The 52,360-nt window shown below is 62.7% G+C and carries 40 protein-coding genes (1 of these 40 running past the window's edge); 18 read left to right on the top strand and 22 right to left on the bottom strand.

Annotated features, from left to right (window positions below):
- Nucleotides 1-7: 7 nt before the first annotated feature.
- From HU729_RS02275 to HU729_RS02265, 3 genes are all read right to left on the bottom strand, one after another.
- Nucleotides 8-253 carry a hypothetical protein gene (locus HU729_RS02275; protein WP_186708127.1) on the bottom strand — a complete coding sequence of 82 codons (246 nt, stop codon included), beginning with the start codon at nucleotides 251-253 and terminating at the stop codon, nucleotides 8-10.
- Between the two features lie 147 nt (nucleotides 254-400).
- The gene (locus tag HU729_RS02270) at nucleotides 401-742 is read right to left on the bottom strand and encodes a zinc ribbon domain-containing protein YjdM (RefSeq protein WP_186668349.1); all 342 of its coding nucleotides are present in this window, start codon (nucleotides 740-742) and stop codon (nucleotides 401-403) included.
- A 173-nt stretch (nucleotides 743-915) separates the two neighbouring features.
- Nucleotides 916-1,884 (bottom strand): polyprenyl synthetase family protein, encoded by a 969-nt coding sequence (locus HU729_RS02265; RefSeq protein WP_186708125.1) that lies wholly within the window; start codon nucleotides 1,882-1,884, stop codon nucleotides 916-918.
- Between the two features lie 244 nt (nucleotides 1,885-2,128).
- Here HU729_RS02265 and rplU point away from each other — a divergent pair, with 244 nt between their 5' ends.
- The 5 genes from rplU to HU729_RS02240 all read left to right on the top strand — a co-directional run bounded on the left by rplU (nucleotide 2,129) and on the right by HU729_RS02240 (nucleotide 5,957).
- A complete protein-coding gene (rplU, locus tag HU729_RS02260; RefSeq protein ID WP_003247466.1) occupies nucleotides 2,129-2,443 on the top strand; it encodes a 50S ribosomal protein L21 in 315 nt (104 codons plus the stop codon).
- Between the two features lie 38 nt (nucleotides 2,444-2,481).
- The gene (gene rpmA, locus HU729_RS02255; protein ID WP_029614211.1) at nucleotides 2,482-2,739 is read left to right on the top strand and encodes a 50S ribosomal protein L27; all 258 of its coding nucleotides are present in this window, start codon (nucleotides 2,482-2,484) and stop codon (nucleotides 2,737-2,739) included.
- A 187-nt stretch (nucleotides 2,740-2,926) separates the two neighbouring features.
- Nucleotides 2,927-4,150 (top strand): Obg family GTPase CgtA, encoded by a 1,224-nt coding sequence (gene cgtA / locus HU729_RS02250; RefSeq protein ID WP_186668347.1) that lies wholly within the window; start codon nucleotides 2,927-2,929, stop codon nucleotides 4,148-4,150.
- 215 nt (nucleotides 4,151-4,365) lie between these two features.
- Nucleotides 4,366-5,484: a glutamate 5-kinase gene (gene proB, locus HU729_RS02245; protein ID WP_054892485.1), complete on the top strand. Its 1,119-nt coding sequence runs from the start codon at nucleotides 4,366-4,368 to the stop codon at nucleotides 5,482-5,484.
- Between the two features lie 23 nt (nucleotides 5,485-5,507).
- Complete coding sequence (locus HU729_RS02240; RefSeq protein ID WP_186668416.1) at nucleotides 5,508-5,957, top strand: CreA family protein; 450 nt, start codon at nucleotides 5,508-5,510, stop codon at nucleotides 5,955-5,957.
- Between the two features lie 127 nt (nucleotides 5,958-6,084).
- Here HU729_RS02240 and mksF read toward each other — a convergent pair whose 3' ends face one another.
- Genes mksF through mksB form a run of 3 tightly spaced genes read right to left on the bottom strand, consistent with a single transcriptional unit; the run spans nucleotide 6,085 to nucleotide 10,896 of the window.
- A complete protein-coding gene (mksF, locus tag HU729_RS02235; RefSeq protein ID WP_112899166.1) occupies nucleotides 6,085-8,916 on the bottom strand; it encodes an Mks condensin complex protein MksF in 2,832 nt (943 codons plus the stop codon).
- A complete protein-coding gene (gene mksE, locus HU729_RS02230; RefSeq protein WP_186708123.1) occupies nucleotides 8,913-9,620 on the bottom strand; it encodes an Mks condensin complex protein MksE in 708 nt (235 codons plus the stop codon). Before mksE ends, mksF begins: the two co-directional genes overlap by 4 nt.
- Entirely contained in the window at nucleotides 9,610-10,896 is a 1,287-nt protein-coding gene (mksB, locus tag HU729_RS02225) for an Mks condensin complex protein MksB (RefSeq protein WP_054892490.1), read from the bottom strand. The genes mksE and mksB overlap by 11 nt, the downstream gene beginning before the upstream one ends.
- Before the next feature lie 271 nt (nucleotides 10,897-11,167).
- Between mksB and HU729_RS02220 the strand changes: the two genes are divergently transcribed.
- Nucleotides 11,168-11,962 (top strand): energy transducer TonB, encoded by a 795-nt coding sequence (locus HU729_RS02220; protein ID WP_186708121.1) that lies wholly within the window; start codon nucleotides 11,168-11,170, stop codon nucleotides 11,960-11,962.
- A complete protein-coding gene (gene rimI, locus HU729_RS02215; protein WP_186668343.1) occupies nucleotides 11,959-12,414 on the top strand; it encodes a ribosomal protein S18-alanine N-acetyltransferase in 456 nt (151 codons plus the stop codon). The genes HU729_RS02220 and rimI overlap by 4 nt, the downstream gene beginning before the upstream one ends.
- 12 nt (nucleotides 12,415-12,426) lie before the next feature.
- Here the strand turns inward: rimI and HU729_RS02210 are convergent, their stop codons facing one another.
- Both HU729_RS02210 and cra read right to left on the bottom strand, forming a co-directional pair.
- Nucleotides 12,427-13,203, bottom strand: coding sequence for a TatD family hydrolase (locus HU729_RS02210; protein ID WP_186708119.1), 777 nt, complete (start codon nucleotides 13,201-13,203; stop codon nucleotides 12,427-12,429).
- Nucleotides 13,204-13,205: 2 nt separating this feature from the next.
- Nucleotides 13,206-14,198 (bottom strand): catabolite repressor/activator, encoded by a 993-nt coding sequence (gene cra, locus HU729_RS02205; protein ID WP_186668339.1) that lies wholly within the window; start codon nucleotides 14,196-14,198, stop codon nucleotides 13,206-13,208.
- Between the two features lie 279 nt (nucleotides 14,199-14,477).
- Between cra and ptsP the strand changes: the two genes are divergently transcribed.
- The 3 genes from ptsP to HU729_RS02190 are packed head-to-tail and all read left to right on the top strand — an operon-like array spanning nucleotide 14,478 to nucleotide 20,006.
- On the top strand, nucleotides 14,478-17,330 hold the full coding sequence (gene ptsP, locus HU729_RS02200) for a phosphoenolpyruvate--protein phosphotransferase (protein ID WP_186708117.1): 2,853 nt from the start codon (nucleotides 14,478-14,480) through the stop codon (nucleotides 17,328-17,330).
- 1 nt (nucleotide 17,331) lies between these two features.
- Nucleotides 17,332-18,282: a 1-phosphofructokinase gene (gene pfkB, locus HU729_RS02195; RefSeq protein ID WP_186708115.1), complete on the top strand. Its 951-nt coding sequence runs from the start codon at nucleotides 17,332-17,334 to the stop codon at nucleotides 18,280-18,282.
- A complete protein-coding gene (locus HU729_RS02190) occupies nucleotides 18,279-20,006 on the top strand; it encodes a PTS fructose-like transporter subunit IIB (RefSeq protein ID WP_186708113.1) in 1,728 nt (575 codons plus the stop codon). The genes pfkB and HU729_RS02190 overlap by 4 nt, the downstream gene beginning before the upstream one ends.
- Nucleotides 20,007-20,066: 60 nt before the next feature.
- Here the strand turns inward: HU729_RS02190 and HU729_RS02185 are convergent, their stop codons facing one another.
- Entirely contained in the window at nucleotides 20,067-20,282 is a 216-nt protein-coding gene (locus HU729_RS02185) for a DUF3820 family protein (RefSeq protein WP_054892498.1), read from the bottom strand.
- Nucleotides 20,283-20,506: 224 nt separating this feature from the next.
- On the opposite strand from HU729_RS02185, the gene HU729_RS02180 reads away from it, so the two are divergent.
- Nucleotides 20,507-20,983, top strand: coding sequence for a PA2169 family four-helix-bundle protein (locus tag HU729_RS02180; RefSeq protein WP_186668330.1), 477 nt, complete (start codon nucleotides 20,507-20,509; stop codon nucleotides 20,981-20,983).
- On the opposite strand, the gene HU729_RS02175 is transcribed toward HU729_RS02180, so the two are convergent.
- From HU729_RS02175 to HU729_RS02145, 7 genes are all read right to left on the bottom strand, one after another.
- The gene (locus HU729_RS02175) at nucleotides 20,980-22,485 is read right to left on the bottom strand and encodes a sensor domain-containing diguanylate cyclase (protein ID WP_186708111.1); all 1,506 of its coding nucleotides are present in this window, start codon (nucleotides 22,483-22,485) and stop codon (nucleotides 20,980-20,982) included. The two genes, HU729_RS02180 and HU729_RS02175, sit on opposite strands and share 4 nt — an antisense overlap.
- 215 nt (nucleotides 22,486-22,700) lie before the next feature.
- The gene (locus tag HU729_RS02170; protein ID WP_186708109.1) at nucleotides 22,701-24,035 is read right to left on the bottom strand and encodes an OprD family porin; all 1,335 of its coding nucleotides are present in this window, start codon (nucleotides 24,033-24,035) and stop codon (nucleotides 22,701-22,703) included.
- A 204-nt stretch (nucleotides 24,036-24,239) separates the two neighbouring features.
- Nucleotides 24,240-24,464, bottom strand: coding sequence for a hypothetical protein (locus HU729_RS02165; protein WP_186668326.1), 225 nt, complete (start codon nucleotides 24,462-24,464; stop codon nucleotides 24,240-24,242).
- Between the two features lie 129 nt (nucleotides 24,465-24,593).
- Complete coding sequence (locus HU729_RS02160; RefSeq protein ID WP_186708107.1) at nucleotides 24,594-26,006, bottom strand: heavy metal sensor histidine kinase; 1,413 nt, start codon at nucleotides 26,004-26,006, stop codon at nucleotides 24,594-24,596.
- Nucleotides 25,981-26,655: a heavy metal response regulator transcription factor gene (locus tag HU729_RS02155; protein ID WP_063546106.1), complete on the bottom strand. Its 675-nt coding sequence runs from the start codon at nucleotides 26,653-26,655 to the stop codon at nucleotides 25,981-25,983. The genes HU729_RS02160 and HU729_RS02155 overlap by 26 nt, the downstream gene beginning before the upstream one ends.
- A 9-nt stretch (nucleotides 26,656-26,664) precedes the next feature.
- On the bottom strand, nucleotides 26,665-29,754 hold the full coding sequence (locus HU729_RS02150; RefSeq protein WP_186708105.1) for a multidrug efflux RND transporter permease subunit: 3,090 nt from the start codon (nucleotides 29,752-29,754) through the stop codon (nucleotides 26,665-26,667).
- Nucleotides 29,751-30,914 (bottom strand): efflux RND transporter periplasmic adaptor subunit, encoded by a 1,164-nt coding sequence (locus HU729_RS02145; RefSeq protein ID WP_186708103.1) that lies wholly within the window; start codon nucleotides 30,912-30,914, stop codon nucleotides 29,751-29,753. Before HU729_RS02145 ends, HU729_RS02150 begins: the two co-directional genes overlap by 4 nt.
- 328 nt (nucleotides 30,915-31,242) lie before the next feature.
- On the opposite strand from HU729_RS02145, the gene HU729_RS02140 reads away from it, so the two are divergent.
- Nucleotides 31,243-32,826, top strand: coding sequence for a PAS domain-containing methyl-accepting chemotaxis protein (locus HU729_RS02140; RefSeq protein ID WP_186708101.1), 1,584 nt, complete (start codon nucleotides 31,243-31,245; stop codon nucleotides 32,824-32,826).
- 105 nt (nucleotides 32,827-32,931) lie between these two features.
- On the opposite strand, the gene HU729_RS02135 is transcribed toward HU729_RS02140, so the two are convergent.
- The 5 genes from HU729_RS02135 to HU729_RS26020 form a co-directional block, all read right to left on the bottom strand.
- Nucleotides 32,932-33,666, bottom strand: a complete 735-nt coding sequence (locus tag HU729_RS02135; RefSeq protein WP_186708099.1) for a YkgJ family cysteine cluster protein — start codon at nucleotides 33,664-33,666, stop codon at nucleotides 32,932-32,934.
- On the bottom strand, nucleotides 33,663-33,974 hold the full coding sequence (locus HU729_RS02130; protein ID WP_186668314.1) for a hypothetical protein: 312 nt from the start codon (nucleotides 33,972-33,974) through the stop codon (nucleotides 33,663-33,665). The genes HU729_RS02135 and HU729_RS02130 overlap by 4 nt, the downstream gene beginning before the upstream one ends.
- A gap of 90 nt (nucleotides 33,975-34,064) precedes the next feature.
- Nucleotides 34,065-34,964: a chemotaxis protein gene (locus HU729_RS02125; protein ID WP_054892508.1), complete on the bottom strand. Its 900-nt coding sequence runs from the start codon at nucleotides 34,962-34,964 to the stop codon at nucleotides 34,065-34,067.
- 102 nt (nucleotides 34,965-35,066) lie between these two features.
- On the bottom strand, nucleotides 35,067-37,073 hold the full coding sequence (locus HU729_RS02120) for an autotransporter outer membrane beta-barrel domain-containing protein (protein WP_186708097.1): 2,007 nt from the start codon (nucleotides 37,071-37,073) through the stop codon (nucleotides 35,067-35,069).
- A gap of 342 nt (nucleotides 37,074-37,415) precedes the next feature.
- Nucleotides 37,416-39,887, bottom strand: a complete 2,472-nt coding sequence (locus HU729_RS26020; protein WP_186708095.1) for an autotransporter outer membrane beta-barrel domain-containing protein — start codon at nucleotides 39,885-39,887, stop codon at nucleotides 37,416-37,418.
- 451 nt (nucleotides 39,888-40,338) lie between these two features.
- Here HU729_RS26020 and HU729_RS02110 point away from each other — a divergent pair, with 451 nt between their 5' ends.
- Nucleotides 40,339-43,140 (top strand): hypothetical protein, encoded by a 2,802-nt coding sequence (locus tag HU729_RS02110; protein WP_186708093.1) that lies wholly within the window; start codon nucleotides 40,339-40,341, stop codon nucleotides 43,138-43,140.
- A gap of 96 nt (nucleotides 43,141-43,236) precedes the next feature.
- Here the strand turns inward: HU729_RS02110 and norR are convergent, their stop codons facing one another.
- A complete protein-coding gene (gene norR, locus HU729_RS02105; RefSeq protein ID WP_186708091.1) occupies nucleotides 43,237-44,787 on the bottom strand; it encodes a nitric oxide reductase transcriptional regulator NorR in 1,551 nt (516 codons plus the stop codon).
- Nucleotides 44,788-45,016: 229 nt separating this feature from the next.
- Here norR and HU729_RS02100 point away from each other — a divergent pair, with 229 nt between their 5' ends.
- From HU729_RS02100 to cyoB, 5 genes are all read left to right on the top strand, one after another.
- Nucleotides 45,017-46,843 (top strand): hypothetical protein, encoded by a 1,827-nt coding sequence (locus HU729_RS02100; protein WP_186668306.1) that lies wholly within the window; start codon nucleotides 45,017-45,019, stop codon nucleotides 46,841-46,843.
- Between the two features lie 218 nt (nucleotides 46,844-47,061).
- On the top strand, nucleotides 47,062-48,240 hold the full coding sequence (hmpA, locus tag HU729_RS02095) for an NO-inducible flavohemoprotein (RefSeq protein ID WP_186708089.1): 1,179 nt from the start codon (nucleotides 47,062-47,064) through the stop codon (nucleotides 48,238-48,240).
- Between the two features lie 347 nt (nucleotides 48,241-48,587).
- A complete protein-coding gene (locus tag HU729_RS02090) occupies nucleotides 48,588-49,094 on the top strand; it encodes a disulfide bond formation protein B (protein ID WP_054892511.1) in 507 nt (168 codons plus the stop codon).
- A gap of 556 nt (nucleotides 49,095-49,650) precedes the next feature.
- Nucleotides 49,651-50,595, top strand: coding sequence for a ubiquinol oxidase subunit II (cyoA, locus tag HU729_RS02085; protein ID WP_186668304.1), 945 nt, complete (start codon nucleotides 49,651-49,653; stop codon nucleotides 50,593-50,595).
- Nucleotides 50,596-50,598: 3 nt separating this feature from the next.
- Nucleotides 50,599-52,360, top strand: partial view of a cytochrome o ubiquinol oxidase subunit I gene (cyoB, locus tag HU729_RS02080; RefSeq protein WP_186668303.1) — the 5' portion only. The gene runs 257 nt beyond the window's last position; the window shows 1,762 of its 2,019 coding nt (coding positions 1-1,762); its start codon is at nucleotides 50,599-50,601; its stop codon lies beyond the right edge, outside the window.

The raw sequence follows: 52,360 nt of genomic DNA, 5'->3' as shown, positions 1-52,360 counted from the left end.
CCCGCCCTCAATTCCAATCCGTTCCCCCTGGGCGCAACGCCCGCGCATAGCAGAACAGAAACAGATTCCTCACCAGTTCCTTCAGTACTCCAGGCTCACTTGAGTTCAGGCCGGTGAGGTCCAGGTCGCCCTGGTCACGCAGTTCGTCGAGTGCTTCTTCCTCGAGCACGGCACAGACTTCGCCGGTCTCGCGATGGAGGATGCGCAGGTAGGGATGGGGGCGGTCGAGCCAGGCGTCGATCAGGTAGGTCATGGCTATTCTCCTTGGAAAGCGTTTCCAATGAGAATAATTCTTATTATCAAAATAGCAAGTGACTATTGGATTAATTCTGCCAAAGGGTGCAGATGATCCTGTTGCAGGATCTGTCAGGGCCACCCGAGGGCGGCCCTGCAAATAGCCTCAGACCTTGCGCACGAACTCGGACTTGAGCTTCATCGCGCCGATGCCGTCGATCTTGCAATCGATGTCGTGATCGCCGTCGCACAGGCGGATGTTCTTGACCTTGGTGCCGACCTTGACCACCAGCGAAGAGCCCTTGACCTTGAGGTCCTTGATCACGGTGACGGTGTCGCCATCCTGCAGGACGTTGCCGACCGAATCCTTTTTCACCACGTCATCGCTGTTCGCCTCGGCGTCGCCGATGGCCGACCATTCGTGGGCGCATTCGGGGCAGATCAGTTGGGTGCCATCCTCGTAGGTGTATTCGGAGTTGCAGGCGGGGCAGGGCGGCAAAGTGCTCACTTCGGTTCCTTGGTGTACAGAGGGTTAAAGGCGCACATTGTATAAGGTTTTGCGGCGAAAATGTTTTTTGTCCGCACAAAAGCATTCGCGGGCAAGCCCGCTCCCACAAAAGGCCTGATGTACTTGGGCCCTGTGGGAGCGGGCTTGCCCGCGAATGAAGACGATGCGATCTATCAGTGCGTACGCGCGACCGCGAACTCGCTCAGCTCGACCAGCGCATCACGATATTCGCTCGCCGGCAGCACTTCCAGGCAGGCGATGGCACGGGCGACGTAGTCGCGGGCCATCTGTGCGGTGTAGTCGAGCGCGCCGGAGGCTTCGACGGCGATGCGGATCTGCTCGAGGTCTTCCAGGCCACCCTTCTGGATGGCCTGGCGCACCAGCGCCGCCTGCTCTGGCGTGCCTTCGCGCATGGTGTAGATCAGCGGCAGGGTAGGCTTGCCTTCGGCCAGGTCGTCGCCGACGTTCTTGCCCAGGGTTTCGGAGTCGCCCTTGTAGTCGAGCAGGTCATCGACCAGCTGGAAGGCCACGCCCAGGTGGTCGCCGAAGGTACGCAGGGCCTCGCGCTGTTCGTCGCTGGCGCCGGCCAGCGCCGCGGCGCTGTGGGTCGAGGCTTCGAAGAGCATGGCGGTCTTGCCGCGGATGACGTCCATGTACACCTCTTCGGTGGTGCTGGCATCGCGCACGCGCGACAGTTGCAGCACTTCACCCTCGGCGATCACCCGGGTGGCCTTGGAGAGGATCTGCATGACCGGCATCGAGCCCAGTTCGACCATCATCTCGAACGAGCGCGAATAGAGGAAGTCGCCGACCAGCACGCTCGGGGCGTTGCCCCACAGGGCGTTGGCGGTGGAGCGGCCGCGGCGCATGCCGGACATGTCGACCACATCGTCGTGCAGTAGGGTGGCGGTGTGCAGGAATTCGATGGTCGCGGCCAGCAGGCGCAGGTCGCCGCCTTCGCGGCCCAGGGCCTTGCCGCACAGCAGCACCAGCAATGGGCGCAGGCGTTTGCCACCAGCGGATGTGATATAGTCGCCGATCTTCGATACCAGCGGCACGCGCGAGGTCAGCTGCTTCTTGATGATCTCGTCGACGGCGCTGAAATCGTCAGCTACCGCGCGGTAGAAGGATTGGGGTTGCATCGGCTGCTCCATTGAGGTTGCGCGGCATGCTAGGTCGCGGGTCCCGGTGTGTCAAGGCGCGCTGCCTGCACCCTCGGGGCGGCACTTGCAAGGCTTTGCCGGGTTGCGTAAAATAGCGCACCCTAACTTCCTGGGCAGCACCTGCCTTACGCAATTGCACCGGGCCGTTCCAGCCTTGTGCAGCCATGCCAGCCAATACTCATCATATAAAGCGCTGGGTGAGCAGGATTATCGGAGATTCAAAATGTCCTACGCAGTAATCGTTACCGGCGGCAAGCAGTACAAAGTCGCTGAAGGTGAATTCCTCAAGATCGAGAAACTGGAAGTCGCCACTGGCGAATCCGTGACTTTCGATCGCGTTCTGCTGGTTGCCAACGGTGAAGAAGTCACCATCGGTGCTCCAGTCGTCGCTGGCGCCAAAGTAGTGGCCGAAGTGGTTTCGCAAGGCCGCCACGACAAGGTTCGCATCATCAAGTTCCGTCGTCGTAAGCACCACATGAAGCGCATGGGCCACCGCCAGTGGTTCACCGAGATCAAAATCACCGGTATCCAGGCTTAATCCCCTAGGTCCCCTGAATTTATTTGGAGAATTGAACCATGGCTCACAAGAAGGCTGGTGGTAGTACTCGTAACGGTCGCGACTCAGAATCGAAACGCCTTGGCGTGAAGATGTATGGCGGCCAGGTTATCAAGCCGGGCAACATCATCGTCCGTCAGCGCGGCACCGAATTCCACGCTGGCTACGGCGTTGGCATGGGCAAGGATCACACCCTGTTCGCCAAAATCGACGGCGTGATCAAGTTCGAGAAGAAAGGCGAGTTCAACCGCCGTTACGTGAGCATCGTCGCCGCTTAATCGCGACGTCGCTCCAGAAGCCCCGTCATGCGACGGGGCTTTTTCGTTTGTGGTGAGCCTCTTGCAAAGCTGTTTGTCTGGGCTGCCGGCGTTGGTTTCTGATGGTACGGGGCCGCCGCGCTCATTTTTGCAAGAGCCTCAGGGTTTTCTGGTTTTCAGCTCGTCGTCCGACGAGAGGCGGTTTTGAATGAAGTTTGTTGACGAAGTATCGATCCGGGTAAAAGCCGGTGACGGCGGTAACGGTTGCATGAGCTTCCGCCGCGAAAAATTCATCGAGAACGGTGGTCCCAACGGCGGTGACGGTGGCGACGGCGGCTCGGTGTACATGGTGGCCGACGAGAACCTCAACACCCTGGTCGACTACCGCTACACCCGCCACCACGAGGCCCAGCGTGGCCAGAATGGCGGCAGCACCGACTGCACCGGCAAGAAGGGCGAGGACCTGTTCCTGCGCGTGCCGGTCGGCACCACGGTGATCGATGCCTCCACCCAGGAAGTCATCGGCGACCTGATCACCCCCGGTCAGAAACTGATGGTCGCCCAGGGCGGCTGGCACGGCCTGGGCAACACTCGCTTCAAGTCGAGCACCAACCGTGCGCCGCGCCAGACCACGCCAGGCAAGCCGGGCGAACAGCGCGACCTGAAGATGGAAATGAAAGTGCTGGCCGATGTCGGCCTGCTGGGCCTGCCGAACGCTGGCAAGAGCACCTTCATTCGCGCCGTCTCGGCCGCCAAGCCGAAGGTTGCCGACTACCCGTTCACCACCCTGGTGCCGAACCTGGGCGTGGTCAGCGTCGACCGCTGGAAGAGCTTCGTCATTGCCGACATTCCCGGCCTGATCGAGGGCGCCTCCGAAGGTGCCGGCCTGGGTATCCGCTTCCTCAAGCACCTGGCCCGTACCCGTGTGCTGTTGCACCTGGTCGACCTGGCGCCGCTGGACGAGAGCAGCCCGGCCGATGCCGCCGAAGTGATCATCAACGAGCTGGCGCAGTTCAGCCCGGCACTGGTCGATCGTGAGCGCTGGCTGGTGCTGAACAAGGCCGACATGGTGATGGAAGACGAGCGCGACGAGCGTGTGAAGGAAGTCGTCGATCGCCTGAACTGGGATGGCCCGGTCTACGTGATCTCGGCCATCTCCAAGCAGGGCACCGAGAAGCTCAGCCACGACCTGATGCGCTTCCTCGAAGACCGCGCCGACCGCCTGGCCAACGACCCGGCCTACGCCGCCGAGCTCAAGGACCTCGACCAGCGTATCGAAGACGAGGCCCGCGCCCAGCTGCAGGCCCTGGACGACGCCCGTACCCTGCGTCGTACCGGCGTCAAGAGCGTCCACGACATCGGCGACGATGACGACTGGGATGACTTCGAGGACGACGAGGACGGTCCGGAAATCATTTACGTGCGCGACTGACCGGTTGCAGTACACTGAACGCCGCTCTTCGAGCAGTGTGCCGTGATCAGGCTTGGGCGTTGAGGCCATCGCGGGACGAGCCCGCTCCCACAGGTCCGCTGCGATCCTTGTGGGAGCGGGCTCGTCCCGCGATGGCCTCAACCCCCTCTCACGGTACGCCGCTCAAATGAGCGGCGTTTTGGTATCTACAGATTCGACATAGGTTGGAAGAGAAGATGCGAAGCAAGGTGACGGGCGCCAAGCGCTGGGTCGTGAAGATCGGCAGTGCGCTGCTGACCGCCGATGGCAAGGGCCTCGACCGTGGTGCGATGGCAGTCTGGGTCGAGCAGATGGTCGCACTGCGTGAAGCGGGCGTGGAACTGGTACTGGTCTCCTCAGGGGCCGTGGCCGCAGGCATGAGCCAGCTGGGCTGGACCACGCGACCAAGTGCGATGAACGAGCTGCAGGCGGCCGCTTCGCTCGGCCAGATGCGCTTGGTGCAGGCCTGGGAGTCGAGCTTCGGCGAGCACGGCAAGCACACCGCGCAGATCCTCCTGACCCACGACGACCTTTCCGACCGCAAGCGTTACCTCAATGCCCGCAGCACCCTGCGTACCCTGGTCGACCTGGGCGTGGTGCCGGTGATCAACGAGAACGACACCGTGGTCACCGACGAGATCCGCTTCGGCGACAACGACACCCTCGCCGCGCTGGTGGCCAACCTGGTCGAGGCCGACCTGCTGGTGATCCTTACCGACCGCGACGGCATGTTCGACGCCGACCCGCGCAACAACCCCGAAGCCCAACTGATCTACGAAGCCCGCGCCGACGATCCGTCGCTCGACGCCGTGGCGGGCGGCACCGGTGGCGCCCTGGGGCGCGGTGGCATGCAGACCAAGCTGCGTGCTGCGCGCCTGGCCGCGCGCTCCGGTGCCCACACCATCATCATCGGTGGCCGTATCGAGCGCGTGCTGGACCGCCTGAAGGCTGGCGAGCGCCTGGGCACCTTGCTGTCGCCTGAGCGTGGCATGCTCGCCGCGCGCAAGCAGTGGCTGGCTGGCCACCTGCAGACCCGCGGCACCCTGGTGCTCGATGCTGGCGCTGTGAAGGCCCTGCGCGAATCGAACAAGAGCCTGTTGCCGGTCGGTGTGAAGACTGTGCAGGGCAGCTTCCGCCGTGGCGAGATGGTGGTCTGCGTCGGCCCCGATGGCCTGGAAGTGGCCCGTGGCCTGGCCAACTACAGCGCCCTGGAGGCGCAGAAGATCATCGGCCAGCCGTCGGACGCCATCGAAAGCCTGCTGGGCTACAGCGCCGAGCCTGAGCTGGTGCACCGTGACAACCTGGTTCTGGTCTGAAGGAGACGCCCGTGCTGAAAAGGATGTTTGCCGTGGCAGCGTTGATGCTGCCGATGCTGGCCGGTGCCGAGGAAATCGGCCAGGTGTCCACCGTGTTCAAGTTCCTTGGGCCCAACGATCGTATCGTGGTCGAAGCGTTCGACGACCCCAAGGTCGAGGGCGTGACCTGCTACCTGTCGCGGGCCAAGACCGGCGGCGTTAAGGGTGGGCTGGGGTTGGCGGAAGACCGCGCGGAGGCATCGATCGCCTGCCGTCAGGTCGGGCCGATCAACTTCAAGGGTGAGCTCAAGGATGGCGAGGAGGTGTTCAAGGAACGCACCTCGCTGGTGTTCAAGACCATGCAGGTGGTGCGTTTTCTCGACAAGAAGCGCAACACGCTGGTGTACCTGGTGTACAGCGACCGGATAGTCGAAGGTAGCCCGCAGAATGCGGTGACGGCGATTCCGATTCTGCCTTGGGCGCATGCCCAATAAACGACGCAGCTCCTCCCCCTGTGGGAGCGGGCTTGCCCCGCGATAGGGCCCGACTTGGCAACCTCGCCGCCAGGTCGGGCCCTATCGCGGGGCAAGCCCGCTCCTACAGGAATGGGCCGCGGTTGCCTCAGGCCAGCTCTTCGGCCTGATCCTCACGCACGATCGCTTTCACTTCATCCCGCCGACTGATGTACTTCCAGTCCGCCTCGTCGATGTAGATCCCGTTCGGCCCACTGCCGCCTTCCAGATCGATCGCCACGCGCGCCGACACCTGCGGCTTCACGCTCGCCAGGATAGGTACGAAGCCCAGCTGCTGGCTGGTCTCCAGCAATGCCGCCTGGTTGCGTTCGTCGATGTCCGCCGCTTCGTCGAGGTAGTAGGGCAGGCGAATGCGCCCGGCCAGGTCGCGGTCCATCAGGTGCAGCAACAGGTACATGTTGGTCAGCGCCTTGATGGTCATGGTGGTGCCGTTGGAAGCGGCGCCGTCGATGTCGGCGTGGATCACCGGCTGGCTGTTGATCTTGGTGATCTCGAAGGCCAGCTCGAACAGGTCTTTCAGGCCCAGCTGGTTGTGGTTGGCCGCTACCAGTCGCGCCAGGTACTCCTTGGCCTCTTCGTTCTTGTGATCCTGCTCGGCGCTCTGCGTGAGGTCGAACACCGACAGCGTTTCGCCTTCCTCGTACTGGCCGGCACTGTGGATGATCTGGTCGATGTGCTTGAGCGCTTCCTTGTTCGGCGCCAGCACCACGCGGAAGCTCTCCAGGTTGGACACCTGGCGCTTGTTGATCTCGCGGTTGAACAGCGCCAGCTGGTGCTCGAGGCTGTCGTAGTCGCTGCGGATGTTGCGTAGGGTCCGGGCGATGTCGGTGACCGCCGCGCGGCGCGCCTTGGCCAGGGTGAGGGCTTCCTCGGTGCGGTGCGAGTAGGCGTTGATCAGCAGCATCAGGCGACGTTCCATGTCGTCTTCGCTGTCGAACTTGGCCACGCCTTTCAGGCGTACCTGGGCGTACAGCGCCTCGATCTGGTTATCGACGCGCTGCAGCGCCTGCCAGCTGTCCTGGTAGTCGTTGAGCAGTGGCAGCAGGTTGTCCATCGAGTCATCGACCGGCTCCATGAACGGCGTGCCGAACGGCAGGTCGGCCGGCAGCAGTTGGCGGCGGCGCAGGGCGTCGTCCAGGGTGCGCTGCTTGGCTTCCATGTCGGCGATCTGGCGGCCAACCAGTTGCAGCTTGGCCGACAACTGCTGGACGCGCTCGGTGAAGGCGTCACTGGAGCGCTTGAGCTCGTCCTGGGCGGCTTCGAACTGCGCCAGTTGCTCCATTTTCTCGGGCTCTTCGGCGCTCAGGGTCTCGGTGCGGCGGAAGTCTTCCAGGGCCTTCTGCGCATCCAGCACCTGCTGGTACAGCGCCTCGGTCTGGGCTTTGCTCGCGGCGCGGTCCAGGGCTACGGCCTGCTGGGTCTTGAGCTGCTTGAGCTCCTTTTCCAGGCGCTCTTTCTGGTCGCGCAGGGCCGCACGGTCGGCCAGGGCCTGCAGTGCGGGCGGCTCGATGTGCGACAGGTCGATGGACAGGCCCGGCACTTCGAAGCGCTCGCCCTTGAAGCTGTCGAGCACGCCTTCAAGCGTCTTGACCCACAGGTCGCTGTCGTCCAGCTCGATGCCCCGATCGCCCAGCGGCAGGCTGAACAGCGCGCCATTGAACAGGCGCATCAGGCGATCGACATCCTGCTGCGAGAACTCCTCGCGCAGGCGTGCGTAGCTGTTGTTGTCGGCGTGCTCGAGCTGTTGCTTGACCGCCTTGACGCGTTTTTCCAGGTCGCGCACGCGCTCGTCGAGGTCTTCGGCAGAGAACTGACGCGACTGCGCCAGGGCGCCGGCCAGTTCGTCGTGGGCGTCCTTGGCGGCGAGCAGTTGCTGCTCCAGCACCTTGACGTCATCGACCAGGGCGAAGCGGTGCTTGAGCACCGACAGCTCGCCGAGCCAGCGCTGGATGCCGGTGATTTCGCGCTCCAGGCGCATCAGCTCCTGGGTGCCGCCACGCTGGTCGTTCTGCAGGCCATCCTGCTCGGCGCGGTAGTGCTCGGCCTGGATCACCAGCTCTTCCTTGCGCGCTACGGCGTAGTCCTGCCAGGTGCCGAGCAGGCTGTCGAGCAGGGGGGAGAGACGGTGCAGCTTGCCACGCAGGATGTCGCGCTGGGCCACGCCGCCGGCAAGTGCCTCGACCAGCGGGCCGGCAGCGACCAGGGCGTTGTAGTCCTGCTCCATGCGGCGCACGTCGCGGAAGGCTTCTTCACAGGCGGCGATGTAGTCGACGCTGCCCGAGCGCAGGCTGTGCTCGAAGGCATCCAGGAACAGCTGCTTGAGCTTGGCGGCGGTGATCTCGCGCATGTGCAGCAGGTTGATGAACAACGCGCGGAAGGTCTTCAGGCTCTGCTCGCTGGTCGAGCGCAGCGGGATCAGGGTCAGGTCCAGCGGCACCGAGGTGTGGCCGCCGACCAGCAGCCGGCGCAGTTCGTCCGGCTTGAGTTCGTAGGCCTTGAGGCCGTTGCGCTCGAGGTTGGTGAACAGCTCCTTCTGGCGCAGGCAGGTGTCGTCTTTCTGGTAGTGGGCCAGGTCCAGCTCGCCCTGATAGGCGAAGAACTGGTGGCCGAAGCCGCCGCCGGGGCCGCGACCGACCACGCCGATCACGTGCGGGCCGTGGGGCAGGTTCAGTTCGCAGAGGATGTAGCTGGTGTCGCTGGCGAAGTAGAAGCGCCGCGACTGCTCCAGGCTGTACTTGCCGAAGCTCATGTCCGACATGCGCGCCAGGATCGGGAACTGCAGGGCGTTGATCGACGCCGATTTACCCAGGTTGTTCGCGCCATAGACCGACAGCGGGTGTTCCAGCGGGAACAGGCCGAGGCTGTAGCCGGCGGTGTTGAGCAGTGCGAAGCGGCGAATGCCGTAGCGTTCCTGGCTCATGCGTCAATCTCCTGTTGCTCTTCGCGGATGGCCCGGGCCAGGGCGTCTTCTTCGCTCTCGTCGCCCTCGAAGGGGGTGAGGTCGAGCGGATCGTCGGTGCGGTTGAGTTGTTCCGGGGTTTCTTCCTCGACCAGCACCGGGACCGGCAGCGGCAGGTCGCTGTGCAGGGTGGCGGCCAGGTCGCGGTCCTGCTGGACCGACAGGCACACATCGAGGAAGCGGTGCATCGGCGGCAGGAAGCGGTAGATGCCGCCTTCTTCATGGGCGAAGCCCAGCTGGGTCATGCGGCGCAGGATCTTCTCTTCGAGCTCCTCGACCGTCTGCACCTCGGCTTGCAGGAACAGGTCGCGGTATTTTTCCAGCAGCGAGGGCAACTCGTCGCGGCCGATGCTGCCGCCGTCGAGCACGGCCATCGGGTCGCGGCCCTGGTCGGCCAGGTGCTCGACCAGGATGAAGGTGAACAGCGACAGGCGCTGGGCGGTCTTGTTGACCTGCGCGGCGGCCTGTTCGGGGACGAAGTAGTAGAAGCCGCGGGTGTCGCAGACCAGCTCGAAACCGAGCGCCTTGAACAGGGTGCGGTACTGGTCCTGGAAGTTCGACAGTTGCGCGTACAGTTCCGGGTCGCGGCGGCTGACGTGGAAACCCTTGAACAGCTCGCGGAAGATCGGCGCGAGCTGGGACAGTTCGGAAAGATCAAGATGCATTGGCTGGGCTCGCGGTGGATTCGGTGGCTGCCGGTTGTTGTTCGCGGCTGGATGTCAGGGCGAAGGAACGCAGGCTGACCAGGTGTTCGCGGGTGGTGTAGTCCTGGCGCTGCAGGCGCTCGCGGCTGAAGCGCTTTTCGCGAGAAAGGCGCGAGAACCAGTACAGCAACTCGTCGGTGGCACCTTCGGGTTCCTGCTCCAGCAGCCAGACCATCAGGTCGGGCAGTGGCAGGGCGTCCTCGCAGCGTTCGAGCATTTCCTTGACCGTACGCGGCGCGCGCGGCAGCGGGCCCTTGTGGGTCTTGTGCGCCTTGGGGAAGCGCGCAGGTTTGGGCTCGAAGCGGGCCAGGGCGTAGACATAGGCCTCGACCTGGCTGGCGCTGCCCAGGAAGGTGCTCTGCGGCCGGGTGAACATCGGCATGGCCGCTTGCGGCACGGCGTCGATGCCCTTCTTGCGGATCACCGACAGGGCCAGTGCCGCGCCGCGGGTGACGGCGTTGTGTCGGCGTGCTTCCTCACGCAGCGGCAGCAGCAGCTCGCGGGCGTGGCGCAGGGTGAGCTGGGCGCTGGTCTGCATCTCGAGGATACGCGCGTGGGTGCGCAGCAGCATGTCGTCGTCGACCAGGTGGCCCAGGCGTGCTTGCTCGCCTAACAGGCGCAGCAGCACGGTCTCGACCTTGCGTACGCCCTGTTCGAAGGCACCGTCGGCGTTGACCAGCTGGATCATCGGTTCGACGTATTCGTCCCAGGTCGCCAGGACCTCGGCGTAGCGCTGGCGCAGGGGGATCTGGCGGTTGCTGGTCTTGGCCCGTTCGGCCACGGCGACCAGCGCCTGTTCGTCGTTGTCGAGCTTCTTCAGGACATCGCGCACGCGCATGTCGAGCAGGCGCAACTGGCGGGCCAGGTCGTCGCTGTCGCGGTTGTCGAAGGCGTCCTGGATGTGTCCGGCCAGGCGCTCGAGGTGGCGCAGGTAGGCTTCGATCTCCAGGCACAGGCCAAGGCGGTGCTCGCGGCGCAGGTAGGCGAGGAAGTCGTGGATCTGCGCGTTGAGCTCGAAGCGGTTCGGGCTCTTGGCAACCGGGACCAGGATGTCCAGGCGAATCCACACGTCGAGCAGCTGGGTGATGTCCTGCGGCGTGCTCTCCACCTGCTGGCGGGCCAGTTGCTGACGCAGCTCGACCAGGCTCAGGGTGCCCTGGTCGAAGCGCTCGCACAGCGGCTCGATCAGGGCCCAGTGTTCGGCTAGGGCGCGCAGGACGCGCTTGGGTTCGATCATTGGCGGGTCGACTCTTGCCAAATAAAAGGGGCGATTGTACTGCATACGGGGGGGAGGATTTCACCCCTTGGTCCGGGATTTGCGTTGATCTGTGCCAGCCTCTTCGCGGGCAAGCCCGCTCCCACAGATACAGCGCCTGGCCCCGTGGGAGCGGGCTTGCCCGCGAAGAGGCCGACACAAGCAATAAATTTTTCCGCCAGCCTGTTGCAGCACGGTGCCGCCAACGGCGTTAGAATGCCCGACTGAACCAAACCCCCCGGATACCCGAGCCTTGCTGACCGAACCCCGCCGCCGCGCCTACCTTTCCGCCATGCAAGTGGTGCACTGGCTGCCGCGTGCCGAACTGCCGTTCGCCGCGCCTTCGCGCCCCGAGCTGCTGTTGCCGGTGGCGCCGGTCGAGGAGCTGGATGTCGAGGTGCAGCCGGTGCGCCAGGCGCCTGCGCAGGGCGAAGCCGCGTCGGTCCATGCTCGCTCCGGCGAGCGACCGAAAATCGAGATCCCGCGCCCCGGCAGCACGCCCAAGCCTGCTGCCAAGCCGGTCGAGCGCGAAGAGGAAGCACCCAAGGCTGCCCGTCCGGCCCCGGTGCCGCCGCCGCGTTTCGCCCTGCAACTGCTGCGCGCCGGCACGTGCCTGTTGCTGGTGGAGCTCGCTACCGGCCAGCCGTTCCAGAGCCGCGACCCCTCCTACCTGTTGCTCAAGGACATGCTGCGCGCTGCGGGCCTGCCAGATGCGCCGCAGATCATCGGCGAGCCGGTGCGCTGGCCGCTGTTCGTACGCGGCAACATGGAGCAGGGGCCGGAGGCTGCGCGTGATTTCGTCCAGGGCTTCATCCAGGCCCGCCTCGAAGAGGCCCCCTGCACCTGCCTTTGGCTGATCGGCCTGCCAGCGGTGCGTTTTGCCGGCGACGCCGATGCCCAGGCCTACTACCAATCACTGAAGATCGACGGCCTGGGCGATGTCTGGGCATTGCCGGGTCTTGAACTGTTGATGGACGAACCGCAACGCAAGGCGGACGTCTGGAAAGCGATGCGCCAGCTGATGGCGCGCTGGAAGAGCGTTGAATGAGTGACTCGATCAGTTTCCGCCCGATGACCGAGGCGGATCTGGATAACGTGCTGAAGATCGAATATGCCGCCTTCAGCCACCCCTGGACCCGCGGGATCTTCCAGGATGCGCTCAAGTCCTACGAAGTGTGGCTGATGTTCGACGGCCAGCAGCAGGTAGGGCATGGCGTGATCAACGTGATCATCGACGAAGCGCACCTGCTCAACATCACGGTCAAGCCGGAGAACCAGGGGCGCGGCCTGGGCTTGCGGCTGCTCGAACACCTGATGGCGCGTGCCTACCAGCTCAATGGGCGCGAGTGTTTCCTGGAGGTGCGTGCCAGCAACCAGTCGGCCTATCGTTTGTACGAGCGCTACGGATTCAACGAGATCGGTCGGCGTCGCGATTACTACCCGGTCGCTGGCGGGCGTGAAGACGCCCTGGTGATGGCCTGCACCCTGTTCGAAGAGTAACCGCCTGCGCGGCTACCAGCCGAACAGCTCACAGGCGTTGCGCGTACTGGCCTCGGCCAGCGCCACGCACTCCACCCCCATGACCTCGGCCAGCGCTCGGGCGATATCGGGCAGATGCTCGGGGCTGTTGCGCGCGCCGGGGTGCATCACCGGCGGCATGTCTGGCGCGTCGGTCTCCAGTACCACGCTCTCCAGCGGCAAGCGCGGCAAGGTCTTGCGCAGGCGCAAGGCCTGCGGCCAGGTGGCGGCGCCACCCAGGCCCAGCTTGAAGCCGAGCTTGATGTATTCGCGTGCTTCTTCGTAGCTGCCGGCGAAGGCGTGGATGATGCCGGCGCGTACGGGCTTGTAGCGCTTGAGGGTGGCGATCACCTGGGCGTGGCTGCGGCGTACGTGCAGCAGCGCAGGCAATTCGAAGTCGCAGGCCATCTGCAATTGCGCTTCGAACAAGGCCTGCTGGCGGTCCTTGTCGAGCTCGGGCAGGTAATAGTCCAGGCCGAACTCGCCGACCGCACACAGGCGTGGATCGCCGCGCAGGCGTTCTAGCCACGCGCGCAGTTGCGCCAGGTGTTCGGGCCGGTGCTGCTCGAGGTACACCGGGTGCAGGCCGAGGGCGGCTGGCAGGCGTGCATCGCTGCAAGCCAGGTCCCAGACCCGCTGCCAGTTGCCCTGATCCACCCCCAGTACCACCATGCGCTCGACCCCCAGCGCCGCTGCGTTGGCCAGCAGGCGCTCGCGGTCGGCGTCGAAGTCGGGGAAGTCCAGGTGGGTATGGGTGTCGATCAGGCGCATGTTCAGGCCGAAATGCGCTGCTTGAAGGTTCGCGCCACGGCATGTACGCCTGGGGCGTAGGTCTTCTGCTCGATGGCGGCCAGGGCCAGCTCCAGTGCGGTGGCGGCGATCTGACCGTGCTGCTGGGCCATGGCGTTGACCGGCAGCGGCAGGAAGTCGAGCAACTGGTTGTCGCCGAAGGTGCCCAGTTGCAGCCCACGTGGCCCGCTGGCACGGGCTTGCAGGGCGTCGAACACGCCTTGCAGCAATACGTAGGAGGTCGTCACCAGGGCATCGGGCAGGTCGCCGAGCTCGTCGATCAGCGTTTCCATCAGGCGCTGGCCACAGGCGCGGCTGAAGGCGTCGCCTTCGTAGCGGCGAACTTCGCCATCAAAACCTTGCAGGGCCTCGTCGAACCCCCCGGCGCGGGCCTGGCTGACCGACAGCTCCGGACGCGCACCGATCAAGGCGATGCTGCGAGGCTTGCTGCCCAGCAGGCTTTCGGTGAGTTGGCGGCTGGCATCGCGGTCGTCACTGATCACCGAGCAGAAGTGCGCGGGGTCGAGGCGGCGGTCGATGGCAATCACTGGCAGGCCCTTGCTCTGCATTTCGCGATAACTGTCATCTTCCGGCGGCAGGCAACTGGCGACGAACAACGCATCGCAGCGGCGAGCGCGGAACAACTGCTGCAGTTGGCGTTCGCTCTCGGGTTGGTCATCACTGCTGGCGATCAGCAACTGGTAGCCACGGGCTCGCGCGCCCTGTTCGAGCTGCTTGGCGATGCGTGCGTAGCTGGGGTTTTCCAGGTCCGGGAGGATGAAGCCGAGGGTGCGTGTGTGCCGACTGCGCAGGCCGGCAGCCTGGGGGTTGGGCGTGAAGTCGTGGGCATCGACCACGGCGCGCACCCGCTCGACGGTGGCGCTGCTGATGCGCTGCTGTTCGGCCTTGCCGTTGATGACGTAGCTGGCAGTGGTCACGGAAACACCGGCCAGACGTGCGATATCGCTGAGTTTCACCGCATTTTCCTTGTTATTACCGGGGCAGCCTGGGGCGCCTGATCGGTTAGTCTTACTCAGAATTGTGTCCAAGTGCAGGCGACCATTGTCGCAATTGTTCCGACAAACTGGGGCTTTTTCCTACGCAGATTATCGAGTAACGTGGCCGCCTGGTCAGATTAAACGTTTCAGCATCCGATTGAACGGGAACTGCCCCTGAGCCCGCGGGTGAAAAAACGCGTTGAATCCCACAACAATAACCTCAGTCCCGAGCGACGGGTACTGCAAAAGGAGAAGGTCATGCTCGAGCTCGCGAGAGAGCAGATAGCCATGGGCCAGGTTGCCAGCGATAAAGCAGCGGCACTGCGCCTGCTGGCCGATCGGCTGGTCAGCGATGGCCTGGTCGCCGAGGGTTACCTCCAGGGCCTTGAGGCTCGCGAGGCGCAGGGCTCCACGTTCCTTGGCCAAGGCATCGCCATTCCCCACGGTACCCCGCAGACCCGCGACCTGGTGTACGCCACCGGTGTTCGCCTGTTGCAGTTTCCCGAGGGGGTGGACTGGGGCGATGGGCAAATCGTCTACCTGGCGATCGGCATCGCCGCGCGCTCTGACGAACACCTGCGCCTGCTGCAACTGCTGACGCGTGCCCTCGGTGAAACCGACCTGGCCGAGGCGCTGCGCCGCGCCAGCTCTGCCGACGCACTGCTCAAGCTGTTGCAGGGGGCGCCGCGTGAACTGGCGCTGGATGCACAGCTGATCGGTCTGAACCTGCCCGCCGAAGACTTCGCTGAACTGGCCTGGCGCGGTGCGCGCCTGCTGCAGCGTGGCGGCTGTGTAGACAGCGGTTTCGCAGCGCTGTTGCAGCAGGCCGAGCCACTGCCGTTGGGGGAGGGGTTGTGGTGGTTGCACAGCGAGCGCGATGTGCTGCAGCCTGGCCTGGCGTTCGTGACGCCGCAGCAGCCCCTGCGTCATCGTGACCAGCCGTTGAACGGCCTGTTCTGCCTGGCCAGCCTTGGCGCTGCGCACCAGGCCTTGCTCGAGCGCCTGTGTCAGGTGCTGATCGAAGGGCGCGGGCAGACCCTCTACCAGGCCACCAGCAGCCGCGATGTGCTGCAGGTGCTGGGCGGCGAGGCGCCGCCAGATTGGCCCAGCGTGCGCGTGATACTGGCCAACCCCCATGGCCTGCATGCCCGCCCGGCGAAGGTGCTGGCGCAACTGGCCAAGGGCTTCGAGGGTGAGATCCGCATCCGCCTGACCGACAGCGGCCATCCCGGCGTATCGGTGAAAAGCCTGAGCCGCCTGCTGTCACTAGGGGCTCGGCGTGGGCAGGAACTGGAACTGATCGCCGAGCCGGCCATCGCCAGTGATGCCCTGCCGGTGTTGCTGGAAGCCATCGAACAGGGCCTGGGCGAGGACGTCGAACCGTTGCCGGCGCATGCCCTGCCGGTCGCCGAGGTGGTGGGCGAAACCTTGCAAGCGCCGCTGCCCGGTAGCCAGGTCCAGGGCGTCGGTGCAGCGCCAGGCATCGCCAGCGGGCCGGCCCATGTACGGATTGAGCGCCAGATCGATTATCCGCTGCGCGGCGAATCCTGCGCCCAGGAACGTGCCAGGCTGCGTGCTGCCCTGGCAGCGGTCAACGCCGAGCTGCAGACACTGGTGCAACGCAGCGACAAGGCGATCGGTGAAATCTTCATCACACACCAGGAGATGCTCGCCGACCCGGCACTGGGCGATGAGGTGGACCTGCGCCTGACCCAGGGCGAAAGCGCCGCAGCGGCGTGGATGGCGGTGATCGAGGCGGCCGCAAGCCAACAGGAGGCGCTGCGCGATGCGTTGCTCGCCGAACGTGCCGCCGACCTGCGCGACATTGGCCGAAGGGTGCTGGCGCAGCTGTGTGGCGTCGCGGAGCAGGCCGAGCCGCAACAGCCTTATGTACTGGTGATGGCTGAAGTCGGGCCGTCCGATGTGGCGCGTCTCGACCCGACGCGGGTTGCTGGCATCGTGACCGCGCAAGGCGGGGCCACCGCGCACAGCGCCATCGTTGCCCGCGCTTTGGGCATTCCGGCGGTGGTCGGTGCCGGGGCGGCGATCCTGCTGGTGGAGGCGGGTACGCCGCTGTTGCTCGACGGGCAACGTGGCAAGGTCAGCGTTGCGCCGCCTGCCGATGAGCTGCAGCGTGCGTTGGCCGAACGCGATCAGCGTGAGCAGCGTCTGCAGGCCGCCTGGGTCAAACGCCATGAGCCGGCCGTGACCCGCGATGGCCATGCCGTCGAAGTCTTCGCCAACATCGGTGACAGCAGTGGCATCGACAAGGTGGTGGAGCTTGGCGCCGAAGGCGTCGGCCTGTTGCGCACCGAACTGATCTTCATGGCTCATCCGCAACTGCCGGATGTGGCCACCCAGGAAGCCGAGTATCGCCGCGTGCTCGATGGCCTGCAGGGGCGCCCGTTGGTGGTGCGCACCCTCGATGTGGGCGGTGACAAGCCCTTGCCCTACTGGCCGATCGCCGATGAAGACAACCCCTTCCTCGGCGTGCGTGGCGTGCGCCTGACCCTGCAGCGTCCGCAGGTCATGGAGGAGCAGTTGCGCGCCTTGCTGCGCGCGGCCGACGACCGGCCACTGCGGATCATGTTCCCGATGGTCGGCCAGATGCATGAGTGGCGCGCGGCCAAAGCCATGGTCGCGCGGCTGCGTGAGGAGATCCCGGTCAATGACCTGCAGGTGGGGATCATGGTCGAGGTGCCGTCGGCTGCGCTGCTGGCCCCGCAACTTGCCCGGGAGGTGGACTTCTTCAGCATCGGCACCAACGACCTGACCCAGTACGCCCTGGCCATCGACCGCGGCCATCCGAGCCTGTCGGCCCAGGCCGATGGTCTGCACCCGGCGGTGCTGCAACTGATCGACATGACCGTGCGCGCCGCCCATGCCGAAGGCAAGTGGGTGGGCGTGTGCGGTGAACTGGCGGCCGACCCGCAGGCAGTGCCGGTGCTGCTGGGGCTGGCGGTGGACGAACTGAGCGTCGCGGCGCGCAGCGTCGCCGAAGTCAAGGCCCTGGTGCGCCAGGCCGATTACCCGACGGCCCGTGCCCTGGCGCGCGAGGCCCTGCAACAGGACAGCGCCGAGGCGGTACGGGCGCTGGTGGAGCGTTATTGAAATGGCCAAGATTCTTACCCTGACCCTCAACCCTGCGATCGACCTCACGGTAACCCTCGAGCGCCTGCACGCCGGTGAGGTCAATCGCACCCATGACCAGCGCAGCCACGCCGCCGGCAAGGGCCTGAACGTTGCCCAGGTGCTGGCTGACCTTGGGCATCAGGTGACGGTCAGCGGCTTTCTGGGGCGCGACAACCTGCAGCCTTTCGAAGCGCTGATTGCCCGCCGCGGCTTCGACGACGGTTTCGTTCGCGTGCCGGGCGAAACCCGCACCAACATCAAGCTGGTCGAGGCCGATGGCCGGGTCACCGATGTCAATGGCCAGGGCCCGCAGGTCGACGACGCGGCCCAGGCCGAGCTGCTCGAGTACCTGGCACAGCGGGCAGCCGGGCATGACGTGGTGGTGGTGGCAGGCAGCTTGCCGCGTGGCGTCAGCACGCAGTGGTTCTGCCAGTTGCTGGGGCAGTTGGCCGCACAGGGCCTGAAGGTGGCGTTGGACACCAGCGGCGAAGCCTTGCGCGCCGGTCTGCAAAGCACACCCTGGTTGGTCAAGCCCAATACCGATGAGCTGGGCGAGCTTTTCGGCATCACCGTGCAGGCTTTTTCCGAGCAGCGCGATGCCGCCCGGCGTCTGCTCGACAGCGGCGTCACTCACGTGGTGGTGTCCCAGGGCGAGCACGGGGTGAACTGGTTCGCCGCTGACCTGGCACTGCATGCCCAGCCGCCCAAGGTGCGCATCGCCAGTACCGTGGGCGCGGGCGACTCGCTGGTGGCGGGCATGGTTCATGGCCTGCTGCAGGCCGAGAGCGCCGGGCAGACCTTGCGCCGCGCCACGGCCATCGCTGCCCAGGCGGTGACCCAGGTGGGCTTCGGCATCGACGACCGCGAACAGCTGTCGCGCCTGGAGGCTGCCGTGCAACTGACAGAACAACAACAAGAGGCTCGCCGATGAACATTGCGATCGTCACCGCCTGCCCGAATGGCCAGGTGTCGAGTGTATTGAGTGCACGCTTGCTGGCCGCCGCGGCCCAACGCCGGGGCTGGAGTACCAGTGTCGAGGTGTGGGATGCCGAGCACCCCGAGCGGCGCCTGAGCTCTGCGCAGATCGCCGAGGCCGACTGGGTGCTGGTGGTCAGCACGGGTTCGGTGGACCTGAGTCGCTTCGTCGGCAAGCCGGTGTACCAGAGCACCCCGGCCCAGGCGCTGGCCGATCGCGAAGGTTTCCTCGATGAAGCGGCGGCCAACGCCAAGGTGCTCGAAGCGAGCGGCGCCGAGGTGCCAAGCCGCAGCGCTGCACCCCGTATCGTGGCGGTCACCGCCTGCCCGACCGGTGTGGCCCATACCTTCATGGCGGCCGAAGCCTTGCAGCAGGCTGCCCGGGAGCTGGGCTACGGTTTCAGTGTCGAGACCCAGGGCTCGGTGGGCGCACGCAACCCGCTGACGGCCGACGCCATTGCCGAGGCGGACGTGGTGCTGCTGGCAGCCGACATCGAGGTGCCGGCTGCACGCTTCGCGGGCAAGCGCATCTACCGATGCGGCACCGGCATCGCCCTCAAGCAGGCGCGGGCCACCCTCGACAAGGCGCTGGCCGACGCCAAGCTGGAAAGCGCCGAGGGCGCAGCCGAGACGCCCGCGAAAAGTGAAAAGGCCGGTGTCTACAAACACCTGTTGACCGGCGTGTCGTTCATGCTGCCGATGGTGGTGGCAGGTGGGCTGCTGATCGCCCTGTCGTTCGTCTTCGGCATCGAGGCGTTCAAGGAGCCGGGCACCTTGCCTGCGGCCTTGATGCAGATCGGTGGCGAGGCGGCGTTCAAGCTGATGGTGCCGATGCTGGCGGGGTATATCGCCTGGTCCATCGCCGACCGCCCGGGCCTGGCCCCAGGGATGATCGGTGGCCTGCTGGCCAGCACCCTGGGGGCGGGTTTCATTGGCGGTATCGTCGCGGGCTTTCTTGCTGGCTACAGCGCCAAGGCCATCAGCCGCTGGGCGCGTCTGCCCACCAGCCTCGAAGCGCTCAAGCCGATCCTGATCATCCCGCTGTTGGCCAGCCTGTTCACCGGGTTGGTGATGATCTACGTGGTCGGTCATCCGGTGGCGGCGATGCTCGAGGGACTGACGCGTTTTCTCGACAGCATGGGAACCACCAATGCGATCCTGCTCGGATTGCTGCTGGGTGGGATGATGTGCGTCGACCTCGGCGGGCCGATCAACAAGGCGGCCTATGCGTTCTCGGTAGGCTTGCTGGCCTCGTCGAGCTACGCGCCGATGGCGGCGACCATGGCCGCTGGAATGGTGCCGCCGATCGGCCTGGGAATCGCTACCTTTTTGGCCCGGCGCAAGTTCGCCCAGAGTGAGCGCGAGGCGGGCAAGGCGGCATTGGTGCTGGGGCTTTGCTTCATCTCCGAGGGCGCGATTCCCTTCGCGGCGAAGGACCCATTGCGGGTGATTCCGGCGAGCATCGCCGGCGGTGCGCTGACGGGGGCGCTGTCGATGTACTTTGGCTGCAAGCTGATGGCGCCGCACGGTGGACTGTTCGTGTTGCTGATCCCCAACGCGATCAATCATGCGCTGCTGTACCTGCTGGCGATCCTGGCCGGGAGCCTGGTGACGGCGGTGGTGTACGCGCTGATCAAGAAGGGGGAGCGGGTGGAGATGGTGGTGGCGCCGGCCAAGTGATCGGCTGGAGGCACTGGAGGATGCTTCGCAGGCTTGCCCGCGAAGCATCCAGCACTGATCTCAACGCTTGTGCCGCAATGGCACCAGCAACTCGCCCAGGCCGTTGTGATCGATCTCATGCATCAACGCCAGCAACCCGCCCAGCTCGCCGGGCGGAAAGCCCTTGCGCGCGAACCATGCCAGGTAGTCGCCCGGCAGGTCGGCGATGATCCGGCCCTGGTATTTGCCGAAGGGCATGGTCCGTGTGACCAGCAGTTGCAAGGATTCGGGTTTCATTCGGTGAACCTGGTGCGCTGAAAGCGCCGACCATACAGCAATCGCTGTGCGTATCCACCCTGCAATCTGCACGAGCACGCAAGCGGCGATCATGCAGAACACCGTTTCACTGTCGTCGCGACTATTAAATAAGTAACTGATTTGTAAGCTTTTTATTTTATGTTCAGGCTTGGCATGAAGACTGCTCCAGTCATAGGGACTATCACCTGCCAAGGAGTTACGCCATGAGCAACCCCAACAAAGATGTGATCGACGTGCTCAACGACCTGATCGAGTACAGCAAGGACGGCGAAAAGGGTTTCAAGGAGTCGGCCGATGACGTCAAGAATCCTGAGCTGAAGACCTTCTTCGTCCAGCGAGCGACGGCGTGTAACCAGGCCGCTGCCGAACTTCAGGCTGAAGTACGTCATCTTGGTGGCGATCCCGAGACCTCGACCAGCTTGAGCGGTGATATTCACCGTGGCTGGGTCAACCTCAAGTCGATGGTGACCGGCAAGGATGAAGAAGCGGTGCTCAACGAAGTGGAGCGGGGCGAAGACCATGCCCTGAAGGCCTACAAGGAAGCCCGAGAAAAGCTCGTTAAGCTCAATAACCCCAGCGCGCAGAATGCGCTGACCTTGGTCGATCGCCAACTGCAAGGCGTACAGCGCAATCACGACCAGGTGAAAGCACTGCGTGACGCTGCTCGCGCCCGCTCCTAAGCAACAGGCGTGACAGGCCCTTCTACCCGGTTACGGCCCCCCGCCTTGGCCCGGTAAAGGGCTTCATCCGCGGCACCCAGCACTTCTGTAAGGTCGTGTTGGGTGCCGGGTTCGTAAAGGCCGATGCCAATGCTGACCGTGATTGGCTGCTCATCGGCACCGAATCGCGGCATCGCTTCGACACTCAGGCGAATGCGCTCGGCCAGCAGCAACGCACCGGCCAGTTCGGTTTCCGGCAGCACCACCTGAAATTCTTCGCCACCGTAGCGCGCTGCCAGATCGGCCGGCCTGCGGATGCAGCGATTGATGGTGCGCGCCACCTCACGCAGGGCATGGTCGCCGCCAGCGTGGCCGTGACGCTGGTTGAACGCCTTGAAGTGATCCACATCCACCATCAGTACCGCCAGCGCCGTCCGGTTGCGTTGCGCGCGCGCCCATTCCTGACGCAGGACCTGATCGAGGCGACGTCGGTTTGCCAGCCCCGTGAGGCTGTCGGTGGCTGCCAGGGTGGCCAGGCCCTGCTCGGCATCGTGGCGCCGACGCAGTTCGCGCCCCAGCAGCACGGTCAGCCAGAGTATGCCCAGGCACAGCACCCCCGTGGCCAGGCCGACGATCAGCGCCGTGCGCCGCCAGGCCTGGAAGACTTCGGAAGACGAGTGCGCCACCAGCACGATCAGCGGCAGTTCGCCCACGCGCGCGAACGTGTACATGCGCCGCTCGTCGAACAGGTTCGAGTGTGCGCTGAAACTGCCGCTGCGCGCCTTGAGAATGCGCTGGAAAATAGGGTATTGGCTGAAGTCGCTGCCGATCGGTAGGTCTTGTGGCCGGCTCGGTTGTCGAGCGAGTAACTGGCCGCTGGTGTTGAGCAGGTTGACGCTGCTGTGCTCGCCGATATCCAGGCGCTGGAACAGTTCGCTGAAATAGGACAGGCGCAGGGCGCCGGTCGCCAGGCCTGCGAACTCACCATCGGGGCCGGGAATGCGCCGGCTGAAACTGATGCACCAATCGAGATCGCCCAGCTGTGCCTTGAACGGTGGACCGACCAGCAGACCGAGGTTGGCATTGGCCTGGTGGGCCTTGAACACCCTCGTGCTGGCGAAGTTGGCCTGGCGTGGAATGATGCTGGTGGAGTCGCCCACCACGTCGCCCTGGGCGTCGAGCCACAGCACATCGCCGCGGCTGCGGTCGACGAAGGCCTGGTTGAACAGCAGGCGTTGGCGCAGCGGGCCGGGGACTTCCGGCAGCTCGCGGCGCCCGACTGCCCAGATCAGGCCCTTGAGCGACTGGTCGTAGAGTTCGGCGTTGCGCAGGATGTCACTTTCGATGAGCTGGACGATGTTGTTCGAGGCGCGGATGGAGGACTGTTCGACACTGTCCCGTTCGCGGCCGAGCAGATAGCTGACGATACCTACAATCGCGAGCACGGCGAGGCAACTGCCCAGGTTGAGGATCAGCTCGGGGTGAGGCCTGGGGAGGATGGGGCGCGGGGATCGAGTGTGCAACATCAGGCTCGCTACTGCATAGGCCCCTCTTTCCGTGAGGGTAGGGCTATAAAGCGGCGGCAATATTCTAGGGAAGTGGCAATTGTCGGACAAGATTAGTCCGTCGGAAATGCATCAGGGGCTTCGCGGGACAAGCCCGCCCCTACAGGGCTGTAGGAGCGGGCTCGTCCCGCGATCACCGGCAACGCCGGTGCCATCCGCTGAGAGAGGGCCGATCAGAACACGTTCAGCGGATAGTCGACGATCACACGCAGCTCGTCGTTATCGTTATCCACGGCCGAGTACCCCTGGCTGCCACGGTGGCTGGCATAGCGCAGCAGCACCGACAGGTCCTTGAACTGGCCTTCCTGGAACACGTACTTCACGTCCAGGTCGCGTTCCCAGTGGCGCGCATCCTTGCCGTCCTCGCTGTACCAGTGGCCATAGCCAACGCTGTTCGGATCAGCCTTGGTGAGGTCCAGCTTGCCGCGCGAATACGACAGCGACGAGGTCAGCCCGGGGATGCCGAGCCCTGCGAAGTCATAGTCGTATTGCAGCTTCCACGAGCGCTCGTTGGGGCCGTTGAAGTCCGAGTACATGCGCGAGTTGTCGAGGTAGATGCTGTCGCCCAGGTTGATGTAGTCGAACGGCGTATTGCCGTTGACCCGCTGGTAGGCGGCAGTGACGCTGTGATGACCGGCCGCCACGGTGAAGTGCAGGCTGTAGGTGTTGTTGTCGATCTTGCCCAGTTTCGACTGGCCAGTGTCCTGGGTGTGGTAGAAGTGCACGCCCGGGTTGAGGCTGACCAGGTCATTGACCACATAGGTGTAGTCGAAGTCGGCGTAGTACTGGTTCCAGATGTCTTTCAGTTCGGCGGCGTAGAGGTTGGCGGTGATGTTCTCGGTGCCGTTCCACGCGGCGCCAGCCCACGACAGGTGCTTGCTGCGCTGGTCGTCGGTCTGCTGGCTATAGTAGGAGGTGTCGATGCGGCGGTGGCCGCTCTGGTTGTAGGGCTTGGTGAAGCTCACCTGGCCGCCTTCGAGCAGCAACCCGTCGACGCTGGTGTTGGTCAGCGCCACGCCACGGAAGGTCTGCGGCAGCATGCGCGTCTCGCCACCGGCGATCACTGGGTTGGTGAGGAACAGGTCACCGGCCTTCAGTTCTGTGTCGAAGCCCTTGAGCTTGATTGCGGCGCCCGCGGTGGAGAATGAATGCGGCGCGGCGCCCAGTTCGTCTTCGTTCTTCTGGTGGGTCGGCAGGATGCTGGTGCCAGCGTGGCCGCCACCGCCATCGAGCTTCAGGCCCAGCATGGCGTGGGCATCGACACCGAAACCGATCACACCGGGCGTGTAGCCCGACTCGAAGCGGGCGACGGCGCCCTGGCCCCACTCGCGATTGTCGCGCACACCCTGGTTGAGTTGGTTGCGGTTGAAGTAGGCGTTGCGAAAGTGCAGGTTCAGCGATGAACCCTCGATGAAGCCATCAGCCTTGTCGTCGTCCGCCTGGGCGGCGTGGGGAATCGTTGCGGCCAATGCAACGAACAGTGGCGTGAAACGGAAAGCGAAGGACACGAGTAAATGCTCCTTTGGTCTAGCGGTGGGGCAGTTTCTAATTGTCGGAATTGCAGTTTCTTGTGAGGGACGTTACAAACCGGCTGATAAATAAAGCGCATAAAAAAAGCCGCTGATGCGCAGCGGCTTTAAAAGGCTAACATATCGACACAGGCACTGCCCATGGCGTAGCCGGGGGAAAACAGGACGTGTTCCGGCTGCCGATCAGCTGTCGGCATTGACATCGTTCGAGACTTTAGAAGCTGTCTGTTGCGCGTCTTTCGTCGCGCCTTGGTGCTGCGCGGCATAGGCATCCTGCGACTGTTGCAGGGTGGCGGCAATCTCTGCGTTACGGGCGACGAAGGCCGGCGATTCCTCAGCCATGGCCAGGGGCGACAACAACAGGGACGACAGGACGAAGACGCTGGCAATACCCATACTGTTGGACATTTGAAACAACCTTCTTGCGTGGCAAGTGTGAGTGAAGACAGGGCTAAGTTAGTCCTGAACAGGCACTTGAAACAGTACCGCAGAGGATAATCACTCTTGCGCAAAAAGTAAGAATTGCTGCGTGGGTCTTCAGACTTTTACCCTAAACCCGCGTAGTTGAGCGCTCGGCAGGTTGATGCCGAAAGTATTGGCGCCCTCTTCGCTGCGTACAAAGACGCTGCCGCCATGCATCAGCGCAATGGCCTTGACGATCGCCAAGCCCAACCCATGGTTACCACCGCCGCTGTTGCTGCGCGCGGCATCGACCCGATAGAAACGCTCGAACAGCAACGGCAGGTGGGCCTTGTCGATAGCCGGCCCGGGGTTGCTCACGGCGATGCTGACCCGCTCCTTATCGACATCGATCCGTACCTGGATCACTTGCCCGGGCGCAGTGTGCTGTACCGCGTTGTTCAGCAGGTTGATGAGCGCGCGGCGCAGTTGTGCCTTTTCGATTGGGGCCTGGGCATCGCCGCTGACCTCGACGCTGACGCGTGCATCCTCAAGGATGTAGTCCAGGTAGTCGAGGGTGGTCGCCACTTCCTCGGCCAGCGAGGCCTGGGTCAGTGCAGTGGCCTTGCTGCCCTGGTCGGCGCTGGCCAGGAACAGCATGTCGTTGATGATGCTGCGCAACCGCTCGAGCTCCTCCAGATTCGATTGCAGCACTTCGAAGTAGTGCTCGGCGCTGCGCCCGCGGGTCAAGGCCACTTGGGTCTGGCCGATCAGGTTGGTCAGCGGCGAGCGCAGTTCGTGGGCAACGTCGGCGTTGAAGGCTTCGAGCCGCGAATAGGCCTGGCTGACCCGGTCGAGCGCGGCGTTGAAGGCCTTGGCAAACTGCGCCAGCTCCGGCGGCAGGTCCTGGGTGCGCAGGCGGCCGTCCAGGCGTGGCGGGGCCAGCGCCTGGGCTTCTGCCGACAGCGCCAGTAGCGGGCGCAGGCCGATGCGTGCGACCCAGTAGGCGAGCAGCGAGGCCAGCAACACACCGAGCACGGCCAGGCCGACAATGGCCACCAGCAGGCTGTGCTGGGCCTGCCAGAAGGTTTGTGTGTCGATACCGATCATGAAGCGTACCGCCGGCCGTTCACCCAGGGCCGGCAGTTGGCTGACCAGGATCTTGAACGGATAGGGGTTGTCGGCCAGGCGCAGGTCGCGCATGCCTTCCGGGCCCTGGGCGAAGCGGCGCAACTGCTCGTTGGGGTGGCCGTACTCGAAGCGCGGATCATCGCTGACCACCCAGAAGCGGATGCGCCGGTCTTCTTCGGCCAGCAGGTTGAGTTTGTTGTGGATCTTCGCCCAGTGTTCCAGGGTGCCGAAGCGGTTGAGGGTGGACTCCAGCACGCTGAAGCGTGCATCCAGCTCGGCCGCCGGCAGCAGGTCGAGGCTGCGGTCGACCTGGCGGTACAACGCGCTGCCGATCAGCACGAACACCGCCAGCGCCACTAGCGTGAACAGCAGCGACAGGCGCAGGGCCAGGGAGTTAGCCCGCACGGTTTTCCAGGACATAGCCCATGCCTCGGATGGTGTGCAGCAGCTTGTTGTCGAACGGCCCGTCGAGCTTGGCGCGCAAGCGCTTGATCGCGACCTCGACAACGTTGGCGTCGCTGTCGAAATTGATGTCCCAGACCAGCTCGGCGATGGCGGTCTTGGACAGGATCTCGCCCTGGCGCCGGGCCAGCACGCTGAGCAGCGAGAACTCCTTGGCGGTCAGCTCCAGACGCTGGCCCGCGCGGCTGGCCTTGCGTGCCATCAGGTCGATCCACAGGTCGGCGACCTGGATCTGCAGCGGCTCATGGCTGGTGCTGCGGCGGGTCAGAGCCTGCAGGCGGGCGACCAGTTCGAGGAAGGAGAACGGCTTGCCCAGGTAGTCGTCGGCACCTTCGCGCAAGCCATGAATGCGGTCCTCGACGCGCTCGCGGGCGGTGAGCATGATCACCGGGGTCTGCTTGCGTGCACGCAGGGCGCGCAGCACGCCGTAGCCATCCAGGCCCGGGAGCATGACGTCGAGCACGATCACCGCATAGTCGCCCTCGAGCGCCAGGTGCAGGCCATCGATGCCATCACGGGCCAGATCGACAGTGAAGCCCTGCTCGGTCAGGCCGCGATGCAGGTAGTCGGCGGTTTTTTCTTCGTCTTCGACGATCAGCACACGCATGAGTTTGTCTCAACTGGCGGTCGCGGCCGCGTTGGCGACCTTGCGGCGGTGGAACAGGCGCTCCAGGGCCAAGTATATGACGGGGGTGGTGAACAGCGTCAGCGCCTGGCTGACCAGCAGGCCACCGACCACCGCGATGCCCAGCGGCTGGCGCAGCTCGGCACCGGCTCCGAAGCCGAACATCAAAGGCACCGCGCCGAGCAGGGCGGCGAGGGTGGTCATGATGATCGGCCGGAAGCGTGTCAGGCAGGCCTGGTGGATTGCCTGCTCGGGCGTCATGCCCTGGTTGCGTTGGGCGTCGAGGGCAAAGTCGATGAGCAGGATGCCGTTCTTCTTGACGATGCCGATCAGCAGCACGATGCCGATCAGCCCCATGATGGTGAAGTCCTGGCCCATGGCCCAGAGCAGGATCAGCGCACCGAGGCCCGCCGAGGGCAGGGTGGAGATGATCGTCAGCGGGTGTACGAAGCTCTCGTAGAGCACGCCAAGGATGATGTACACCGCCACCAGTGCTGCGAGGATCAGCCAAGGCTGGCTCGACAATGAACTCTGGAACGCTTGGGCCGCGCCCTGGAAACTGCCGACGATGGCATCGGGCATGCCCAGCTCGCGCTGGGTCTGTTCGAGGATGCGCACCGCATCACCCAGGGCCACGCCGGTGGCGAGGTTGAACGACAGGTTGGCGGCCGGGAACAGGCCGTCGTGGGCGATCGACAGCGGGCCGGTGCTGGGCGGTGCGACATGGGCCAGGGCCGACAGCGGCACCATCTCGCCCGACAACGGCGAGCGCAGGTAGAAATAGTTCAGGCTCTCGGCCTTGCCGCGCTGGCGGGCGTCGAGTTCGAGGATCACCTTGTACTGGTTGGTCTCGGTCTGGAACTCGCTGATCTGGCGCTGGCCGAAGGCGTCGTACAGCGCCTGGTCGACGTCGGTGGTGGTCAGGCCGAAGCGAGCGGCGGCCTGGCGGTCGATGTCGATGCGGGTGACGCTGGCGCCCAGCTGCAGGTCGTTGGACAGGTCACGGAACGCCGGGTTTTCCCGCAGGCGGTCGGTCAGGCGCTGGGTCCACAGGTTCAGGGCCACGCCATCGTTGCTCTTGAGCACGTACTGGTACTGGGTGCGCGACGGGCCGGAGCTGAGGTTGATGTCCTGGCCGGCGCGCAGGTACAGGACGATGCCGGGCACCTGGGCAAGTTTCGGGCGCAGGCGGTCGATCAGCTCGCTGGCCGACACATCGCGCTCGCCGCGGGGCTTGAGACTGATCCAGAAGCGGCCGTTGGCGATGGTCTGGTTGCTGCCTGTGACCCCGACGGAATGGGAGAAGGCGCGCACCGCAGGGTCGGCCTCGATGATCTTCGCCAGCGCCTGGTGCTTTTCGATCATCGCCGGGTACGACACATCGGCGGCGGCCTCGCTGGTGCCAAGGATGAAGCCGGTATCCTGCAGCGGGAAGAAGCCCTTGGGGATGGCGACATAGCCGACCACTGCCAGCGCCAGGGTCAGGCCGAATACACCCAGCGTCAGGCGCTGGTGGGCGAGGGCGTGGTCCAGGCCCTTTTCGTACCAGCGCACCAGGCGCTGGCCGAAGCCGTCGTGGTGTTCCTGCGGCGGTTTGCGCATGAACAAGGCGCAGAGGGTCGGCGCCAGGGTCAACGACACCACCACCGAAATCAGGATGGTCGAGGTGGCGGTCAGGGCGAACTCCTTGAACAAACGCCCGACCACGCCGCCCATGAACAGCAGTGGAATGAACGCGGCGATCAGCGAGAAGCTGATAGAGATGACCGTGAAGCCGATCTCGCCGGCGCCCTTGATTGCCGCCGTGCGGCTGTCGTCTCCGGCTTCCAGGTGACGGTGGATGTTCTCCACCACCACGATGGCGTCATCGACCACGAAGCCCACGGCGATGACGATGGCCACCAGGGTGAGGTTGTTGAGGCTGAAGCCTGCCACGTACATCAGTGCGCAACTGGCGATCAGCGACACCCCCAGCACGCTGGAGACGACCAGGGTTGCCGACCACTGGCGCAGGAACAGCGCCATCACCCCGATCACCAGTATCACCGCGATCATCAGAGTGAGTTCCACTTCATGCAGCGAGGCGCGGATGGTCTGGGTGCGGTCGTTGAGCACCGACACCTCGACCGAGGCTGGAAGCATTTCCTGCAACCGCGGCAGGGCGTCGAGCACGCGATCCACGGTGTCGACGATATTGGCGCCAGGCTGGCGGAAGATCACCAGGTTCAGCCCGGGTTTGTCGCCGGACCAGGCTTTGACGTAGGCGTTCTCGGCGCCTTCGATCACCTTGGCCACGTCCTGCAGGCGTACCGGGGCGCCGTTGCGGTAGCTGACGATGAGTTGGGCGTAGTCTTCGGGGTGGAACAACTGGTCGTTGGCGGCGATGGTCGAGACACTGTGCTCGCCGTACAGCGCGCCCTTGGCCAGGTTCAGGCTGGTCTGCTGGATGGCCTGGCGGATATCGGCCAAGGTCAGGCCGATGGCCGCGAGCTTCTCGGGCTGGGCTTGTACGCGGATCGCGGGGCGCAGTTGGCCGGTGATGTTGATCAGGCCGACCCCGTCGATCTGGCTGAGCTGGCGCGCCAACAGGGTTTCGGTGTAGTCGCTGAGCTCGTTGCCGGGCATTTGCTCGGAGCTGACGGTCAGCACCAGCACGGGGCTGTCGGCCGGGTTGACCTTGCGCCAGGTCGGTGGGCTGGGCAGGTCCTGCGGCAGGCGCGCAGTGGCGGTGTTGATCGCGGCCTGGACTTCCTGGGCGGCGGTGTCGATGTTCTTGTCGAGGGTGAACTGCAGGATCAGCGTGGTCGAGCCCAGGGCGCTGCTGCTGGTCATCTGGGTCATGCCGGGGATGGCGCTGAACTGTACCTCCAGCGGCGTCGCCACCGAGGATGCCATGGTTTCAGGGCTGGCGCCGGGAAGCTGCGCGGTCACCTGGATGGTCGGGAAGTCGGCTTCCGGCAAGGGGGCCACCGGCAGGCGCGGGAAAGCGATGGCCCCCAGCAGCACCAGGGCGAAGGTCAGTAGCAGGGTGGCGATGGGGTGGTCGATGCACCAGGCCGAAACCCCTTTGCGGGTGATCATGGCTGGCTCCGGCGGTCAGCCACTTCGGGGCTGGCGGGCAGGTCGGGGGCGACCTCGACCCGTGCCCCGGGCTTGAGGCGCGACTGGCCGTCGAGCACCAGGCGATCACCGGCCTTGACTCCGGCGATGACGTTCAGGTCGCTGTCCTGGTAGAGCACCTTCACCGGCACGCTGGCAACCTTGTCGCCATCGAGGCGGTAGACGTAATGGCCATCGATGCCTCGCTGCACCACGGGTGGTGGCACCACCAGGGCGTTCTCGTCGATGGCGGTGCGCAGGCGAATGGTCACCAGTTGGCCCGGCCACAAGCGGCCATCCTTGTTGTCGAACTCGGCCTTGATACGCACGGTGCCGGTGTTGGCCGAGACCTGGTTATCGATCAGCGCCAGGTGGCCCTGGCCCAGCAGGCTGCGTTCGCCGTCGGCGTCCATGTAGGCCTCGACCAGCGCTGGTGACGGGGCTTTGAGCAGGTTCTGCAGGCTAGGCAGCATCTGTTGCGGCAGGGCGAACTCGACAGCGATCGGGTCGATCTGGGTGACGCTGAACAGACCCTGGGTGTCGCTGCTGCGCACCAGGTTGCCGGGGTCGACGTTGCGAATGCCGACGCGACCGGTCACCGGTGAGCGGATCTGCGTGTACGACAGCTGCACTTCGGCATTGGCGATGGCTGCCTGGTTACCCTTGACCGTGGCCTGCAGTTGATTCACCAGCGCCTGTTGCTGGTCGAGGGTCTGTTTCGAGACGCCGTCGTCGCTGCTCAGCAGGCGGTAGCGCTTGAGGTCGACACCGGCCACCTGCAACTGTGCCTGGCTCTGGTCGAGTTGGGCGCGAGCCTGCTCGAGACTGGCGCGGATCGCGCGGTCGTCGAGGGTGGCGAGCAGGTCGCCTGCCTTGACCCATTGGCCCTCCTTGACCTGCACCTGGGTCAGGATGCCCTCGACCTGCGGGCGTACATCGACGCTGTGCAACGACAGTACCGAGCCGATGGCGCTGGCAAAGCGCGGCACGTCCTGCTGGGTGACGCTGACCACCCTGACCGGCACGGCATTTTGCGCGCGTGGGGCAGGCGTGTCCTGGCGCAGGCGCAACCAACCGGCCACGGCGATCAGCAGGAGGATGGCCAGGGTGGCGAGAACGAAGGAGCGGGAGGGACGTCGCATCGGTGCTGGTACCGGTCAGTTGGCAGGGTTGGTTACGTGTCGTGTTCTGCGCGGGCAAGCCCGCTCGCACACCATCTGTTACGGAAGTACCTGTGGGAGGGGGCTTGCCCGCGAACAGAACACCTAGATAACCGGCTTTATGTCCTGTCCTTTTTCTGCTTATAGCCCCCCAACCGGGTCGGCAACGTGACGCCTGGCTGACAGCGCTGACAGTTTCCAATCATTGATGGCCAATTGCCAAGGCATTGCGCTGGATCAATGCCCGTCCGGGGTTTGCCCCTAGAGTCGAACGCCCTCCCGATTGTCCCGACAACAATGAGAGCCTCCGATGAAGTGCAATATGCCTGTTACCGGTCGCCAAGTGGGTTATCCCGGTGATGCCAACATCCTTTCCACCACCGACCTCGATAGCCGCATCACCTACGCCAACGATGATTTCGTGCGTATCAGCGGGTTTGCCCGCGAGCAGTTGCTCGGCCAGCCGCATCATGTGGTCCGCCATCCTGACATGCCTGCCCAGGCCTTCGAGCAGATGTGGCAGACGCTCAAGGCCGGTCGTTCGTGGATGGGGCTGGTGAAGAACCGCTGCAGCAACGGTGATCACTACTGGGTCAGCGCCTTCGTCTCGCCCATCGGCAGTGCGGGGCAGACGGTCGAGTACCAGTCGGTGCGCACCCGTCCACTCGACGAGCAGGTCGCGGCGGCCGAGCGCTGCTATGCACGTTTGCGCGAAGGGCGGTGGCGCTGGCGCGAGCGTCTGCCGGTGCCGGGCCTGCGGGCGCGGCTGTCGCTGGGCATTGGCGCTGTGCTGGCGCTGGTGATCGGCGTCGGGCAGGGCTGGTCGGCCGGCGCCTGGCAGGTGTCTTTGATCGAGTGGCTGGCGGCAGCGGGCCTGAGCAGCTTGGCCGTGTGGGGGCTGTTGCGCCCGTTCGAGCGTCTGCGTGCCCAGGCCCTGGCGGTGGCCGACAATCCACTGAGCCAGCAGTTGTACACGGGGCGGCGCGATGACATTGGCCAGATCGACTTCGCCATGCGCATGCTCAAGGCGCAGTTGGGGGCGGTGGTCGGGCGCATAGGCGATACCTCGACACGCCTGGCCGGGCATTCCGGATCGCTGGCCGAAGCCCTGCAGGCCAGCCATGCCAACAGCCTCGAGCAGCAGAGCGAGGCGGACCAGGTCGCCACGGCGATCCACCAGATGAGCGCCAGCGTCGCCCAGGTTGCCAGTAGCGCGCAGTTGGCGGCGATGGCTGCCGACCAGGCCGAAGACGAAACCCAGTCGGGTCATCAAGTGGTCGACCGCAACCGCTGCGCGATCCAGGACCTGGCCGGTTCGCTGGTGGAGGCGAGCGAGGTGATCCAGCAACTGGAAAACCACAGCGGCGAGATTTCCGGGGTCATCGATGTGATCCGTGGCATTGCCGAGCAGACCAACCTGCTGGCACTCAATGCCGCCATCGAGGCGGCGCGTGCCGGCGACCAGGGGCGTGGTTTTGCTGTGGTCGCCGACGAGGTGCGTGGCCTGGCCCAGCGTACCGCGCAGTCGACCCACGAGATCCAGCGCATGATCGCTGCCTTGCAGGAGGGTACCCGTGCGGCGGTACAGGTGATGCGTCAGAGCAGCACCCATGCCGGGCATAGCGTCGAGCAGGCGCGCCTGGCCAGCGATGCGCTCGACAGCATCAGCGTGCGGGTCAACCAGATCAACGAGATGAGTTTGCAGATCGCGGCGGCGGTGGAGCAGCAGAGCCAGGTCAGCGAGAGCATCAACCGCAATATCGTCAGTATTCGCCAGGCCAGCGAGGCGACGGTGGATGTGGGGCAGCGCAGTCACAGCAGTGCCAGTGATGTGGCGGGGCTGGCGCAGGATCTGCGGCGGTTGGCGGATGAGTTCTGGCGGCGCTGTCAGTGAGGCTGGCGGTGCCCTTTTCGCGGGCAAGCCCCTCCCACAGGGGCTAGGACTGCTTTTTTTTGTGGGAGCGGGCTTGCCCGCGAAAAGGGCACCGCAGATTCCAGCTCAGAACCCGATAAAGGCGTAGTACACCGGCGCTTCGCCGGTCGTCAGCAGCCCATGCCCCTGCAGCCCGTCGGCCAGTTCGACATCTTGCACATGCACTGTCCATGGCACGAGCGCTTGATCGCTCGTCTGATCCAGCGCCGCGAGAAACGCCTGCATGTCTGGCAGCCAGGCGGTGAAACCGTTGCCCTTGAGCGCGCTGGTGGTCATGCCCAACGCCTGGCAGACCGCAACCTTGGCGGCGATGTCGTCGCGGTCGGCCTGGCGCGAGGCTTCGATCAGTGCGGCCAGTTGCGGATCGACGGCCCTGTTGCCGATGATCAGTTGCGGGCCTTGTTGCCAGGCTTCGGGTGGGCAATCCTTGGCTTCGACGCGCAGAGGCAGGTGCGGGTTGACCTCGGCCGGATAGATACGACAGACCAGCGGGCGTGTTTCATAGATGCCGCACAGGTTGTTGGCATCCAGGTTGCGACAGCGCCCTGGATTGAAGGCCGCGAAGGTCACCGAGACCCGCACCTCTGCACTCCCGCAAGGCACGGCGAGCGAACGGCGCAGCACATGATCGCGTTGCTCGACCGGCATGCCCGGGCCATCGGTGATGAAGCCTTCGATCAGCACCACGACCTGGCCGCCACTGGCAGCCCACTGGCGGGACTCGGCGAGCGTGAGCGGTACATGGTGGCCGGTGCAGCACTTGCCGCAGCCGGTGCAGGCGAAACGAATGCCGTCGCTCACTTGGCGCCTGGCTTCCATTCGGTGACGTAGGCTTGCTGCTGGGCGCGGTCGTACAGGCACAGTTCGGTGCCTGTCTGGTTCTTCATGTATTTTGGCTTGTACACGCCTTCGATCAGCAGGGCGCTATAGGCGGTGCGGTCGTCGAATTCAGCGGGCTTGCCCAGGGCGTGGGCGTCCTTGAACTGGCTGGCGGCCAGGCAGCGCTTGACCATCTGCTGGCGGTACTCGTTCCAGGCGTCGGGGCTGGAGGCCTGGGCAAGACCGCTGGTCATGGCGAGGGCAATCAGGGCAATGCGAAGAGGGGTCATAAGCGATACCGGCAAGAAAACCTCGGAAGGGGAGTGATTATGCCCGAGTCCTCCCCACCATCAAGTGAAGGCATTGTGTCGCCAGATGTATCAGCGCTCGGCGAAGCCGACCGCTCGCGCCGCGACGACGAGGCAGTCGGTCAGCTCGGGCGAGGAAAACTTGGTGAGAATCGCGTTGGCGCCTGCGACCTTGGCTTTTTCGGCGCTCATGGCGCTGTCCAGCGAGGTGTGCAGCAGCACGTAGAGGTGCTTGAAGTCCGGGGTCTCGCGCACGGTGCGGGTGAAGGCGTAGCCGTCCATCTCGGACATTTCGATGTCCGACACCACGATGTTGATTTCCTGGGCGGTGCCCTGCAGCTCCAGCAGGACATTGATCGCATCCTTGGCGCTGCGCGCGGTATGGCATTCGACGCCGAGGTGGCGAAGGGTGTGCACCGATTGCTGCAGCGCCACCTGGCTGTCGTCCACCACCAGGATGTTGGCGGCGGCCAGCAGGCTGGCGTCTTCTGCGCTGAGCTCGCCGGGATGCGTTTCAGGTTCCGGCGGGGCGATGCCGTGGATGACCTTCTCGATGTCCAGCACCTGCACCAGCGTGTTGTCGACCCGGGTCACGCCGGTGATGAAGGAGCGGTTGCCCGAACCGTACGGCGGCGGCTTGATGTCGGTGCTCAGGCAATGGACGATGCGGCTGACCGCCTGCACGTGCAGGCCTTGGCGGGTGCGGCTGATGTCGGTGACGATCAGGCAGCCGCCATCGGGGTCGGCCAGTGGCATTTCGCCGATCGCCCGCGACAGGTCGATCACCGACAGCGAGTTGCCGCGCAAGGTCGCTACGCCTTTGACGTGGGGATGCGACTCGGGAAGCTTGGTCAGGGGCGGGCAGGGAATGATCTCGCTGACCTTGAGCAGGTTGATAGCCATCAGCTTGCCGCTGCGCAGGGTGAACAGCAGCAGGGACAGCGAGTCCGCGCGGGCATTTTGCGTGGCCATGGATAACCTTCGGGCATGTCGGAAAAGGGAGTGGATGCCGGGTTATCGGCCTTGGCCGTTCAGGCTTTAGGCAAAAAAGAGGGCCTTGCGGCCCCTGAAGGATTACCAGCTGTAACGCGCACCCAGGTTGACTCCCCAAGGCTGTTCGATGTTGTTGCCTTTCATGTAGTCGAATCCTGCATTCACCTGCACCGTGTCGGTGACTTGCGCGGCCACACCTGCACCGAGCTCGATGCGGCTGCCCGACAGGTCGTTGTCGAACTTGTTGTCGTTGACCTTGACCTGATTGTTGCGAGCGAACTCGTGGGCTGCTGCGACCTTTACGTAGGGCTGCACGAAACCGCCTTTATCCAGTGGGAAGGTACGGCCGACATGGCTACCGACCTTGCCCAGCAAGGAGTCGGCATTGGCAGCGCTGGCGTGCATGCCGTTGTCCAGGTTGTAGCTGGCACCGTCGACCCACAGCGTGGACAGCTGGGTATAGGGTTCGACGAACCAGCCGTCGTCCAGCTTGATGTGCTTGCCGACTTCGATCGAGGCGCCGATCCCGTTGTTGCTGTATTTGCCCTTGGCCTTGCGGCCATCGCTCATGCGCACGTCCGAGGTGTTCTGGAAGCGGTTTGCCTTGAGCAGTGCATCGATGTAAAGGCCATCGTCCGCCAGCCAGGTGCTGTACATGCCCAGATGGAAGCTGTCGACCTTACCGGTGGTGCCGGCGGACAAATCGAGGTCCGAACGGCTGTAGCCGCCCGTCACGCCCAGCAGCCACTGGCTGCCGTTCGACGGCAGTGGCGCGTCGGCACCGAAGTAAATGCCCTGTTGTACCTGGTTGTAGTCGGCACCGGCGCCTGCAGATACCTTGTGCTTGTTGCCGTAGGTGCGCAGCCAGCCACCACCTTGGGTGTTGCCGTTGCGCAGCTCGCCCATGCGCGAGCGCAGGGTGGTTGCCTCGCCGTACCACACGGTAGGCGCGGCGCTGAACAGACCGGTGACCGTGCGTGTGCCCGGGGTGGTGGTGTTGCCCTTGCGTACCAGGAACCAGTCGTCGCCGCGCTGTTCCAGTTCGTAGGCGAAGGTGCCGAAGTCCACCTGGCCGCCGATCAAGTCGAATTGCGAGGTGCTGCCCTCGCCGGTGTGCACGACCTGATGGTCGATCACTGCGGCGTTCGGGTCGGTGCCGGTGCTTTCCACCAGCAGGCGATATTCGCCGCTGGCCTTGCCGCTGACGTCGATGAAGTCGCCTTGGCCGGTGGCCAGGTCGGCGCCAAGCACGAAGGTGCCCGAGCCAGACAGCTCGCCCAGTTGCAGGCGGTTGAAGCCAGTGCTGCCTCCAGGGCCGCGCAGGTTCACGGTGCCGTCCGAGAGGTTCAGCTTGTCGACGCTGGAATCGCCGGTCAGGGACCAGCTGGAGCTGGCATCGATCTTCAGCGAGGCGGCATTCTCGATGGAACCCGTCAAGCTGGCATGATCAGCCAAGCTTATATTCAAGGTGGAGTTCTTGTCGGCCACGATGTTGCCGGTCAGATGGCTGTTGTTGATCGCCGCATTGGCGCGAGCGCCTTCGCTAACCTCGAGAATCATGCCGTTACCGCCCGAAAGGGTGGAGCCGTTGTTGATTTCGATGTTCACGTCTTCATCGTCGATATGTCGGAGCACCTTGATAGCACTGCCCTCACGACCGATCACACTTGACTGGTCCAGTACCAGATTGGCCTTGGTTGCAGAACCATCTGTGACATCGGGCAGCATGACGATGCCATTGTTGTCGCCAGTGATGACGCTGCCCGCGCGAACAGATGCAGTGGCGCCGGCAATCACCAGACCGACTCCGCCGGCAATGGGGCCCTCTTCGTCAGCGCCTGCCAAGCCTTCGACGTAGGTATTGGCAAGGTCAAGAGTGGCGTTTTGGCTTATGTTGATACCGCGACCAGTGGCCTGGACTTTACTATTGGTGATGCGTGCGCTGGAGGCTTGTTGGTCGCCGGAGAGCGCAATTCCGATCAGCGAACGCCCTGGCCGAGATGGGTCGATGAAGGCTGTAATGGTGCTGGCATCTATCTCTGCATGGCTGTTGTACAGGCTGAGCGCGTTTTCGCCCACGCTGTGCACGCGGCCATCGTTGATGTTTACACGTGAATTGTCTGTAGCAAGGATTCTTCCCGTTTGAGCGCCGCTACTTACATTGAGGGTGTTCTGGCCGACTAGGTAGTAGCGATGCATCGGTGTGTCCCTGTTTACCTCACGGCTTTCGCCGGGACGCAGAATGACATCAGCCGCCATCGCTGTACTCGCGTATGCGCCAGCGCTCAATATTGCCAGCGTGGTCTTGAAAAACATGGAGATCTCCGGTCAAAAAAGATCTGAATTTGATCGGAGGTCTCGGAAGTTGTATGTAGGAATAGTCTGGGGTTTGGGTCGCGGCCGAGTGCACAAGCAGGCTGCTATTGGCCCTTACCAGGCTAGGTTGAATCCGATATTCATACCCCACGGTTGCTCGATATTCTTGCCGTTGCTGTAATCAAGGTCGACATGCAACTGCAGCGCATTTGCCAGCTGGATGGCTACGCCTGCGCCGAGCTCGCCTCGCCCGCCAGACAGATCATCATGAAAAGTGGTGCTGTTGACGCGAATATCATTGTTGCGGGCGAATTCGCGAGCGGCTGCCAGTTTTACGTAAGGCTGTACGTAACCACCCGATTGCAGGGCGATGGTTTTGCCTACATGGGCGCCGGCCTTGCCCAGCAATGAGTTGGCCTTGTTGCTCTTGAGCTCCATGCCATTGTCCATGCTGTAGTTTTCGCCGCTGACCCAAAGCGCGGACGCCTGGAGGTAAGGCTCGATGAACCAGTTGTCATCGAGCTTGAAATGCCGTCCGGCTTCGACGGATCCCCCGAAGCCATAATTGTTGTATTCACCTTTGGCCTTGTGCCCATCACTCATGCGCGCGTTAGCCTTGTTCTCGAAGCGGTTTGCCTTGATCACCGTATCAATGTAATAGCCGCTGTCGGCCAACCAGGTGCCGTACACTCCCAGGTAATAGCTGTCCACTCGACCGTCACTGCCCAGGCGCATATTGAGCCGGGAGTCGCTGTACCCTCCCATGATACCGAGCAACCAGCGTCCGCTCTCGGTTGGCAGTGCCCTGTCGACACCTATGGAGACGCCTTGCTGCACTTGCTGGTAATGCACCTGGTCTGCCGCCGAGACACGATACTTGTTGCCATAGGTGCGCCCCCAGAAGCCACCTTGGTCGTAACCACCACGCAATTCGCCCATGCGACTGCGCAAGGTGCTGAGTTCCCCATACCATACGGTCGGGGCGGCGCTGAATACTGCAACGGCCATCTGCGTGCTAGGTGAGATGATCGGATCGTCCTGGCGTTGGGTCAGGTACCAGTCATTGCCCTGGCGCTCCAGTGAGTAGGAGAACGCACCGAGATCGACCAGGCCGTTATCGCTGAGGACCTTGAAGTTGGCATCGCCACCCTGGGTATGTACCACGCGTTGAGCGGTGCCTCCTGCTGTGGGATCTGCTCCGCTGTTCTGGATAGTCATGCCGTAGCTGCCACGCGCGAGGCCTTCGATGTTGACCAGGTCACTGCGACCATCGGCCAGGTCGGTACCCAGAGCAAATGTCCCGGTGCCGTCGAGGCTGCTTGCCGTGAGCACCCGAAACTCGTCATTGCCACCCCGCAGATTCACCACACCACCTTGCAGGTTCAATGCTCCGACATTCGAGCTATTGACCATGTCGAAGCGGGAGCGATCACCTATCTCGGTGGCTTTTGCATTGGTCACGGTACCCATCAGGCTTGAACCGTTGGCCAGGCTCAACGTGCCTGTGGCAGGTGAATCGTGAAGGATATTGCCGGTCATCCGGCTGTTGTCCAGCGCAATGCCGAGAACGTTGCTGACAGTCCCGGTCAGCGTTGCTCCATTGGCGAGGGTCAGCTCGCTGGCACTGCCAGGGCTTGTGCTGACACTGCCGGTCAGGTTGCTCGCATCCAGCGTCAATGCGGCGACGTTGGTGACATCACCCACGATGCTCGATTGTGCTGTCATGCTCACCGTTGCGCTGGAGCCGACCGGCTGGTTGATCGTGCCGTTCAGTGTGCTGGCAGCCATGGACAGGCTGCGGATGTTGTTCACATTGCCGGTCAGACTGGCGCCATTGGCCATGACTACATCCGCTGACGCATGAGCGGCCACCTGAATATCTCCGGCAAGGGTGCTGGAGTCGATAAGCAGATGCGCCTGAGTGACGGCTGCGGGCGCTTCATCGGGGAGACCGACCTGCAGCAGGATGCCGTTGGCGGCAGTTACGCTCGAGTTGTTGCGAATCTCGATCTGTCCCAGCATCGGATCGATACCAAGGTTGCTGACTACGATGGCGCTACCGCTCTGGGATATAAGGTTGGAGTGATCCACCACCAGTCGCGAATTCGCATGGCCATCATCCACTGCAAGCAACGCCGCAGCGATGTTGCTACCGGTTGCCGTGCTGTTTCTCAGAATCGCCTCTCCGCCGACCAGCGACATGCCAAGACCGCTGTAGACGATGAAGTCTGTCGGGTTGCCGGTACCGGTCAAGGTGGAGTCGATCAACGTTGCACTGCTGCTTCCCGAGACATTCAACCCACGACCGAAGCCGCTGATCTCGCTACCTTCCACCAAGGCGGTCGAAGTTCGGCCGTTGAAGACTAAACCGGTGGAAACCGAAAGCCCCATATTACCGGTGGAGGTCAGCGATGAGTTGCGGATAGTGCTTTGGCTCTCAATGAGATCAAGCGCCGCTCGACTGCCGCCTCGTACTGTGGCGCCGTCCAGCGTGACTGTGGAATCTGGGTCAGCATAAATGTCCAGCGCCTGCCCTCCGGGCTCGATGAGCAGTGTGGCGGCAGTCAGTGTCCAGCGTTCGCTCACGTCGCCGGCTCTTACGGTCGCCGAACCTCCCGCTGGAAGTGTGGCGGCATCAAGGGGGGCTGCGAGAAGGGCAAACAAGCACAGCACGCTTTGGATAGGCGGATTCTTGACTGAAATGCTTCCTTGCATTGGCTCATGCTCCAAACGGATAGGTTTCAACATCGCCCGGTGCCCGGTACACGTATTCCGAGCAGCGCATGCACTTGATATGAGAGCGAGTATAGAAGTCTGTTTCGAGATCGCACACCTGTTAAAAATGCTAGGTTACGGCATTGAATATTCATGCTTGTATGTTTTTGCTGGTAGACAACGAATGGTGATGTGGCTGGGTCGTTCTGAGTCACGGGCGATATGTGTTGTCTCGTGGGTGAGAGCATGTTTGTTGTTTAAACGCTGCGCACTTGATATCAGGTAAATCAGATTGGGTGAGGGCATGAACATGAACACAAGGATGAATATCAAGAGCCGCCGGCAGGGAAGTGTTGCACCGGCTGCGGAGATATTGCTCGAAGAAATGACTATTCCTAACCGTGACCCTGTCGGGGGACGTATACACAAAGATTTTCTGTCGGACGACGTGGAAGTTATTATTCCGCGGGCGCAAGACATGCGTCGTCAAGACAGTCTTGAACTGTATCGAAATGGTGAACCTTTCGGTGCCAAATACAGGTTGGCAGACCTGGGCTTTGATGATAATACGGTCACGGCTTTTTCTATTCCCTTTAAAATGGCAGACTTTCCACCACTGGGTGCCGACGTCACGTACACGATGGATTACCGAGTTTTTGACCCTATTTCAAATAGAGGTAATTTGTCTCTGCGCCCTATTTCGTTGCGTTTCGACCGGTTGGCGCCGGGTGGCGATAATCTCCCGGGTATCTTCTTTACCGGTGAACAGCTCAGGGGGATTACGGAAGCCGATATGGAGGGTGATCTATTAAAGGTCAAGATTGACCCTTATCACGATGGTGAGGCTGAGGACAAAGTCGAGTTATGGGTTTCCAACGTTGATGCCGAGGACGAGCGGTTCTACCTGACCCCGGCATTTGACGTTGCTGACCCGGTTAATATCCTGGATGTTCACTTCACCCGGGAACAGCTCACCGTCTTCGGTGGAAGCGGCAAACTCTATTTCGGTTACCGGGTAACGGATTGGTCAGGTAATGTCAGCAGTCTTTCAAGCACTACGGAGATCCCGGTCTATCTGGATCAACCGGGGCTGGCCGCGGCTGTAGTGCCGGCGGCTGCAAAGGGGCTGATTACCTATAATGATGCCACGCCCTTTATCGAGGTAGAAATACCCACTTACACAGTCGGTACGCCTGCCGCGGGGGATCTCATCACCCTGACCTGGGAGGGCGATACATTCCCTTATATCCTGCAGTCGGCCGACCTGGACAAAGACCCACTCACGATCATCCGGGTTCCCTACGCTACCGTCGCAAAGCGGCCTCTCGGGCAGACCACGATCAACTATTCTTTGAGGCGTGGTTCTGAGCCGGTTGTGCCTTCTCCCGATACCATTGTAAATATCAATCTTGAGTCACCCGGTGGTCCGGATCCGGATCCGGATCCGGAAACACCGGTTCATGAGTTAATCAGGCCTGCAGTACTTACCTGTGGTTCCAGTCCACCCAACACCATCCTGCCTGAAGATTTTGGCAAAGCCGCCAGTGTAAAGATTTCCCGTGCCAGGGTTGGAGATAATCAGCCGATCTGGAAGATCGGCGACAGCATTCAACTGACCTATGACACGATCTCCGCGCCTATCGTGCCGACCGTGATCACTACGGCAAATGAAGGCAGCGATATCAGCATTGAGGTTCCGTTCGCCGATGTGATCGAAGCGGTCGGAACAGGCACACCGAAAATCTTCTTTGTCATTACCCGTGAGTTGGATTTGCCTGGTGGCGGTACTACCCCTGTAACGGCCAGATCTCCCGATCAGGAAGTCGTTGTCTCCGCCGGCTCGGAGCTGCCGGGCGGGACTACGCCGCTTCAGTTGGGGAGCTTCCCGGAAGCGGTCGATTACGAAGACGAACACACAGGCGGGGTCTACCGAGTCATCCAATTCGACGTTGGCAGGAGGGATACGATGTTCCGAATTCCTCTGGCGGGTGTCGCCAACATAGAAATAGGACGCAACCCCAGACTGAGTTACTTCTTCGAAGGTTTTAACACGGGCAACGATGTCAAACCTCCGGAAAAACCATGGACCCCGCTTCCCGGTACTCGCCTCGAGGCATCCAACGTGCCACTGACCCAAGCTGATCTTGACCAGGGATACTATGAGGTGCCCCTGCTGTACCGCACCCTGTTGCAGCGCATCTGCCGCAATGGTGCGGAATTGAACTACTCATTGATCAATGATCTGGAAATTCCGGTGCGGGCGCCTGTAGCCTATGTGTATATCGCATTAAATGACGGAGGGGGGCAGTGTCTGCTGAGCTTTGCTGTTGATACGCAGATGACATCCTCCAGCTTTGGCGCAGGCGTACAAACGGCACTGCGCGAAGTGAGTAAAACCTCACGGATGAACGGTCCTCTGCAACCGCTCTCGATTCCTGGCCGCGATGCCGACACCGGTATCGTGCCTGTCGAATACCTGAAGAACGACTTGGTCGTTCAGATTACCAAGGCCGATGTCATGACCCCTGCGCATGAGCTCCGTCTGCTGCGTGACTTCGAGGGCTATGGCAGGCCTTACCGATTGACGACAGAAGAGTTGAACGATCCCGAAGTGGTTCAATTCGAACTGAATATCGAGCAGAAGGACTTTCCACGGGAGGGCGCCGATGAGACGTTCACGTTGGATTACGAGCTGTTTGATACCGTCACCCAAACGGGGGGGGTCGCCAACTTGCCGGTCAGCGTGCGTCTGGACCGCCGAGCGCCAGGTGGAAATGCCCTTTCCGCGTTGGGCTTTACCCCTGAACAAGTGAGGAACGGTATCAGGGATACCGATCTGGTCAATGACCGACTGGCCGTTAATGTTCACGCTTACTTGTATGGTGAACAGGGCGATAAAATCGAGTTGTGGCTGGGCTCGTCTGCGGACGAGGGGTTGGGCGAATATCTGGGCGTCAGCAGGGTGGTCGACGATCCCAGGGCGACTCAAGTGGTGTATTTCACACGCGCGCAGCTCTCGAATGGTTTGCGCTACTTTGGTTACCGGGTGCAAGACCAAGCGGGTAACTACAGCGTGCTGTCTCGCCTCATGGATATCGAAGTAGATATCACGCCAGCCCGTTAGTTGACGTTGTCCTTGCGCCTCTTTGCGGATACCGATATCGGAAGAGGCGCATTATTTTACCCGCCCTTGCCGGGCCGCATCGATGCACCGCGTGGCTCAGCGTAACTCGAGTCGACGAGCCAGGCGGCCGAGATTGGCCCGGTCCAGGCCAAGTTCCCGTGCCGCTGCGGCCCAGTTGTATTGATGCCGTTGCAGGCAGTTATCGATCACTTGGCGCTGGTAAGCGTCGACGGCTTCGCGCAGACCACCCTCGGGCAACGGCAGGGCAGGCTCGATGGGGGCCAATGAAGCCGCCTTTGTCGGCAGCGTAGTGCGAAGGTCGAGGTCTGCTGCTTGCAGGGTGAGGATGCGCGGGCGTTCGGGGTGCTGACCGAGGGCCTTGAGCGCCGAGCGTCCGATCAGGTGTTCCAGTTCACGCACGTTGCCTGGCCAGTCGTAAGCCACTAGTGACGTCTGGGCTTCGCTGCTCAGGCGCAGGCTGTCCAGCCCCAGTCTCGAACGGTTTTGCTCGAGAAAGAAACCTGCCAGCAGCAATATGTCCCGTCCTCGCTCGCGCAGCGGTGGAACCTGCAGTGGGTATACGCTGAGGCGGTGGTAAAGATCGGCGCGAAAGTTCCCGTTGCGCACTTCGCTGGCCAGGTCTCTGTTGGTGGCGGCGATCAGGCGCACATCTACCTTGTGTTCGTGGTCCGAGCCCAGGCGCTGCAGTTGGCCGCTCTGCAATACCCGTAGCAGTTTGGCTTGTACCGACAGAGGCAGCTCGCCGACTTCGTCGAGAAACAATGTTGCGCCGTGGGCGAGTTCGAACTTGCCGCGCCGCTCGCCATGAGCGCCGGTAAAGGCGCCCCTGACATGACCGAACAGTTCGCTTTCGACCAGGGTATCGGGCAAGGCGGCGCAGTTGAGGCTGACCATTGGTTTGTCCGCACGCTTGCTGGCCTGGTGCAGTGCCAGCGCGACCAACTCCTTGCCGACACCGGTCTCTCCGGTGATCAATACGGTCAGATCGCTGCCTGCCACCAGGCGGATTTCTTCCAGCAAGTGCTTGTGCGCCGGGCTCTGGCCGATCAGTTCCTTGCGCTGGTCGTTGGCTTGTCGGTAGACCTCCGCGCGTTGCTGCTCGTCTTCCACGCGCAGGGCCAGCTTCTCGATGCGCTCGGCGACGGTGACGGTTGCCGCAGCGAGGCTTGCGAATGCCTGGAGGGCGCCGAGTTCAAGGCTCTGGAACCGGCCCGGGGTGAGGGCGTCAAGGGTCAGCAAGCCCCAGGGGCGTTCGTCGACCATCAGCGGGCAGCCCATGCAGTCGTGCACGTGCAGGTCTGCATCAATTGCAGCGACCAGGCCATCGTAGGGGTCAGGCAGTTCGGAGTCACTGGCAAAGCGCGTCGGCTCAGGCCGACTGAGCAGTATCTCGAAACGTGGATGCTCGCTGACCTTGAAACGCCGCCCCAGGGTGTCTGTCGACAAGCCGTCGACCGCAAGCGGCACCAGCCACTCTCCATCCAGGCGCAGCAGTGCTGCAGCATCGCACGGTAGCAGGCTGCGCATGGATTGCAGTAGGCGGCGATAGCGTTCCTGGTCCGGCAGGTCGCGAGACAGATCGCTGACCAGAGGCAGGAGGGCGGTGAGGAGGGGTTTTGCGAACATGCGGGTTTTCCGGAACGGCGTGTTGACCATACGGTCGGCGAGTTGTCGGGCTGACGTCAAGGTCCGCTTGCAGCGATGCAGCAGGCTGAACGGCAATCGGACCTGGTAAAACTGTCAGGTTACGGCTTCGCGTGCGGAGGGTAGAGTCGAGCGACAACTGCGGCCAAGGCGCTTTGTGCGTGTGCGGGACTGGTCGAACATCCTTTTCAACAGGCGAGGGTAATCTGCAATGACCAAACGAGAGATGTTCCTTGGTCGGCTGCCGGTGTCGGCTCTGGCAGGTGAGCTGAATCCACTGGTCATCACTGACATGGATTCCGGAGGACCGCAACGCGATGGCCTGGGTTGGAATGAGTTGTCTGATCCAGAGCGTGTCGTGCCGATGTTGGCGAAGTTGCCCGAGGCGTATCGCCAGGGTGATGAGATCAGTCTTTTCTGGACGCCTACCAAGCCAGTTACGCAACCGCCGCAAGCCGATCCGTCTGAGGCTGCAGTGCAGTTTTACCTGTTGGATGCCGAAATGCAGGCGCGAGGCTGGTTGAGCTTCGGTGTGGTCAAGGGTGACCTGAAACTGCCAGCGGACGAGCAGATTCCCTATCCTTATTTCGGTTATTTCTATTACTCGCTGTATGACCCGATCTCAACATCCAGGCGCTACTCGCAGTACAGAGAGGTCTTGATCGACCTGCGTGTGCCCGGGGGGCTTGATCCCGATCCGGAAACGCCGGTCAACGAATTTCTTGTCGCGCCTTTAGTAACGCCCTCCACGATCGAATCCCCAACCACTCCGGTACGCGTTTCGATCGTGCCTTGGCGTTTCATGCAGCCGGATGACCAGGTCACCTTGATCTGGAGCGGTGTTCGTCATGTGGGGGCACGCCTGGGCGCAGGCGACGTAGGCAAGAATTGGGTGATTGATGTTCCGGCGGATGTGATAGAGAAGGGCGGAAGCGGCGAAGACCTGCGGGTCTACTACGAGATCCGTGATCGGGTGCAGAACTACTCGCGGCCGTCTCCATCGGCCTATGTAAAGGTCGAAGATCCCGATGCGCTCGCGGCACCTGAAGTCGAAAGTGCGGAGAGTCCACCCTACCAGCTGGATCTGGTGCCGTTGGCGGGGCAGGATGTGACCATCTACTTGCCGGACTATGTCGGTTATACGCCCGGCGATAGAGTCACGATGCATTGGGTCGGGCTCAGTGCCGGAACCGATGCAAGAGAAGTGCGTTATGACTGGCCCATCAGAACGATCACCGGCACACGCGACAAGATCTTCAGCCTGCCCTATCTCTTTGCGGTGCTGGTGGTGAATGGCCTGGCCACTGTCTTTTATGAGTCGATACCTGCCGCTGGTGGTGCAGCCAGACCTTCTCGCCGGCGCTCGCTCACCATTGTCGGGGAGGGCATTGTGTTGCAACGCCCGGACCTGGTCGAGGCAACAGGCGATGTCATCGATCTTGCCGACCTGACCACAGACAAGGTTCACGTGCGCATCCCTCTCTATCCTGGGCAAAGCGCAGGGGATGTCGTCACCTTGGCCTGGACGGCCAGGAGCGGTGGCAGCGGCGGCGCGACCTGGCGAACAGACCTGACCGTTCCTGTGGGGGGAGAAAAAAACGAACTCGTGTTTGAGGTCGATTTACCGCTACTTATCCCGGCGGTGGATGGCACCCTGACCTTGAGCTATTCGGTGCTTACCCCGGAATTCGGTATCACGCGATCTTCGCCCGAGCACGTCTACAGCGTTCTGGACAGTGCGGCAGTCGATTTTCCTGCACCGACCTGCGCCCAGGTGGAGGGCAGTGGTGCGGGCGCGTCGCTGCCATCGGATACCATCAACGCGATCATCGAGGTGCCGGCAAATGCTCCTCTGCGTGTGAACGACAGGGTCACGCTGCGTTGGGAGGCGGCTGTCGGCAATACCCCGCCTGCCTACACCGAGACCAAGACGTTCACCGGGTTCCCGTTCAGCTTCACTGTGGGTAACGCGGATATTCTGCCCTTCGAGGAAGTTGATGTATCGGTGACCTATTCGGTCGAGCGCAACGCTGCGTAATAGCGTTGGTGTTGTGAGCAACGGCCTGAGTCGGCGCATGTCTGCTGACTCAGGCCGTTGTCATTTAGACTCTATGTTGTCGATATGACCATGCTCGCGCATTGGTCATATTGACAATTTTATTTATAACTCATTGATTTATAATGTTTTATTTTTTGGCATCGTAATTGCGATGGTCTGGGTAACCATTCGAAGCCCAAGGCTCAGGAGTCACTGCAATGCTCAATGCCGACCAACGTGCAATCATCAAGGCCACTGTCCCGCTGCTCGAAAGCGGTGGCGAGGCGCTGACTACCCACTTCTACAAGATGATGCTCAGCGAGTACCCCGAGGTCCGTCCCCTGTTCAACCAGGCGCACCAGGCCAGTGGTGACCAGCCGCGTGCGCTGGCCAACGGTGTGCTCATGTATGCCCGCCATATCGACCAACTGGAGCAACTGGGTGGCCTGGTTGGACAGATCATCAACAAGCATGTGGCCTTGCAGATCCTGCCCGAACACTACCCCATCGTTGGCAGTTGCCTGCTGCGCGCCATCGAGGAAGTGCTGGGCAAGGACATCGCCACCCCGGAGGTGATCGCTGCCTGGGGCGCAGCCTATGGCCAGCTGGCTGATATCCTCATCGGCGCCGAAGAGGGCCTGTACAAGGCCAAGGAGGAGGCCGACGGTGGCTGGCGCGGTGCTCGCGATTTTCGTGTGGTGCGCCGTGAGCAGGAAAGCAGCGAGATCGTCTCGTTCTACTTCGCTCCGGTCGATGGCAAGCCGGTACTCAAGGCCGAGCCGGGTCAGTACATCGGCTTGCAGCTGTTCATCTACGGTGCCGAGCAACGCCGCAACTATTCGCTCTCGGCATTGTGCGATGGTCAGCAGTACCGCATCAGCGTCAAGCGCGAGGCCGGGGGCAAGGTGTCGAACCATCTGCATGATCAACTGCAGGTCGGCGACACCCTAAAGCTGTTCCCGCCGTCGGGCGACTTCACTCTGGCGGCTGGCGACAAGCCGCTGGTACTGATCAGTGGTGGTGTCGGCATCACCCCGACCCTGGCGATGCTCGAGGCGGCGCTGCAGACCGAGCGTCGGGTGCACTTCATCCACTGTGCGCGCAACGGTTCGGTACACGCCTTCCGTGACTGGGTCGACGGTCTGGCTGCGCAACATCCACAACTGCAGCGTTTTTATTGCTACGCCGAGGACGACGGCAGCCGGGATGCGAATGCAGTCGGCCTGCTGGGCCAGGATCTGCTGGCCGAGTGGCTGCCGCGTGAGCGTGACGTGGATGCCTACTTCCTTGGGCCGAAGGGCTTCATGGCGGCGATCCGTCGTCACTTGAAGGGGCTGGGGGTTCCGGATGCGCAGAGCCGCTACGAATTCTTCGGGCCGGCGGCTGCTCTGGAATGATCTACTGACCAGGCTGGCGTCTTCGCGGGCAAGTCGGAGGGGTTGGCCTGTGCATATATAAAGAAGGATGAACAGCGTCCCGCAGCTTTCATCTTTAATCCTGCTTTAATCACTGTATCCTTCACTCCCGGGTGTCGAGGGGCTGGTCCCTGCGCGACGCCCGGGCAGCCGCTTTTTTTACCGGCCAAGGTTGAACCGATGTCGCCAACACCGGTCACAGCATCTCCGGATAGCCCTGCGCAGCGCTGTCTCGCCGCTTCCTCGACACGCTAAGAGACCATCCCTGCGTGTAGACTTGCGCCAGGCAGGCGGAACACGCTGCCACCTATCCATCCAAGGAATCGGCAATGAACGAACAAACCCTGCGCCTGAATCGGGAACGGCGCTTCCTCGTGCTGTTGGGGGTAATCTGCCTCTCGCTGATCGGCGGCGCGCTGTACATGCAGGTCGTGCTAGGCGAGGCACCTTGCCCGCTGTGTATCCTGCAGCGCTATGCCTTGCTGCTGATCGCGCTGTTCGCGTTCATTGCCGCGGCCATGCCCGGACGACGGAGCCTGACCTTCTTCGAGGCGTTGGTCGTGCTCAGCGCAATTGGCGGAATCGTTGCGGCCGGCAACCATGTGTATATACTCGCCAACCCGTACGCCAGTTGCGGCGTCGATGTCCTGCAACCAATCGTCGACGACCTGCCCCTGGCGCGGCTCTGGCCCCTGGCATTCCAGGTCGACGGTTTCTGCACCACACCGTACCCGCCCATCCTGGGTCTGTCGCTGGCGCAATGGGCGCTGGTGGCCTTCGTCCTCACTGCCATCCTGGTGCCGCTGGGCATCTATCGGAATCGGCGCCGGGCTTAGACAAAAGTCCCGATTTGATGCAGGTCTATTGCACGGTGAGATAACCGGCAAAATTTCCCCAGAGACTGATCCTGATCAACATTGAGCCCTTGTAATACAAGGGTTTCAGGGCTATCAAGCCGGGTGCGACAAACTGTCGCGAAGTTGATTTTTCAGGCAGGATTATTACAAATTCTGTAAAAGACTGTTGCTCAATAAGTCATAGTCAAGGGGGGGCGACCTATCTACAATCGCCCCCAATTTCCGTTCGGCACTGCTTGCGAGTCGCAGGATTGAAGGAAGCCCCAGCGCTCCTTTTGCTGACTTCGACAAGTTTCGCCCAACGGCGATCCGGGCGGACACCCCTCCGCGTTTTCCCGCACCAAATGGAATTGGTCTGAAGTACAGGCCTTTAGCCTAAGAAAACCCCAAGCTCGTCCATGCGCTCAACGCCCAGATCCAGCAGTCGGATCCCAGGCAGGCGCGGGTTCGAGCTCGAAATGCTAACGCTTGGCAGGACGAAGTGTTGGCGAACAAAACACATTGCATTGAAGCAAGCTGATCTAGAGGTCGTGAGATGAGTAAAAAGCGTTACCCCAGACTGTTTGGCATATTGCCCTTTTTAGGCATGCTTTTACTCAGTGGGTGCAACTGGACCCTGCTCGACCCGAAGGGCCAGGTCGGCATTGAGCAAAAGAACCTGATCCTCATCGCTACCGGCCTGATGCTGCTGGTCGTGGTGCCAGTCATCATCATGACCCTGGTCTTCGCCTGGAAGTACCGTGCTTCCAACAAGGCTGCCACCTACACCCCCGACTGGTCGCACTCGACCAAGATCGAAGCCGCGGTGTGGATCATCCCGATCCTGATCATCATCGCCCTGGGCTACGTCACCTACCACTCCACCCACAAGCTCGACCCTTATCGTCCGCTGGATTCCGATGTGAAGCCGGTGCAGATCGACGTGGTCGCCCTGGACTGGAAATGGCTGTTCATCTACCCGGAGCAGGGCATTGCCACGGTCAACAAGATCGTCTTCCCGGCTAACACCCCGGTCAACTTCCGCGTGACCTCCGACGCCGTGATGAACTCGTTCTTCATCCCTGCGCTGGGCGGCCAGATCTACGCGATGGCCGGCATGACCACCAAGCTGCACCTGATCGCCAACGAAAATGGCGAGTTCGACGGTATCTCCGCGAACTACAGCGGTGCTGGCTTCACCGGTATGAAATTCAAGGCAACCGCCACTTCGCAAGCCGACTTCGATGCATGGGTCGCGCAAGTGAAGGCCTCGCCGAAGAAGCTGGACAAGGCCGAATACGACGCCTTGGCCAAACCAAGCGAAAACAACCCAGTCGCGCTGTACAGCGAGGCTTCGCCTGACACGTTCCAGCTCATCGTCGACAAGTACGAAGGCATGAACCGTGGTCGTCCGAGCCACGAAGAAGCAGGCAGCAAAGACCTGGCCACTACCAAGGGTGTGGAAACGAGTATGCAACCAGCTGCCGGTGCAGAGGAGTAAGAGATGTTCGGTAAATTAAGCCTGGAGGCGATTCCCTATCACGAGCCGATAGTCATGGTGACGCTTGCCATGATCGCGCTCGGGGGCCTCGCCGTCGTTGGTGCCATCACCTATTTCCGCAAGTGGTCCTACTTGTGGACCGAGTGGTTGACCACGGTCGACCACAAGAAGATCGGGGTGATGTACATCATCGTCGCGATGGTCATGCTGCTGCGCGGCTTCGCCGACGCCATCATGATGCGTACCCAGTTGGCTGCCGCTACCGGCGGCTCCGAAGGCTACCTGCCGCCTGAACACTATGACCAGATCTTCACCGCCCACGGTGTGATCATGATCATCTTCATGGCGATGCCGTTCTTCACCGGCCTGATGAACCTGGCTCTGCCTCTGCAGATCGGTGCACGTGACGTTGCCTTCCCGTTCCTGAACTCCCTGAGCTTCTACCTGCTGCTGGCAGGCGTGCTGCTGGTCAACATCTCCCTGGGCGTCGGCGAATTCGCCAAGACCGGTTGGGTTGCCTATCCGCCACTGTCGGGGATCCAGTACAGTCCGGGCGTAGGGGTTGACTACTACATCTGGGCGCTACAGCTATCAGGCTTGGGTACGACACTGACAGGCGTGAACTTCCTGGTCACCGTCCTGAAGATGCGCGCACCTGGCATGAAACTGATGGACATGCCGATCTTCACCTGGACCTGCACCTGGGCCAACGTGCTGATCGTCGCTTCCTTCCCGATCCTGACCGCCGCACTCGCCCTGCTGACCGTTGACCGTTATCTGGACTTCCACATCTTCACCAACGAGCTTGGTGGGAACCCGATGATGTACGTCAACCTGTTCTGGGCCTGGGGTCACCCTGAGGTGTACATCCTGATCCTGCCGGCGTTCGGCGTGTTCTCGGAAGTAACCTCGACCTTCTCCAGCAAGCGTCTGTTCGGCCACCACGCGATGATCTACGCATCGGGTGCCATTGCCGTACTGGGCTTCGCGGTCTGGCTGCACCACTTCTTCACCATGGGTGCCGGCGCCAGCGTCAACACCTTCTTCGGTCTGGCGACGATGCTGATCTCCATTCCGACCGGTGTGAAGCTGTTCAACTGGCTGTTCACCATGTACCAGGGTCGCGTGCGTTTCACTCCGCCGATGCTCTGGACCCTGGGCTTCATGGTCACCTTCTCCATCGGTGGCATGACCGGCGTACTGCTGGCCGTTCCAGGTGCTGACTTCGTACTGCACAACAGCCTGTTCGTTATCGCCCACTTCCACAACGTGATCATCGGCGGCGCGGTGTTCGGCTACATTGCCGGCTTCGCCTTCTGGTTCCCGAAAGCCTTCGGTTTCACCCTCAACGAGAAGTGGGGCAAGGCGGCATTCTGGTTCTGGCTGTCCGGTTTCTACGTGGCCTTCATGCCGCTGTACGCGCTGGGCTTCATGGGTATGACCCGTCGTCTGAACCACTCCGACAACCCACTGTGGGAACCCTACCTGTACGTGGCCGTGGTCGGTGCGGTGCTGATCCTGTTCGGTATCGCCTGCCAACTGATCCAGCTGTACGTATCGGTTCGCGACCGCAACCAGAACCTGGACGTCACTGGCGATCCATGGGGTGGCCGTACCCTGGAATGGTCGACTTCGTCGCCACCTCCGTTCTACAACTTCGCCCACATGCCTGAGAAGGTCGGCCTGGACGCCTGGCAAGAAGCCAAGGAAGCCGGTGTCGCCTACAAGGTGCCGGCCAAGTACGAAGCGATCCACATGCCGAACA

Origin of the sequence: Pseudomonas sp. RW10S2, assembly GCF_014268985.1 — a bacterium.
GTDB classification, from domain to species: domain Bacteria; phylum Pseudomonadota; class Gammaproteobacteria; order Pseudomonadales; family Pseudomonadaceae; genus Aquipseudomonas; species Aquipseudomonas wayambapalatensis.
The sequence above is the reverse complement of the archived record's forward strand: the minus strand, read 5'-3'. Positions and strand labels throughout refer to the sequence as shown.

Excerpts from the sequence above, each read along its gene's own strand:
- HU729_RS02090 (WP_054892511.1), top strand. The coding sequence starts at position 48,588 with ATGAACGAACAAACCCTGCGCCTGAATCGGGAACGGCGCTTCCTCGTG.
- pfkB (WP_186708115.1), top strand. The coding sequence starts at position 17,332 with ATGGCCAAGATTCTTACCCTGACCCTCAACCCTGCGATCGACCTCACG.
- HU729_RS02130 (WP_186668314.1), bottom strand. The coding sequence starts at position 33,974 with ATGACCCCTCTTCGCATTGCCCTGATTGCCCTCGCCATGACCAGCGGT.
- HU729_RS02210 (WP_186708119.1), bottom strand. The coding sequence starts at position 13,203 with ATGCGCCTGATCGACACCCATACCCACCTGGACTTCCCCGACTTCGAC.
- cyoA (WP_186668304.1), top strand. The coding sequence starts at position 49,651 with ATGAGTAAAAAGCGTTACCCCAGACTGTTTGGCATATTGCCCTTTTTA.
- norR (WP_186708091.1), bottom strand. The coding sequence starts at position 44,787 with ATGTTCGCAAAACCCCTCCTCACCGCCCTCCTGCCTCTGGTCAGCGAT.
- HU729_RS02185 (WP_054892498.1), bottom strand. The coding sequence starts at position 20,282 with ATGAAACCCGAATCCTTGCAACTGCTGGTCACACGGACCATGCCCTTC.
- mksF (WP_112899166.1), bottom strand. The coding sequence starts at position 8,916 with ATGAGCCAGGAACGCTACGGCATTCGCCGCTTCGCACTGCTCAACACC.
- HU729_RS02150 (WP_186708105.1), bottom strand. The coding sequence starts at position 29,754 with ATGATCACCCGCAAAGGGGTTTCGGCCTGGTGCATCGACCACCCCATC.
- mksE (WP_186708123.1), bottom strand. The coding sequence starts at position 9,620 with ATGCATCTTGATCTTTCCGAACTGTCCCAGCTCGCGCCGATCTTCCGC.
- HU729_RS02240 (WP_186668416.1), top strand. The coding sequence starts at position 5,508 with ATGTTTGCCGTGGCAGCGTTGATGCTGCCGATGCTGGCCGGTGCCGAG.
- HU729_RS02275 (WP_186708127.1), bottom strand. The coding sequence starts at position 253 with ATGACCTACCTGATCGACGCCTGGCTCGACCGCCCCCATCCCTACCTG.
- ptsP (WP_186708117.1), top strand. The coding sequence starts at position 14,478 with ATGCTCGAGCTCGCGAGAGAGCAGATAGCCATGGGCCAGGTTGCCAGC.
- HU729_RS02110 (WP_186708093.1), top strand. The coding sequence starts at position 40,339 with ATGAATATCAAGAGCCGCCGGCAGGGAAGTGTTGCACCGGCTGCGGAG.
- rimI (WP_186668343.1), top strand. The coding sequence starts at position 11,959 with ATGAGTGACTCGATCAGTTTCCGCCCGATGACCGAGGCGGATCTGGAT.
- HU729_RS02165 (WP_186668326.1), bottom strand. The coding sequence starts at position 24,464 with ATGTCCAACAGTATGGGTATTGCCAGCGTCTTCGTCCTGTCGTCCCTG.
- HU729_RS02100 (WP_186668306.1), top strand. The coding sequence starts at position 45,017 with ATGACCAAACGAGAGATGTTCCTTGGTCGGCTGCCGGTGTCGGCTCTG.
- HU729_RS02125 (WP_054892508.1), bottom strand. The coding sequence starts at position 34,964 with ATGGCCACGCAAAATGCCCGCGCGGACTCGCTGTCCCTGCTGCTGTTC.
- cgtA (WP_186668347.1), top strand. The coding sequence starts at position 2,927 with ATGAAGTTTGTTGACGAAGTATCGATCCGGGTAAAAGCCGGTGACGGC.
- HU729_RS02160 (WP_186708107.1), bottom strand. The coding sequence starts at position 26,006 with ATGTCCTGGAAAACCGTGCGGGCTAACTCCCTGGCCCTGCGCCTGTCG.
- HU729_RS02145 (WP_186708103.1), bottom strand. The coding sequence starts at position 30,914 with ATGCGACGTCCCTCCCGCTCCTTCGTTCTCGCCACCCTGGCCATCCTC.
- mksB (WP_054892490.1), bottom strand. The coding sequence starts at position 10,896 with ATGATCGAACCCAAGCGCGTCCTGCGCGCCCTAGCCGAACACTGGGCC.
- HU729_RS02265 (WP_186708125.1), bottom strand. The coding sequence starts at position 1,884 with ATGCAACCCCAATCCTTCTACCGCGCGGTAGCTGACGATTTCAGCGCC.
- proB (WP_054892485.1), top strand. The coding sequence starts at position 4,366 with ATGCGAAGCAAGGTGACGGGCGCCAAGCGCTGGGTCGTGAAGATCGGC.
- hmpA (WP_186708089.1), top strand. The coding sequence starts at position 47,062 with ATGCTCAATGCCGACCAACGTGCAATCATCAAGGCCACTGTCCCGCTG.
- HU729_RS02190 (WP_186708113.1), top strand. The coding sequence starts at position 18,279 with ATGAACATTGCGATCGTCACCGCCTGCCCGAATGGCCAGGTGTCGAGT.
- rpmA (WP_029614211.1), top strand. The coding sequence starts at position 2,482 with ATGGCTCACAAGAAGGCTGGTGGTAGTACTCGTAACGGTCGCGACTCA.
- HU729_RS02140 (WP_186708101.1), top strand. The coding sequence starts at position 31,243 with ATGAAGTGCAATATGCCTGTTACCGGTCGCCAAGTGGGTTATCCCGGT.
- HU729_RS02180 (WP_186668330.1), top strand. The coding sequence starts at position 20,507 with ATGAGCAACCCCAACAAAGATGTGATCGACGTGCTCAACGACCTGATC.
- HU729_RS02155 (WP_063546106.1), bottom strand. The coding sequence starts at position 26,655 with ATGCGTGTGCTGATCGTCGAAGACGAAGAAAAAACCGCCGACTACCTG.
- rplU (WP_003247466.1), top strand. The coding sequence starts at position 2,129 with ATGTCCTACGCAGTAATCGTTACCGGCGGCAAGCAGTACAAAGTCGCT.